Source organism: Mesorhizobium sp. NPDC059054, from assembly GCF_042739215.1.
Classification (GTDB): Bacteria; Pseudomonadota; Alphaproteobacteria; order Rhizobiales; family Rhizobiaceae; genus Mesorhizobium.
The window spans coordinates 277,724-333,189 of the sequence record NZ_JBHYHV010000004.1 but is presented as its reverse complement, the minus strand read 5'-3'; the positions used below and the strand labels follow the sequence as shown (position 1 = coordinate 333,189).

The window sequence follows — 55,466 nt, the reverse complement described above, 5'->3', positions numbered from 1 at the left end:
CGACCAGAACGATCCCGCTCCAGCCGATGGCCAGATAGAAAACGATGGCAAGGCGGTCGAATCGGCCCGGCAGGAAGACCTTGATGGCGATGCCGGTAACGGCAGCGGTCCAGATCAGGCCGAGCATCCAGCCGGCGAGCGTCGTGTCGCTGAGCTGAGCCAGGAAGGGCGTATAGGTAGCGGCGATCAACAGATAGATTGCGGCATGGTCGAACCGGCGTAGCAGCCACTTCACACGTGACGTCACTGGCCAGAGATTGTAGGCCATCGACACCGAAAGAACGGTGAGCAGCGCCACCACGTAGAACACCGCGGCAACATATTCGCCCGGCCCGGCGTGGAAAGCGGCCAATGTCAGCATGGCTGCGCCCGCGGCAATCGCCAGTACGATGCCGACAGCATGAACGACGCCGTCGGCGATCATCTCGGCGCGCGAGTAGTGCCACCGCCCGACAAAGGGGATGTCGATAGCCACCTCGGACCGGCCTTCGCTCATGGTTTCACCTGCATCCGCCATATCTGGGGAGTTGCTGGCGAGTATTTCAAGCTTATGTAACGGTTTCGTGGCTGCGGCGTACTTCACATATCGGCTCAGAATCGTAACCGATTTTGAGCCGTGCGACGCATAGATTCAAAGTGCCAGGGCATCCTTTTGCGCGCCCGGACGGACGCGCGGCGCGTCAGCGCGGAGCGATCGGCTTCTTCAGCGTCGCAAGCAGCGCGCGGTGGATCGCCTCGTTGCCGGCAACGAGGCTGCCGCTTTCAAGCATGCCCTGGCCGCCGTCCGGATCGGATACATAGCCGCCGGCTTCGCGTACCAACAGGATGCCGGCAGCGATGTCCCAGGGCGACAGCTTGTCTTCCCAGTAACCGTCCATGCGGCCCGCGGCGACATAGGCGAGGTCAAGTGCGGCGGAGCCGAGGCGGCGGATGCCGGAGACCTCGGCCATGACATTGCGCAGTTCGATCAGGAAATTGCCATGATGCCCGCGGCCGAGATGCGGCACGCCGCAGCCGATCACCGTATCGGACAGCTTGTTGCGGGCCGCAACGCGCAGCCGGCGGTCGTTCATGAAGGCTCCGCCGCCGCGCTCTGCCGTATAGAGCTCGTCCATCGCCGGGTTGTAGATGACGCCGGCGACGATCTGCCCCTGGCGTTCGAGCGCGATCGAGACCGAGAAGATCGGAATGCCGTGCAGGAAGTTGGTGGTTCCGTCCAGCGGGTCCACAATCCAGCGATGCTGATCGTCATCGCCGCTGACCGTACCACGCTCCTCCATCAGGAAGGCGTAGCCTGGTCGTGCCTTGGAGAGTTCGGAAAAGATGATGTCCTCGGCCTTGCGGTCGGCCTGGCTGACATAGTCACCCGGCCCCTTCATCGAGACCTGCAGGTTCTGCACCTCGCCGAAATCGCGCGACAGCGAGCGGCCCGCCTTCATCGCGGCCTGGACCATGACATTGAGAAGGGCGGAACGCGCCATGCTGGACAGTCCTTAAATGCAGGGAAGCCGGACAGGACGCCGGCCCCGGATATCAGTCCGCGCGGCGAACGTAGGTGATCTCGTTGGTGTCGACGATGATGCGCTCGCCTGACGAGATGAATGGCGGCACGAGCACGCGGACACCGTTTTCCAGAACCGCCGGCTTGTACGACGAGGCCGCCGTCTGACCCTTCACGACCGGGTCCGCCTCGGTGATGGTGAGCGTCACCTGGTCAGGCAGCGCGATGCCGATCGGCTTTTCTTCGTAGAGTTCCACGGTAACGGTCATGCCGTCCTGCAGGAAGGCGGCACGGTCGCCGACGAAATCCTTCTGCAGTTCGAGCTGCTCGTAGCTCTCGGCGTCCATGAACACCAGCATCTCGCCCTGTTCGTAAAGGAAGGAGAAATCCTTCTGTTCCAGGCGTACTTTTTCAACCGTCTCGGCGGCACGGAAACGCTCGTTGAGCTTGGTGCCGTTGATGAGGTTCTTGAGTTCGACCTGGTTGTAGGCGCCGCCCTTGCCGGGTTTCACCGCGTTGGTCTTCACTGCTACCCAGAGGCCGCCATCGTGCTCGATGACGTTGCCGGGACGGATTTCGTTGCCATTGATCTTGGCCATGGTTGATTGGTCCGGAAAAAAGAGGTGCGCCGAGAGGGCGATTTCGGCGCCTCCAAGACCATAATTTGCTGAAAGAGGCAAGAGAGGCGGCAAAATGCCAGCCCGAATGCCCACCCAGCCCGTATGCAAAGTCACTAGGGCAACCGGTTGGCTTTTTGCAGCGCCTTCTTGGTCTGTTCTTCGTCCAGGCCCTGCATGAAGTCGTCCATCTGTGGATCGGCAAGGCCGGCGCGGCGTGCGACGATGAACCATGCTGCGGCGCTGACCAGATCTCCGTCGACCCCGATGCCGCCCACATAGAGTTTTGCCAGTCTGTTCTGGGCAGCCACGTTGCCGCCCTCGGCGGCACGCTTCGTCCAGTTGAAGCCGGATTTCAGGTCGCGCTTGCCGCCCCGCCCGTCGATCAGCCACTGGCCGAGGTCAAGCTGGGCCGTGTCATAGTTCTGCCGCGCGGCCAAAACCAGAAGTCTTCGCGCTTCGTTGTCATCCTTGGTCCTGCCGCCGGCGCCATTGGCATAGATCTGCGCCATGGCGTATTGGGCGTCGGCCAGGCCGCTCTCGGCCGCTTTCTGGTAGTAAATTGCGGCTCTCGCCAGACCCGCTTCGCCCGGATCCTTCTGGATCAGCAACTGCGCGAGGTTGAACTGCGCCAGCGGATTGCCGGCTTCGGCCGCCGCCTGCAGCAGGACTTGGGCTTTCTTTTCGTCTTTCTTGACCTGGCGTCCGTCGATCAGGATCAGCGCGTACTGAAACTGTGCCTCCGGCACGCCCTGCTCTGCCGCGCGCTGGTACCATTTGGCGGCCTCGGCCGCATTGGCTGGCATGCCCAGTCCGCGGGCCAGGATTTCCGCCACCAGGGTCTGGGCGGGTGCGTCGCCCTTGTTGGCACGCTCGAGCGCAAGATTGTAGGCCGTTTTGTAGAGGCCGCGCTGATAAGCGCCATAGGCAGCATCCGGCGGCCGGCCACCGAAGCGGGCGGGGTCGACATTCGCCGCCGGTTCGGTTGTCGTCGCCGGTTGCGGCAATGGATTGGCGATCGGGCGGTCGCCCTTCGCCGCCGCTGACGAACCGGGTAATGGTATCGGCTGTGGCAGTTGCGGCGCTGCGGCGGGCGTTGACCCGGCGGGCGTTGCTGCCTCGGGGGCTTTGGGTGCTTGTGCCGCCGGCTGACCTGGTGTGCTTGCCGGTGCCTGTGGCGATACCGGTTGTGGCGTGTTGGTCGCCGGGGTTGCAGGTGCCGGGTTTTCCGGCGCCGCAGACGATGGTGCAGTCACCGGCGGGGTGGGAACCGGCGCTGCAGCGTTTGGAGGTGTCGAGCCGCCGGAGGCCGGAGGGGTCTGTGCCTCCGGCTTGGGCGCACCGCCCCCCGGGTTCTCGGACTTTGTCGTTTCCTGCGCGGGCGGCTGGGCCTGTTTCGGCGGTTCAGCGGTCTCGGCTTCTGCCTGGGAGATGGCAAAACCGAGAGCGAGCACGCCGGCAAGGGTAAAGCGCAGGCGCATTCTCAGTCCCCGAGGTGTGGCGCTGTTTCATCGAGCAGGGCGTTAGCCTTGGCGATCACGGCGGCGGGTTCCACGTCGTCGGCGAAAACGGCGGCGGACAAGGCCACGAATTCCGCTCCGGTTGCGGCCACGGCTCCTACCGAGGTGACATCGGAGCCCGCCATGACGATGCAGGGAATTTCGATCATCTCGGCCCACCATTGGCCGAGCGAAAGGTTGCGCGGATGTGGCTCCGGCTTGGAATCGTAGCCGAAGCGACCGAAGAAGATGTAGTCCGGACGTTCTTCTCCGAGTTCCAATGCATCGTCGCGCGTCTTGGCGCCACCGACCCCCACCATCATGCGGTCCTGCAGGCGCTCGACGGCCTCGGCGAGGTTCGCCTTGCCGGCTTCGACATGGAGGCCGTCGGCCTTGACGCGTCCGGCGATGCGGCTGTCGCCGGCAATCACAACGGCGATGCCTGCGGCTTGCGCCGCGGGCACGATCTTTTCCGCGTAAGCCTGGAAACTGGCCTCGTCGCGATCATCCTGGGGCAGGATCAGCGAAGCGATGTCACCACCGGCGAGCGCGGCGACAACGCGTTCGGCAGGTGTGCCGGCTGGCGGAATGAGCACGATGCGGCAGCGGTCAGGTGGTGTGGATTCGGTCATGGCGGTATCGGTTTCCGGTTTCGCCTATGCGAGGCGAAGATGGTTGGATTGCGGCATAGACGAATGCGGCGTCGTTGAACAGGCATGCATTCGGACCGCCTGCGCCATCGCCGGCCAACCTCTCCTGACGGGAATAGGCCGGTGCTTGTGGTAGGTTGATACCAGATCAGCGGCAGCGCAGGGGGAAGGCATGGACTTCTCAGTGAATGAAATCGCGGCGGATGTGTTTCGGATTTCCTATTACGCCCCGGAGCTTGATTTCACCTTCAATCAGTACCTGGTGCGTGACGAGGAGCCGCTGCTCTATCATACCGGGTTTCGCAAGATGTTCGGCGAAGCCAGTTCTGCCCTCCGACGGATCATTGATCCAGCGAAGATCCGCTGGCTGGGCTATTCGCATTTCGAACCGGACGAATGTGGTGCGCTGAACCAATGGCTGGATATGGCGCCGGCCGCAACAGTGGTTTGCGGCCCCGTTGGCGGCGGCGTGGTGCTGGACGACTATGCCGATCGCACAGCGCGAATTCTCCGAGACGATGAAGTTCTCACGACTGGCAGGAAACGCTTCCTGCTGTTGTCGACGCCACATCTCCCACATGGCTGGGATGCAACGCTTTTGTTCGAAGAGACCGAAGCGACACTGTTCTGCTCCGATCTTTTCCTGCATGCCGGCAATCCGCCCGCGCTCGTCGAGAACGACATTGTCGGCCCGGCGAGAGATCAGCTTCTTCGCTCCGCCGCGGGACCTTTCGCTCATGCCACGCCGTGGACGACAAGGACTGCCGACATGATGAAGGGGCTGACGCGGTTGAACCCCCGAACGCTCGCCTTGATGCACGGTTCCGCGTTCAGAGGCGATGGCGGCAAGATGCTCGGCGATCTGGCCAATGTGATGCAGGAATTGGCGGTGAAAGACGCGCTGTAACGCATGCTCCGCCCTCGGAGACCGCCGCGAGCGCTTCGGTCACAGATCGATCTTGTAGCCGAAATGGGTCTGCTTGAAGCCAAGGCGTTCGTAGAAACGATGGGCGTCGTGGCGGTTGCGGTCGGTGGTGAGCTGTACGATGGCGCAGCCACGCTCCCGGCATTGACCGACAGCCCAGTCGATCATCTTCTGGCCGAGACCCGCGCTCTGGCGGTCCCGGGCAACCCGTACTGCCTCGATCTGCCCTCTCAATGAACCCCTGCGGGAAAGCCCGGCGATGAAGGTGAGCTGCAAAGTGCCGACCACGCGTCCGGCTTCGGTCATGACCGCGAGCAGTTGGTTAGGGTCGGCGTCGATTGCCTCGAATGCTCTCAGATAACTGTCAGCCAGGGGCTCGCTGATGTCCTCGCGACTGCTGCCCAGCATGTCATCGGCGAGCATGGCGACGATCGCGGTGACGTCGGTGCGTTCGGCGCGGCGAAAGGCAATCTCGACCATGGGATTCTCCGTGCTTCGCTCCCGCAATAGGCGGCCGACTGCGTATCGGCAAGCCCATTCGGGCAGACCCGATCAATGCGTTGGCACGCTCATCCGACCGACGGACAGAGATCGCCGCCAGGTCGGAACTGGTGGAAGAACTGGAGCAGCCCGATGTTCCTCCTGGTGTCGGCGCGTCGCTGACGGGCGGTTTCTTGCGGCGAAGGCTGGATGCGGGTTGTAAGCCTTCCGAAATCGATTCCGATTTTCGGGCCGATGCGCTAGAGCAATTCCAGCAAAAGTGCGCAGCGGTTTTGCGTCCGGAATTGCGCAATACAAAAAGAGCTGGAGCATTTCCGTGAAAAACGGAAATGCTCTAGGTAGCAAGGACCATTTCCTCAGGCATCTCTCCCCGGCATGTCAGCTCTGCTTACCGACCCCTGGTTTTACGCTGTCGCCGTGCCTGCGGTCATCCTGGTGGGGCTCACCAAGGGCGGCGTCGGCGGCTTCGGCCTGATCGGCGTGCCATTGATGGCTTTGGCGATGTCGCCGGTGCAGGCGGCTGCGATCCTGCTGCCCATCCTGGTGGTGATGGATATCGTCTCGTTGTGGACCTGGCGGGGCCAGCACGACAGGAAAACGCTCGTCGACATGTTGCCGGGCGCACTCGTCGGCATCGGCATCGGCTGGGCGACGGCGGCATTTGTGACCGCGGACATGGTGCGCTTCATAGTAGGCGCCGTCACCATCGCCTTTGTCGGGCGCTGGCTCTATGTCACCTACAGGCATGGCAGCAGCCATATTTCAAAGCCGAACAAGCCGCTTGCGGCCTTCTGGGGCACGATCGCCGGCTTCACCAGTTTCGTCGCCCATGTCGGCGGGCCGCCGTTCCAGGTCTATACGATGCCGCTGCGGATGGATCCGAAGGTGCTGACGGCGACCGGCGTGGTGTTCTTCGCCATCGTCAACGCCATCAAGCTCATTCCCTATTTCGCGCTCGGCCAGTTCGACGCCGCCAATCTTGCCGCCTCGGCTGTCTTGATGCCGTTTGCGCCTTTGTCGACGCTGGCCGGTGCCTGGCTGGTGCGACGCATGCGGCCGGAAGTGTTCTATCCGTTCACCTACGCCACGATTGCCCTGGTGGCGGTCAAACTGTTGTGGGACGGCATCATCAGTCTTCCGTAGAGGGTGACGCCGCTTTCCGGCTATGCTCTTTGGTTGCCACATGATCCTTGTCCGAAAAGTCTGCAACTTTTCGGGATCATGTTCTAGAAGTGCTGGATATTGCTCGTTCGGAGGGCGGGATGACGAACCCCTATGCGCTGGATCTCGACAAGAATCCGGCCAATCACCAGCCGTTGACTCCGCTGTCGTTCTTGGAACGGGCGGCGAAGACCTATCCCGACCATGTCGCCATCATCCACGGCCGCCAGCGCATCACCTATCGGGATTTCTGGGGCCGCTCACTGAAGCTGGCTTCCGCCCTTGCCGCGCAGGGCATCGGCAAGGGCGATACGGTGACGGTGATGCTCTCCAACACGCCGCCAATGCTGGAAGCGCATTTCGGCGTGCCGATGGTGAAGGCCGTACTGCATTCGCTCAACACGCGCCTCGATGCCGCCGTCATCGCCTTTCAGCTCGATCACGCCGAGACCAAGGTGCTGATCGTCGACCGCGAGTTTTCCGGCGTGATGAAGGAGGCGCTGGCGCTGACCAGGGTGAAGCCGCTGGTCATCGACTATGACGATCCCGATTACGGGGCGGATGCGCCCTATCCGAAGGGTGAGCGCATCGGTTCGCACGACTACGACGCGTTCGTCGCGGGCGGTGAGGTGGATTTTGCATGGGCGATGCCCGACGACGAATGGGACGCGATTTCGCTGAACTACACGTCCGGCACCACCGGCAACCCCAAGGGTGTGGTCTATCATCATCGTGGCGCGGCGCTGATGGCCTATGCCAACACCATTCACGCCGGTATGGGAAAGCACGCCGTCTATCTCTGGACGTTGCCGATGTTCCACTGCAATGGCTGGTGCTTCCCCTGGACGCTGGCCGTGCAAGCGGGAACCCATGTCTGTCTGCGCTGGGTGCGGGCGAAGGCGATGTATGATGCGATCGCTGACCATGGCGTCACCCATCTTTGCGGTGCGCCCATCGTCATGGCAACGCTGATCAATGCCAGCGATGGGGACAAGCGCGAATTTCCGCAGACCGTCACCTTCAACACCGCGGCTGCCCCGCCGCCCGAGGCGGTTCTGTCCGGCATGGCCGACGCCGGCTTCGTCGTCACCCACCTGTATGGTCTGACCGAAACTTATGGCCCTGCCGTCGTCAATGAATGGCATGGCGAATGGGATGTGCTGGACAAGGGAACGCGCACAACCAGGAAAGCGCGTCAGGGTGTGCGGTATGCGGCGCTGGAAGACCTGACGGTGATGGACCCGGCCACGATGGAAAAGACGCCTGCCGATGGCGAGACCATCGGCGAGGTGATGTTTCGCGGCAACATCGTCATGAAGGGATATCTGAAGAACCGCAAGGCGACGGACGAGGCCTTTGCCGGCGGCTGGTTCCATTCCGGCGACCTCGGCGTCATGCATCCCGACGGTTACATCCAGCTCAAGGACCGTTCCAAGGACATCATCATTTCGGGTGGCGAGAACATCTCCTCGATCGAGGTGGAGGATGCTCTCTACAAGCACCCCGCCGTTGCATCCTGCGGCGTGGTGGCGCGTGCCGACGACAAATGGGGTGAAGTTCCTGTGGCCTATGTCGAGCTGAAGCCCGGCAAGGTCGCAACCGAGGCCGAGATCATCGAGCACTGCCGAGGGCTTCTCGCCCGCTTCAAGGTGCCGAAGGCCATCATCTTCCACGAGATCCCGAAGACCTCGACGGGCAAAATCCAGAAGTTTCGCCTGCGTGAGATGGCCAAAGCCGGCTAGCGCGATGCGGAGCTTCGGGCGTCCGAATGGACGCCCGGCGTTCCAATGCCAGCCTTAGCCAGTCTGTTCAGGCCTTGCGCAGGACAGGCAGAGCGATCACGGCGAACAGCAGCATCGCCGCGAAGAACAGGATCGAACAGATGCCGACCACCGGTTCGATCGCCGTGTTTCCCGCCAGCAGGAAATAGAGCGTCACCAGCAGACCGATACCGCTTAGCGCCGTCAGCCAGAAATGGATCGTTGCCAGCCTTGTTTCGCGAGCGGCCGGAAACAGATGGTAGAAGATGGCAAAGACCGCGGATGTCAGCCAGCCCGCCACCAGCGCGTGTGCATGGACGGGCATTTCGGTATGGTCCTGGCTGATCGCCATATGCAGGCCCAACGCCATGCCGCACAGTGCGTAGACGATGGCGAGCGCAAAGAAGTTCCGAGATACGCCTTGCATGATAGTTCCCCCGTTGTTTCGTCGCGTTCGTCCTTGCGATGCGACGCGTGAGCAAACGCATGGCCAAGCGGCGTTCGTCCCGTCTTTCCGCGGGGCTGCGCCGCTGCCGGTTTGCTTGGGCAGAATACTTCAGGAAGCGGTGGAATGAGAGTGGGGTTCTTCACATTGGCCCGCCCGGGGAGGATCTCCGATGTTGTGCTGATACGGCACAGCTTGCCCCGGCTTCTTAAAAAATCTTGGAGCTTGTTAAGGGTTCATTAAGCTTTACGAGCGTTTACTATGCGCATCCAGTGATCTGGATTCTTACCGAGTGGTTGGAGCCACTTTGTTTGACGCCTCCCTGTTAAACTCCTGAGAGCCGCCTTATCGCGGCTCTTTTTTTGTCCGGCGGTCAGGCCGGCGGCAGGCAGGAAACGACGGCGTTAACCGTTTGTTAAACATGTGCTTGCCTTGCGAGAAGTCCCGGCGCATTTTCTTAGCCACTGTCATATAGGCTTGGAAACCGGCGGCATGACGCCGATTCGGCCGGAAGAATGCGAATACGGAACACGAAATGAGCGAGCCTTCCAAGGAAAGCGCGAATACGATCAAGCTGGCCGAGCGGAGGGTCTTTTCGCAATCGTTCAAGCCGCTTTATGACGAAGGCATGGGCCTCGTCGAGCGTACGGCCGAGTATCTCGACGGCAAGGGCAGGCTGGAGGCCAAGAAGCTGTCGCGGCTGGGTGCGACGCTCTACGCCGCCGAATCGATGCGTCTCACCACACGACTGATGCAGATCGCATCTTGGCTGCTTCTGCAGCGCGCTGCGAATTCTGGCGAGATGACACGCGATCAGGTTGCGTCGGAGAAATCCAAGGTGCGGCTGGATACCGCTTCGGCGCACAGCGAGGCAGCCGGCTGGAGCGAATTGCCGGACGACTTCCTGGATCTCGTCAACCGATCGCTGCGCCTGCAGTCGCTGGTGCGGCGCATGGACGAGGAAATCTACGGCAGTGGCGGAACGGTTCATGCGCAGCCGGCCAATCGCCGCTCCAACCCGGTCTCGGACCAGATCACGCTGCTCAAGACGGCTTTCGCCGGCGGCTGAACCGAGGCTTCGTGCGAAGCCTTTGGCTTCTTGTTTCTGGTTTGTTCACATTTTGCTGGCATCGCTTTGCGCGAAAGGTAGACTCCGCGCATGGGGGAAGCGATTCGCATCATTGGTATCGATCCCGGGCTGAGACGCACCGGCTGGGGTGTCGTCGAAAGCCTCGGCAATTCGCTGCGCTTTGTCGCGGCGGGCACCGTGCGTTCCGACGACAAGGCCGCGCTGGCGACGCGGTTGTGCCAATTGCATGATGGGCTGGCCGATGTACTGCATCAGCTGATGCCGCAGGAAGCGGCCGTCGAGCAGACCTTCGTCAACAAGGATGCGTCCGCGACGCTGAAGCTCGGCCAGGCCCGTGGCATCGCCATGCTGGTACCGGCTCGCGCTGGCTTGCTGGTGGCGGAGTACGCGCCCAATGCCGTCAAGAAGGCGGTGATCGGCGTCGGCCATGGCGACAAGAAACAGATCCACATGATGGTGAAGGTATTGCTGCCCAAGGCCGCCTTCGACACCGACGATGCCGCCGACGCGCTGGCCATCGCCATCTGCCATGCCCATCATCGGCAGAGCATCGCCTATCGCATGGCCGTGGCGTGAAGGGGCAAGCAGGATGATCGGCAAGCTGAAGGGCACGGTGGACGAGATCGAGGAGGATCATTGCCTCGTCGATGTGCATGGCGTCGGCTATGTCGCTTATTGTTCCGCCCGCACGCTTTCGGCACTACCCGGGCCTGGCGAGGCGGTGGTGCTGCACATCGAAACCTATGTCCGCGAAGACATGATCCGCCTCTACGGCTTCAAGACCGCGCTGGAACGTGAGTGGTTCCGCCTGCTGATGAACAATGTTCAGGGCGTTGGCGCCAAGGTCGCACTGGCGATCCTGTCGACATTGTCGCCATCCGACCTCGCCAACGCGATCGCGCTGCGCGACATCGCCATGGTGTCGCGGGCGCCTGGCGTCGGCAAGAAGGTGGCCGAGCGCATCGTCACCGAGCTGAAGACCAAAGCGCCGGCCTTTGCAGGCGAGGCTTCCGGCACGATCGGGCTGAAGCAGGAACTGGGCGAGGGCGTCGCGGCCGCTCCTGTCGCCGATGCGGTTTCCGCACTCACCAATCTCGGCTATTCGCGCGATATCGCGGCCAATGCCGTGGCTGCCGCCTTGAAGAGTGCTGGCGAAGGAGCCGATTCCGCCAAGCTGATCAGGCTGGGGCTGAAGGAGCTGGCGCGGTGACGCGCTGCTTGTTCGGACCCTTCTGCCATGCGAGGAGAGGGGCATGAACACCGCCCCCCGTCTCATCTCCTCCGAAAAGCGCGGCGAAGATGCCGACCAGACACTGCGCCCGCAGACGCTGGACGATTTTGTCGGCCAGGCGGCGGCGCGTGCGAACCTGAAAGTTTTCATCGAAGCGGCCAAGGGCCGTGGCGATGCGCTCGACCATGTCCTGTTCGTCGGCCCGCCGGGACTGGGCAAGACCACGCTGGCGCAGATCATGGCGCGCGAGATGGGCGTCAATTTCCGCTCCACATCTGGGCCGGTGATCGCCAAGGCCGGCGATCTCGCGGCACTGCTGACCAATCTGGAAGACCGCGACGTTCTGTTCATCGACGAGATCCATCGGCTCAGCCCGGCAGTGGAGGAAATCCTCTACCCGGCAATGGAGGATTTCCAGCTCGACCTGATCATCGGCGAAGGGCCGGCGGCGCGCTCGGTCAAGATCGATCTTGCCCGCTTCACGCTGGTGGCTGCCACGACGCGGCTTGGGCTCATCACCAATCCTCTGCGCGACCGTTTCGGCATCCCGGTGCGGTTGAATTTCTACACGGTCGAGGAACTGGAGCTGATCGTGCGGCGCGGGGCGCGCATCCTCAGCATGCCGATCGCCGATGATGGCGCCGTTGAGATCGCGCGTCGTGCCCGTGGTACGCCGCGTATCGCCGGGCGGCTGCTGCGCCGCGTCCGTGATTTCGCGTCGGTCGCTGGGGCAGAAATCGTGTCGCGCAAGGTCGCCGACGAAGCATTGTCCCGGCTTGAAGTGGACGCGCTCGGCCTCGATCAGCTCGACCGGCGTTACCTGTCCATGATTGCCATGAATTTCGGCGGCGGGCCGGTCGGCATCGAAACGATCGCGGCTGGTCTTTCGGAACCGCGGGATGCGATCGAAGATATCATCGAGCCCTATCTGATCCAGCAGGGCTTCATCCAGCGTACCCCACGCGGGCGCGTGCTGACGGCGAACGCCTGGAGGCATCTCGGCCTGGAAGTGCCGCGCGATCTCGCCCAGCAGCAGATCAATCTCTTCCAGGAAGGAGATTGACCGATGTCTGGCGCAGACGATCTGCTCGGCGGCATTTCCGGCGCGCTGACCGAATTCGGCCATCGGCTGATGGCAAGGGTGTATTATGCCGACACCGATTTCTCCGGCGTCGTCTATCATGCCCGCTATCTGGAATTCCTGGAGCGTGGCCGCTCGGATTTCCTGCGGCTGGCCGGCGTGCACCACACCGAACTTGCCGAAGGCAAGCACGGCGAGAAGATCGTCTGGGTCGTCCGCCGCATGGAGATCGACTTCCGTTCACCAGCCCGCATAGACGACATTCTGACGGTGGACACGCGTACCGACGCCATTTCCGGCGCGCGCATCTTCATGGCCCAGCAACTCAAGCGCGATGCGGACGTGCTGGTCGATGCCAGGGTGGAGGCCGCCATCATTGGCGAGAATGGCCGTCCGCGCCGTTTTCCCAAGGAATGGGTTGCCGCCTTCATGCCAAAGCGCGGCTGAGCGCGCCTTCACTCCATTGTGACCTGGCATTGGCGCATCATGCATGCTGCGCCGCACAACAGTTGCGATTCCTAACCTCTCCTTAACCATAACAGTTCATGAAGACATAGGTGAAGATTGGAGGCGTTCATGCCTTCGTTTCACCAATATTTGCCGTGAAAAGGCCGCGAAAGGCGCCTTTTGGGGCATTTCCGGAAGCTTCGCGCGAACGGACCACAAGGGGTAGAGCGCCAGGGGCTAGCGGCGAGCCGGGGCCCGGATTCTTAAGGAACGAACCATGGAAAACATCGCACTCGCCGATCCGGGCGCGCAACTGTCGATTTGGGGCCTGTTCATGCAGGCCGGCTGGGTGGTCAAGCTGGTCATGCTGGGCCTCATCGGCGCCTCGGTCTGGACCTGGGCCATCGTCGTCGACAAGCTGGTTTCCTTTGCGCGGCTGCGCGTCGCGCTCAACCGCTTCGAACAGGTGTTCTGGTCGGGTCAGTCGCTGGAAGAGCTTTACCGTAACCTTGCCGAGCGCAAGACCGTGGGCATGGGCGCCATCTTCGTGGCCGCCATGCGTGAATGGAAGAAGAGCTTCGAGAAAGGCGCCAAATCGCCGCTCGCGCTGCAGACCCGCATCGACAAGGCGATGGATCTGGCGCTGACGCGTGAAATGGAACGCCTGGAGGGTCGCCTCGGCTTCCTCGCCACCATCGGTTCCGCCGCGCCCTTCATTGGCCTCTTCGGCACGGTCGTCGGTATCATGACCTCGTTCCAGGCCATCGCCGGCTCGAAGTCGACCAACCTCGCCGTGGTCGCGCCCGGTATCGCGGAAGCGCTGCTGGCCACCGCCATCGGCCTGCTTGCCGCCATCCCCGCTGTCATCGCCTACAACAAGCTGTCGTCCGACGCCGGCAAGATCGCGGTGCGCATGGAGGGCTTCGCCGACGAGTTCTCCGCCATACTGTCGCGCCAAATCGATGAGAAAGTGGCCCAGAAGGCCGCCTGAGGAAATAAGCCGATGGGAATGTCAGTCAGCTCAGGTGGTTCGGGACGTGGCGGACGCGGCCACAGGCGTCGCGGCCGCCATCACGGCCTGATGTCGGAAATCAACGTCACGCCATTCGTCGACGTCATGCTGGTGCTGCTCATCATCTTCATGGTGGCGGCGCCGCTGCTCACGGTCGGCGTGCCGATCGACCTGCCGGAAACGCAGGCCAAGCCGATGAATGCGGAAACCCAGCCGATCACCGTTTCGGTGAACCAGGCTGGCGAAATCCATCTGCAGGAGACGGTGATCCCGCTCGAGGAAGTCGTGCCGAAGCTCGAGGCGATCGCCAAGACCGGTTATGAGGAGCGCATCTTCATCCGTGGCGACAAGGCTGCGGACTACGGCACCGTCATGAAGGTCATGGCCCGCATCTCGGCCGCCGGCTACAAGAACCTCGGCCTGGTCACCTTGCAGGAACAGGACAAATAACCTTGAAGGCCGGTCTCACCACATCGGTGATCCTGCATGCTGCCGTGATCGGCTTTGGCCTGTTCACGCTCAGGGCTCCGCCTGCGTTCCAGCCCATGAACGTCGAGTCGTTTCCCGTGGACATCGTCCCGGTGGAAGATGTTGCGCAGTCACTGCAAGGCGACAAGAAGTCGACTATGCGTGACAAACCGGCACCAAAACCGACCGAGCGGCCCGACATCGTCGCCGATGCCCAGAAGACCGGCGAAAACAGTGTCGACACCGATCAGCCGGTGACACCGACTGCGAAGCCAAAGCCGGTCGAAAATACGGAATCGGCACCCAAGGCGCCGACGCCAACGGAAAAACCCAAGCCCGAGGATACGCCGAAGCCGAAGGAAGAGCCGAAGCCGACACCGGCGACGGAAGTCGCGCCGGCCGAGCAGCCGAAGCAGGACGTGAAGCCCGACCCCGTCAAGCAGCCGGAACCCAAGCCTCAACCGGTGAAGGAACCGGAACCCGCACCGAAGCCCGCCGAGCAGAAGCCAGCGGAGGCCAAGCCCGAGCCGGCAAAGCCCGATGCGGTGGCCGAGGCCATTGCCTCGGAACAGACGGAGTCTGTTGCCCTGCCCAATTCGGCACCGGCACCGGAGGCCAAGCCACGCCCCGAGCAGGCCCAGGCCGAGACCGCCAAGGCACCCGATCGCAAGAATTCGGAAAAGCCGGTCAAGGAAGCGTCTTCCAGGCAGAAGTCGGAGGATGATGCCTTCAACGACAAGGTATCCGCTCTTCTCAACAAGGACAAACCCTCGGGTGGTGGCGCAAAACGATCCAGCCAGCAGTCGTCGCTCGGCGGCGACAGGAACAATGGCCAGAAGCTGAGCAACAGCGAAATGGGTGCTCTTCGCGATCAGCTCAGCGGCTGCTGGACCATTCCGGCTGGTGCGCAGGACGCCGGAAACCTCGTCGCGGTCATCCGGTTCAATGTGGATCAGTCGGGCAAGCTGGATGGTCGTCCGACGGTTCAGACCTCCAGCGGCAATCGTTCCTACGATGAAAGCGCAGTGCGTGCGATCCAGAAATGCGATCAGGCGGGGTTGGTACTTCCAGCAGGCAAGCAGGACATCTGGTCCGAAATTCAAGTCACGTTCAACCCGAGCGACATGGGCATGTGATGTCTATCGCTCGGATATGAAACAGGAATTCGCGATGAAGCATCTTTTCAAGACACTCTTTCTGATCGGCGCCATGGCCACCGGCATGAGCGGCCTTGCACTGTTGCCGGCGCATGCGTTGGTGGAGATCGACGTCAACAAGGGCAATGTCGAGCCCTTGCCGATCGCCATCACCGACTTCCAGTCGTCCGGCGATCTCGGCACGGAAATATCCAACATCGTGGCGGCGGACCTGAAGCGCTCCGGCCTGTTCGCGCCGATCGACAAGGGTGCCTTCATCGAGAAGATATCGAACCCCGACCAGACCCCGCGTTTCGATGACTGGAAGGTCATCAACGCCCAGGCGCTGGTGACCGGCCGCGTCAACAAGGAAGCGGACGGCCGCATCCGTGCCGAATATCGTCTCTGGGATACGTTCGCCGGCCAGCAACTGGCAGGTGAGCAGTTCTTCGCGAACGCGGCCAACCAGCGCCGTGTCGCCCATATCATCGCCGATGCGATCTATGAGCGCCTGACGGGCGAAAAAGGGTACTTCGACACCCGGGTCGTCTACATCGACGAGACCGGCGCCAAGAACGCGCGCAAGAAACGGCTCGCCATCATGGACCAGGACGGCGCCAATGCGCGCTTCCTCTCCAACGGCGCCTCGATCGTGCTGACGCCGCGCTTCTCGCCGAACCGGCAGGAAATCACCTACATGTCCTATGAAAGCGGTGTGCCGAAAGTTTACCTGCTGCAGTTGGAGACCGGTCAGCGCGAACTCGTCGGCAATTTCCCGGGCATGACGTTTGCGCCGCGCTTCTCGCCGGATGGCCAGAAGGTGATCATGAGCCTGCTGCGCGATGACGGCAACTCCAACATCTATGCACTGGATCTGAGAAGCCGGTCGACGACACGTCTCACCGACTCGTCGGCAATCGACACCTCGCCGTCCTATTCGCCGGACGGTTCGCAGGTTGTCTTCACCTCCGACCGCGGCGGCGGCAGCGGCCGCTCCCAGATCTATGTCATGGGCGCCGACGGCTCCAACCCACACCGCATCTCCTTCGGCGATGGCGTCTATTCGACGCCGGTCTGGTCGCCGCGCGGCGATCTGATCGCATTCACCAAACAGGGTGGCGGTCAGTTCCAGATCGGCGTGATGAAGACGGACGGTTCGGGCGAACGCATCCTGTCGACCGGCTTCCAGCAGGAAGGGCCGACCTGGGCACCGAACGGCCGTGTGCTGATGTTCTTCCGCGACAGCGCCGGCGGTCCGAAGCTCTATTCGGTCGACTTGACCGGCCGCAACGAGCAACCGATCCCGACCTCGGGCTTCGGCTCCGACCCGGCATGGTCGCCGCTTCTGGAATGACGGGGCGACCCTGAAACGCATCAGAAAGGGGCCTGCGAGGCCCCTTTTTCGTGACTCGGTCGCGTTTTGGCCGCATTTCAGGCTAGAGCCTCGACCGAATGGTCCGAGGATCGGCGTAGGGGCGGCAAGCTGGCTACGCTTCCCGGGCAGTACAGTGCAGCGTCAAGCGTGCTGCGGCGTCGTGGTCTACGGGACCTGAAGCTGCGGCGACGGTCGCGGACGGCGACCGCAATAGAATTTTAACCGTGTTTCTTGAGCGCCGGTTAACCCAAACGTGGTTACTGGCATATCAACGAAATCACTCGAATGCGAAGGAGAGGCGGCATGCGCCGTATCGCAAAGCTTACCACGAACCCGGTCATGATCGCGCTGGTCGCCTCGCTGGCGATTGCAGGCTGCGCTTCGAAGAAGACCCCGAACAGCGCGGCCGATCTCGGCCTGGGCGGTGGCGCCGCCACTCCAGGTTCGGCACAGGACTTCACCGTCAATGTCGGCGATCGCATCTTCTTCGACACCGACTCCTCCTCGATCCGTGCCGACGCTCAGCAGACGCTGGGTCGCCAGGCCCAATGGCTGAACAAGTATGGCCAGTACGCCATCGTCGTCGAAGGTCATGCCGATGAGCGTGGCACTCGCGAATACAACCTGGCGCTCGGCGCCCGCCGCGCGGCTGCGACCCGCGACTTCCTGATCGGCAAGGGTGTGGCTTCCAACCGCTTGAAGACGATTTCCTACGGCAAGGAACGCCCGGTTGCCGTCTGCGACGACATCTCGTGCTGGTCGCAGAACCGTCGCGCTGTCACCACGCTGTCGGGCGCCGGCTCCTGATGTGTGGCCGGCCTCGGCCGGTATATCGAAGCCAATCGCAAAAAGGCGGCCCTTGTGGCCGCTTTTTTTCTTGGTCGATACGCAGTTCAAAGTCCTGGAGCGTCCTTCGCGTGTCTGAACGGACGCGCGACGCTCTAAATATCGGGTTGAAACAAAATTTGGCCGAAGTCTCGCGCCCTGCTAAAAGCGGATGCGTTCGGGTGGGCAAGCCGTTCCCAAGGCGGCTGCCGATTTCCGGGCAATGACCTGTTTTGACCCTGATGGCGAGAGACCAATGCATTTTAGAACAATCCTGAGCGGGACGCTTGCTGTCCTGCTCGCAGCGAGTGTGATCGCACCCGCCAATGCCGCCGGGCCGGTGCGAACCACCGAGGACGGCTTTTCCTTCAGTCTGCCGAGTTTCGGACTTCCGGGCCTGTTCGGTGGCAAGGAAAACAAGAATGAGACTGTGCAGCTTGCCCAGTCCGGCTCGGTTGGCCTGGAAGACCAGATCCGGCAGATGAACGGCAAGATCGAGGAGTTGAACTTCCAGATCCTGCAACTGCAGGAACAGTTGCGCAAGACGCAGGAAGACAACGAGTTCCGTTTTCAGCAGATCGAGCAGGGCGGTGGTGCTGCCCCCCAGAAGAAGTCTGACGCTGCCACTGGCGGCAACAGCGTGGCCCAGGCACCCGCCTCGGCCACGCCTTCGGCGCCGGCTACCTCCGGCGCCCAGCCTTCCGGGCAGTCCCAGTCGGCCAGCCAGGCGCTGCAGCCCGGTAGCCAGGGTGAAGGCGGCGACCAGGTCGGCGATCTCATCATCGATTCCGGTAACGGCGAGCCGGGCAAGACGGTCACCGGCAAGCCACCGACATCATTCGGAACCATCACGGTGGACAAGAACGGCAATGTCGTGAGTGCGGTGCCGCCGTCCGACGTGCCTTCAGCCGGCACGACACAGCAGGCACCGGCAACGGGTCAGGATGGTGGGGTCGTTGCCTCGCTGCCATCGACCAACAGTCCCGACGAACTCTACCGCAATTCCTACCAGTTCGTGCTTTCGGGGGACTATGGAACCGCGGAGCAGGGCTTCCGCCAGCATATCGAACGCTACCCGTCCGATCCCAAGGCAGCCGACGCCCACTATTGGCTGGGCGAGTCCCTGCTCGGGCAACAGAAATACCGCGACGCGGCCGAGATCTTCCTCGCTGCCAGCAAGAGCTATTCAAAGTCCAAGAAGGCGCCTGACATGCTTCTGAAGCTTGGTATCTCGCTGATGGGGCTGAAGCAGCGCGACGTCGCCTGCGCCACTTTCTCCGAGGTCGGCAAGCGTTACCCCGACGCCTCCAGCGCGCTCAAGGAGCGTGTCAAGCAGGAGCGGGCGCTCGCCTCGTGCTGATGCAACAAGCAGGCTCGCCGCCTGCAACTGGACTTTTTTCGCGGATCGATTTCGGCCACGGCGCCGTAGCCGCCATTTCAGGCGGCAGTGACTCGACTGCGCTGCTTATTCTCCTCAAGAACCATTTCGACCGTTTCCTGCCTTCTGCGCGGCTCATCGCTGTTACCGTGGATCACGCTCTGCGTCCTGCTTCAGCCGGAGAAGCCCAAGCCGTTGCCGGCCTTTGTGCCCGATTGGGTATCGCTCACCGCATCGTCGTCTGGGAGGGTACCAAACCCTCGACCGGCATTCCGGCAGCCGCACGCGCGGCACGCTACCGGCTTCTTGCCGATATCGCCCGGCGCGAAGGGCTCGATATCGTCGTGACTGGCCACACGGCCGATGATCAGGCCGAGACCGTCCTCATGCGGCAGGCGCGAGACGAAGGGCCCGGGCTTGCCGGTATGGCGCCCGCAACACTGTTGGAAGGCGATGTTTGGATCCTGCGTCCGCTGCTGACGGAACGGCGTTCGGCTCTGCGTGGACTGCTTACAGCGAGCGGTCTCGAATGGATCGACGACCCGACCAACCTGGACCATGCGTTCGAGCGGCCTCGTGCACGCGCCAAGCTCGCCGAGGATGAAAATCGGCTCGAGGGGCTTCTGGCCATTGCGTCCAGGGCGGCGCATCAGCGCGAAGAGCTTAGCCGCGGCGGCGCCGTTCTGATTGACCGCCACGCCAGCCGATTGGCCCCCGGCCTGATCCATCTTGCTCCAGCGTTCGTAACGGAGGCCGACCAGCCCGCCGCACTTCATGCCCTGCGTGTTCTGCTTGCCGTGGTGGGGGGAACGCCGTTCTTGCCGGACAACGATCGTGTCGTCGGCCTTTTTGCCTTGCTGTCGGCTGGTGTGGGTCGCGCTACATTGTCGCGGACGGTGATCGATGTGCGTCGCGCCGGCATCTTTCTCCACCGCGAAGCGCGCGGCCTGCCAGCTCCCTCGACGCCGTCGGATGGAACCCTCTGGGATGGGCGCTACCGCATCACTTTCGGCGACGATGCTGACGGTTGTGTGATCGCTCCGTTCGGTCGTGAGAGAGGGCGGGCAACCCTTGTTCCCGAGGGAGGAGAAGCGCCTGCGAGCCTGTTTCGCGCTGCCCATGCGGCCGCGCCGGCGGTTTGGCGAGACGGTATTTGCCTCGGTTCGCCGGGCGAATCCGGACAGTTGCCGGGAGCAGTGGCTGTTCCCGTCGCCGCGCCGTTCACACGCTTCCTGTCCGGCTTTGACCTGGAAGTCGCGCACGCTGTCTCCGTGCTTGTCGGGGCGGCCTCCATTCCCACATCACCGATGAGAACGCCCGCAGTTCCCAAAGCGAGCGCTAATGCTTAACCGAGCCATGTTCTTATGCTTGGCAATGGGGGGCGCTCTCCCTATGTTAATGCCAACTCTTCAAGTATCCGCGCCTGAAACTGGGCGCCAACGGGACAATCGATGAATCCGAACTATCGCAATCTCGCGCTCTGGGCGATCATAGCGGTCCTGCTGATCGCTCTCTTCAATCTGTTCCAGACGCCGCAGACGCGTGGCGCCTCCACCGACGTTCCTTATTCGCAGTTCCTGCAGGATGTCGCCTCGGGACGTGTGAAGGCGGTGACGATCGCAGGTGAGCGCATCTCCGGCACCTATGCCGACAGCGCCGCCGGCTTCCAGACCTACTCGCCAGGCGATCCTTCGCTGGTTTCGCGGCTCGAGGAAAAGAACGTCGTCATCAACGCCCGTCCGGAGACCGACGGCTCCAACACGTTGTTCGGCTACCTGATCTCATGGCTGCCAATGATCCTGATCCTCGGTGTGTGGATATTCTTCATGCGCCAGATGCAGTCCGGCTCCGGCCGGGCCATGGGCTTCGGCAAATCCAAGGCGAAGCTGCTCACCGAGGCGCATGGCCGCGTCACCTTCCAGGATGTCGCCGGCGTTGACGAGGCCAAGCAGGATCTGGAAGAAATCGTCGAATTCCTGCGCGATCCGCAGAAGTTCCAGCGGCTGGGCGGCAAGATCCCGCGCGGTGTGCTGCTTGTCGGCCCTCCCGGCACCGGCAAGACGCTGCTCGCCCGCTCGGTTGCCGGTGAGGCCAATGTGCCGTTCTTCACCATTTCCGGTTCGGACTTCGTCGAGATGTTCGTCGGCGTCGGCGCCAGCCGCGTCCGCGACATGTTCGAGCAGGCCAAGAAGAACGCACCCTGCATCATCTTCATCGACGAAATCGATGCGGTCGGCCGTCATCGCGGCGCCGGTCTCGGCGGCGGCAATGACGAGCGCGAGCAGACGCTGAACCAGTTGCTGGTCGAGATGGATGGCTTCGAGGCCAATGAGTCGATCATCCTGATCGCGGCCACCAACCGTCCGGACGTGCTGGACCCCGCGTTGCTGCGCCCGGGCCGCTTCGACCGCCAGGTCGTGGTGCCGAACCCCGATATCGTCGGCCGCGAGAAAATCCTGAAGGTGCATGTCCGCAACGTGCCGCTGGCTCCGAATGTCGACCTGAAGGTTGTCGCGCGCGGTACGCCCGGCTTCTCGGGTGCCGACCTGATGAACCTCGTCAACGAGGCGGCATTGATGGCGGCGCGACGCAACAAGCGTCTCGTCACCATGCAGGAGTTCGAGGACGCCAAGGACAAGATCATGATGGGCGCGGAACGCCGTTCCTCGGCCATGACGCAGGCCGAGAAGGAACTGACCGCCTATCACGAGTCCGGCCATGCCATTCTGGCGCTCAATGTGCCGGCGGCCGACCCGCTGCACAAGGCAACTATCATCCCGCGCGGCCGTGCGCTGGGCATGGTCATGCAGCTGCCCGAAGGCGACCGCTATTCGATGAGCTACAAATACATGATCTCGCGCCTTGCCATCATGATGGGCGGCCGCGTGGCGGAAGAGTTCAAGTTCGGCAAGGAGAACATCACCTCCGGCGCCTCTTCGGATATCGAGCAGGCGACGAAGCTGGCACGTGCGATGGTTACGCGCTGGGGCTTCTCCGACAAGCTCGGTCACGTCGCCTACGGCGAAAACCAGGAAGAGGTCTTCCTCGGCCATTCGGTGGCGCGTACACAGAATGTGTCGGAAGAGACCGCGCAGATCATCGACGCCGAAGTGCGTCGCCTGATCGACGAAGCCTACTCGACCGCCAAGACGATCTTGACCAAGAAGAAGAAGGACTGGATCGCATTGGCCGAGGGTCTGCTCGAATACGAGACGCTTTCCGGCGAAGAGATCAAGCAATTGATCGCCGGCCAGAAACCGTCGCGCGACCTTGGCGATGATACGCCGACCTCGCGCGGATCGGCCGTGCCGAAAGCCGGTACGGGTGGCCGCCGCAAGAAAGGCCCCGAGCCTGAAGGCGGCATGGAACCGCAGCCGTCGAACTAGTTCGAGCTGGATTGAGTAAAAAACGCCGCGATCTTGTCGCGGCGTTTCTTTTTGGACGCCGATCCTGGCATCTATCCGTTCGGCCAGGAGCAGACGAACTCCGCAATCGTCGCTATTGTCGTTGTAAACGCTTGTGTCGGTGGCTCGGCATACTTGCCGCGGCGAGCTGGGGACGAACCGCGCAGCCATGCAGACATTCGAATGGATCATCGCTCTCTTGCTCGGCGCTGCGCTGCTTTCGGCGCTGGCGAGGCGGCTTGGCGTGCCCTATCCGGCTTTTCTAGCCGTGGGCGGTGCGATGATCCCATTTCTGCCGAGCAGCCCGGAATGGACGCTTGATCCGCATCTGGCGCTTACCTTGTTCGTGGCGCCGGTACTGGTCGATTCCGCTTACGATACCTCGCTGCGCGATCTCCGGGACAACTGGATCCCGGTGGCCGGACTCGTGTTGATGGCCGTGGGCCTGACCACGCTCACCGTGACCTTGGTGGCGCGCTGGTTGCTGCCGGGCATGCCCTGGGCGGTCGCCATCGCACTTGGCGCCATTGTGGCGCCGCCGGATGCTGCCGCAGCCACAGCCGTCATGCGGCAGGTCAAACTCCCCCATCGGCTTCTGAAGATCCTCGAAGGCGAAAGCCTGCTCAACGACGCCAGCGCGCTGCTGCTCTACAAGCTGGCTGTCATGGCGGTGCTGGGAGGTGGGCTTTCGCTGTCGAGTGGCGTGCCGGTTTTCCTGCTGACGGTCTTTGGGAGTGTTGCGGCGGGATACCTCCTGGCGAGCGTGCTGGTGCCGGCAACACGCTTCGAGGACTTTCCGACCTCGATCATCGTCCAGTTCGCCATGACGTTCGGCATCTGGATCGCCGCCGAGGCGGTTGGCCTTTCGGGCATCCTCACCATTGTCGTCTATGCGATGACGATCGCCAACACACGCGGGCCCAATATGCCCGCCAGGCTGCGGGTACCGGTCTATGCAGTATGGGAGGCTGTCGTCTTCATCCTCAACGCGATGGCCTTCGTGCTGATCGGCATGCAGATCGGCCCGATCTGGGAGCGGCTGACACCTGATATGCGCGGCAACTATGCGCTGTTCGCTGCGGTCATCCTTACCGTCGTCATTCTGACCCGCTTCACCTGGGTCATGAGCTACAACTGGCTGATCCGTTGGCGCATCGAGCGATACGGCTTCAACCCACCGCGACCCATGGCGCGACCGACGCGCGAGGGCGGGATCGTGATTTCCTGGGCCGGCATGCGCGGTATCGTTACCCTTGCCGCCGCCTTCTCCATACCCGAGATGCTGCGCGACGGATCACCTTTCCCTTATCGCGACCTGATCCTGTTCACGGCCTTCGCCGTGGTCTTCGGCACACTGGTTTTGCAAGGTCTGACATTGAGGCCGTTGATCCTGTGGCTTGGCCTTTCCGACAATGACCCCGTCGGACAGGAGGTGCGATACGGACGTGTCGAAGCTTACAAGGCCGCTGTCGCTTCCATCGAGCAAGAAGACGGTCTTGCCGCGAAGCTGCTGCGCAAGGAATACGGCGCCGTCGTCGAGTTGTGCGAGGTCGGCGGTGAGCCGTATCAGGCGGCTGGTCTACCGGGAGGCGCCTTGCGACTTCAAGCGATCGCTGCCGCCCGCGCCCGCGCTATCGAACTCAGACGGACCTTCGTCATCGGCGACGACGCATACCATGTGCTGGAGGAAGAGTTCGACTGGGCCGAACTCAGCGCTGTTGGTCGAGGCGAGCCTGCCTGATCCCGTCGTCGTTCTCCCGGCCGGCCCGTTCCACCATCAGCACCACATGGGCTTCGATCTCCTCCCGCAGGCGGGCGCGATCTGAACCATCGCCGGTGACGAGGTAGAGATCGACCATTGTTCCGACGAGCACGCTCAAAAAGCGCAACTGCACAGGTTCCAAACTTCGTGCACCGGGTGCATAGCGGGCGAAGAATGGTACAAGCAGATCACCGGTTATGCCGGTCTGGTTGTTGCCCTGCTGGTCCGCTTCGATGGGGCGGATCGATCGCATGGCCGCCAGCAGGCCGGTGTGGGCGGGAATGGACTCCGCCGCTTCCAGGTAGTGGGAGAGCAGAATCTGCGCGGCGTCCGTTGCGACCAGATCCGCAGGCAGCGCCTCGAGTTTGCTCGCGCATTGCGTGACGATGCGCTTGACGGTTGCTTCATAGGCGGCAAGCAGCAAGGCTTCCCGGTCGACGAAGTAGCGATAGATCGTGCCCACTGCCGTGCCTGTTTCCATGGCGATGCGGGTGGTTGTCACGGCTTCATGCCCCTCGGCCGCGACCAGAGTCTCCACCGCTTCGAGCAAAGCGGCACGTGTCTTCAGCGCCCGGTTCTGGCGCGGTTCGACGGGTTTCGAGAGGGCAGTTCGATCCATAAGTGAAACATTTTCATCTTTGTTGACAGCTGTCCAGTGTGGGCGCATTGTTCCGAAAAATCGACGCTGCGCAGGGAGAGGGCGATGCGTTCCATCTTGATACGGGCCGCCGTTTTCGCGAGCGGAGTTTGTCTGGCCTGTCTTGCTTCAGCCGCTGAACTTACCGTGGACGCCGGCGATGGTGCGGCCGAAAAGCTTGTCGAGGCGCTGATTTCGGCGCAACCGGGCGATGCCGTCGTGATCGGCCCTGGCCGTATCGAACTCACCGAAGGCTTGTCGCTCGACGTTGACGACGTGACGGTGAAAGGCGCAGGGCCTGACAAGACGATCCTTTCGCTGAAGGGGCAGACCGGGTCGGGCGAGGGGTTGCTCGTCACCTCGAATCGCGTCGTCCTGGAGAATTTCGCCGTTGAGGACGCCAAGGGCGATGGCGTGAAGTCCAAAGGCTCGGACCAGATCACCTTCCGCAATCTGCGCGTCGAGTGGACAAACGGGCCGAACGAGAAAAACGGCTCCTATGGCGTCTATCCGGTTTCCTCCAAGCATGTGCTGATCGACAAGGTTACCGTGCGGGGTGCCTCCGACGCCGGCATCTATGTCGGCCAGAGCGAGAACGTCATCGTGCGTAATTCGAGGGCCGAGTACAATGTTGCCGGCATCGAGATCGAGAATTCGATGCGTGCTGACGTCTACAAGAATGTCGCGACCCACAATACCGGTGGCATCCTCGTGTTCGATCTCCCCAACCTGCCGGTGCAAGGCGGTCACGACATCCGCGTCTTCGACAACGATGTCGTGGACAACGAGACGGCGAATTTCGCGCCGAAGGGCAATACGGTCGCCATGGTGCCGAAAGGCACGGGCATCATGGTGATGGCGAACCGCAATGTGCATGTGTTCGGCAACCGCCTGTCCGGCAATGGCACCACGCACGTGCTGATCGGTGCCTATCCCAAGGACTACGACGACAAGAACTACATGTTCGTGCCGCGCGGTGTCTTTGTGCACGGCAACACCTATGGCGAAGGCGGCAACGCGCCCGATGGCGAAGTCGGCAAGATGATTGCGGATATCTCCGGTACGCCTGTGCCGGACGTCGTCTGGGACGGGGTGACGAGGATTCCCGAATATTTGAGCTGGGTGTCCACCGAAAACCAGGTCTATGTAGACGAGCCGGAAGGCACGAGCTTCATCAATCTGAAGATGCTTTCGCAGCTTCTGCTGCCATGGGGATGGTGGCCGGACACCGACATTTCGGGTTACAAAGGCAGCCTGCCCGAACCACAGCCCGTCAAACTGCCGCAGGACGGCGGAGCGTGAACAGCCTTGGATATGTCCGGTCGTTGATTGCCGCGATGGCGGCAGTTGTTTCGTTCGGCACTCCTGCTCAAGCGATCTCCGACACGGTCGTTCTCGCTGCCACGCCGCCGAAGCAATTGTCGGAATTCGGTTTCTTCGAAGATCTGCAAAAACAGATGCCAGCACCGGGTGTCGTGCCGTTTCGGCTGGCGACGCCGTTGTTTTCGGACGGAGCGGAGAAGTTCCGTTTCGTTTATCTGCCGAAGGGACAGGCAGCGAAATACGATCCTGTCGAAGCTTTCGACTTCCCCGTCGGTACAGCGTTGATCAAGACCTTCGCCTTTCCCGCGGATTACAGGAAGGCGGCTGAGAAACTGCGACTGATCGAAACCCGGGTTCTGTTGCATCATGCGGACGGCTGGCAGGCGTGGGCTTATCTCTGGAACGACCAGCAGACCGATGCGACACTGAAGATTGCCGGAGCCAAGGTTGCGATCTCGACGATCGGCCGCAACGGCATGCCGTTATCTTTCGAATATTCCGTGCCGAACAAGAACCAGTGCAAGGCGTGCCACGCCTTCAACGGCAAGATCACACCGCTCGGCCCGAAGGCTCGCAACCTCAACACCGATTATGCTTATGCGGGTGGATCTGAAAACCAGATTGCCCATTGGGCGGCTGCAAGCCTGCTCTCAGGAGCGCCTGACCTTGCTGAAATCCCGGCCGCCGCAGACTGGCGTGATGTCACGGCCCCTCTCGATAAACGTGCCCGCACCTGGCTCGACGTCAATTGCGCGCATTGCCATCGCGCCGAGGGGCCAGCCAGCAATACCGGGCTGTTTCTCACATATGGTGAGGATGTTCCCGTACGATACGGTGTTCTGAAACGGCCGGCAGCGGCAGGCCGGGGTTCGGGCGATCGCGAATTCGATATCGTGCCGGGCGAGCCGGATCGCTCGATCCTGACTTACCGCGTGGAAAGCACGGTGCCTGGCGTGATGATGCCTGAGCTCGGGCGTCATATCGCCGACGCGGAGGCGGTCAAACTGCTGGCCGAATGGATCGCTTCGTTGCGGTAGACGACGAAAGGGCCTCGAACCCTTAGGTTCGAGGCCCTTTCGTTCGGCAGATCAGGCTGCCTGATCACCTTTCAGCCGCTTGCTGCAAATGCTGTAGTAGCCGCCACCTTTCTGAATCCAGCGCAGCCCGTTCAGCGTGCCGGCTTCCTTGTTGGCGTGATACTGTTTGAGACAAGAGTGCATGCGCGCCTTCGATGGCGTTTCATCCTTGAAGTCGGCGGCGATTTCGGTTGGGAAGGTAACGCCGGCCGGCGCTTGTGCGGGATTGGAAGAGGCTTTCGCCTCCTTTTTGTCCAGCGAATGGCCGCATTCCGCGGTTCGGTATTCGTCCCATCCGCGCCCGTTCAACTCGTTGTTGCGCTTGGCTTCCTGATAGCGTGTGCCACACTCCTTGAAAGAGACGAAGGCCGTTTTCGCTTGGGTGGTTGCTGCGGCGTCGCCCGTGTTGACCACGCCGGCATTGACGTCTGTTGCCGCAGCGTCGGTGTCAGCGGCGGCACACTCTGCCTTGCGGAAAGCAGTCCAGTTCATTCCGTTCAGCGTATCGGCCTCTTTCGCGGCCTGATACTTGGTGCTGCATTCTTTCATCGTCAGTGCGCTGGCTGGTGCAGTGCCGAGTGAGAACATGATGGTCGCGGCAGTGGCCGCCAGATAGAGAACTCGCATAAACCCCTCCGGTGAGTGAAGTAAACCCGATATGTATACTATTTGTTCTACTTCTGTTCCAGAAGAATCTGGCCGTCGGGACAAAAAAGAATCGCGCGAGCAAAACCCGCGCGATTCCTTGGACTTAACGCTTTCTTGGCGCTAGGGAGCGCCGGTCAGCTCTTCAGGCGGGCGTTGCAGAGGCTGTAGTAGCCGCCGCCCTTCTGGATCCACTTCAGGCCGCCGAGGGCGTTGTTATCCTTGGCGGTATAATACTGGTCGAGGCAGGTGTGCATGCGGGCCTTGCCCGGAGACTCGGAAGAGTACTTCTTCGCAACTGCGCTTGGGAACCTGACGCCGCTTGGGGCCTTGGCGGTCGGAGTTTCCGGCTCGCTGGTGTAGGTGGCTTCATCGGCGGCAGGCACGGAGTCGTCGTCATTGGCGTCCGCGCTGCAATTGGCCTTGCGGAAGTCGTTCCATTTCAGACCACCCAGCGTACCGCCGCTCTTGGCGGCCTGGTACTTGGTCGAGCATTCAGCCATGGTCAGGCCCTTGCCGCCTGCGTCTGCCGCCTTGGTCGAAGTCTTGGCAGGCTTCGCCGGCGCGGTCGTATCGACTGCAGCGGTAGCGCCAGGGCCGCACTCGGCCTTGCGGAAATCGTTCCACTTCATGCCGTTCAACGTACCGGCAGCCTTGGCGGCCTGGTACTTGGCCGAGCATTCCTTGGCGGACAGGCCCTTGGCATCGTCATCGCTTGCCGCAGCCTTGGTTTTCTTTGCGCTCGTGTCGACGGCAGCGGTGGCGCCAGGGCCGCACTCGGCCTTGCGGAAATCGTTCCACTTCATGCCGTTCAGCGTATCGGCAGCCTTGGCGGCCTGGTATTTGGCCGAGCATTCCTTGGCGGACAAGCCCTTGGCGTCATCGTCGTTCGCAGCGGCTGCCTTGGTCTTCTTGGCAGGTTTGCTGTCGTCCGTGCTGGCCTTCGTCTTCTTGGCCGGCTTGGTTTCTTCCGTGGCGGTGCTGGCATCCGTACCGCACTGCGCCTTGCGGAACTGGTTCCAGGTCTGGCCGCCCAGCGTACCAGCGTCCTTGGCCGCATTATATTTGGTGCTGCACTCGGCCATCGTGAGCGCACTGGCCGGCTGGGCCAGAAACAGGGTGACGACGGCAAGGCCCGTCAATGTAGCAAGTCGATCGATGAGCATAGCGTTCTCTCCGTTGTGCCACTCACAATCAATCCCATGCGAGCAATAGCGCGCAAGCCGTGCCTACGCTAGTGCGGCAGCCGCATCTTCTCCCGCACGTATCAGCGAGCTTTGCGACCATTGCGTCGCATTTTTGGCAGGGGAAACACATTTCTAAGATTCATGACATAGAATAACACAAAGTGATGGCTTGGCACGGGGCAGTTGTGGCATTAGCAGCCTTCGGGCAAACAGCCAGGGACTCATAGTAGATGTCGGGACGTTATTTCGGAACGGATGGTATTCGCGGTCGCGCCAACAAGTTCCCGATGACGGCGGAAATCGCCATGAAAGTCGGCATGGCCGCCGGTCTTTCCTTCCAGCGTGGCAGCCACCGTCACCGTGCCGTGCTCGGCAAGGACACCCGGCTCTCCGGCTACATGATCGAGAACGCGCTGGTGGCCGGCCTATGCGCCGCCGGCATGGATGTGTTCCTGCTCGGCCCGATCCCGACGCCGGGCGTTGCCATGCTGGTGCGCTCGCTGCGCGCCGACATCGGCGTGATGATCTCCGCCTCGCACAATCCTTATTATGACAACGGCATCAAGCTGTTCGGTCCGGACGGCTATAAACTCTCCGACGAGATCGAGGAGCGGATCGAAAGCATGCTCGACGAAGACGTCGAGATGGCCCTGGCCGATTCCGACAGCCTCGGCCGCGCCAAGCGTGTCGATGGTGTCCATGACCGCTACATCGAGTTCGCCAAGCGTACCTTGCCGCGGGCCATGTCGCTGTCTGGCCTGCGCATCGTTGTCGATTGCGCCAACGGCGCGGGCTACAAGGTCGCGCCCGCCGCGCTCTGGGAACTGGGTGCCGACGTGGTTGCCATCAATGTCGAGCCGAACGGCTTCAACATCAACAAGGAATGCGGCTCCACCCACCCGGCCGAGCTGCAGAAGAAGGTACACGAGGTTCGCGCCGACATCGGCATCGCACTGGACGGCGATGCGGATCGTGTCGTCATCGTCGATGAGAACGGTGTTGTGGTCGACGGCGACCAGATCATGGCGCTGATCGCCGAATCCTGGCACCAGAACGGCCGTCTGGCCGGCGGCGGCGTGGTCTCCACCGTCATGTCCAATCTCGGCCTGGAACGTTTCCTGACCGGTATGAAGCTGCAGCTTCATCGCACCAAGGTCGGTGACCGCTACGTTGTCGAGCACATGCGTGCGCATGGCCTCAATGTCGGCGGCGAACAGTCCGGCCATATCGTGCTGTCCGATTTCTCGACAACGGGCGACGGTCTGGTCTCGGCACTTCAGGTGCTCGCCTGCGTCAAGCGGCAGAACCGCCCGGTCAGTGAATTGCTCAAGAAGTTCGAGCCGGTACCGCAATTGCTGAAGAACGTCCGCTTCTCGGGCGGCAAGCCGCTGGAAGAGGCTCCGGTCAAGGCTGCGATCGAAGACGCGCAGAATCGCCTCGGCAAGAAGGGCCGCCTGGTCATTCGTCCGTCGGGCACGGAACCGCTCATCCGCGTCATGGCGGAAGGCGACGACCCCAAGCTGGTCGAAGAGGTCGTCAACGACATTGTCGGCGTGATCTCCGAAGCGCGCAGCGCTGCCTGAGACGGGCAGGCTCCATTCATTGCCAGGCTGAATCGCAGGACCCGCTTTGGCGGGTCTTGTGCTGTTCGGCGAAGTCTTTCGAGTAGCGTTTCGAGAGAATTTTAGACGATTATAGTTAACTGATACGGTTAAACGCCTTTTAACCTTTGCAATTCATTATCCACACCCGAGGTCAATCATGTTCGGGCACGATCCGTGTTCCGACGTCTCAAGGGTGACAAGGATGTACAATTTCGGAAGGAAAGCAGCCGTCGCTGGCTTGCTGCTGTCCGGCCTCGCCGCGCCGGCACTGGCGGCGGATCTGGCCGAGCCGCAGGTGGTGGAAGCACCGCCTATCGCGGCGCCGGTCTATGAGGAAGCCGATTATGGCGGCTGGTACATTCGCGGCGATCTGGGGTATCGCAAGTCCAATATGGACAGCCCGGAATACGTCCTTCCGTTTGGCCAGGTCGGTCATTTCGATACCCACGAGCTGAAGGGCGGCTTCTCGGTGGGTGGCGGTGTCGGCTACCAGGTCACCAAATACTTCCGCACCGACCTTACGCTGGACTATTGGTCGAAGACCAAGTTCAACGGCAGCACGTCAGGCTTCTGCGGCACGGGCCTGCCCTGTACCTCGAGCGACACCAGTTCCTATTCGGCGCTGCTACTTCTGGCCAACGCCTATGTCGACATCGGTACCTGGCACGGCATCACGCCTTATGTCGGCGCCGGTATCGGTGGTGCGAACCTCAAGTGGAACACCCTGGTCAACAAGGATCCCGACGGCGAATTCGAGCATGAGGGGCACTCGAGCTGGCGCTTCGCCTATGCGCTCATGGCCGGTGCTTCCTACTGTCTGACCGATACCACCAAGCTCGATGTCGGTTATCGCTTCAGCCACATCAATGGCGGACGCATGTTCGGCTACAAGGTCGGCGGTGGTCCCGGCTTCGACGATGGCATCAACACGCATGAAGTACGCGCCGGTCTGCGCTACCAGTTTGGTGGCCGGTCGGATTGCGCGCCGCCTCCGCCGGTCTACGTGCCGGAGCCGGAACCGGTTTACACGAAGTAATTCCTGCCTTGAGCATTCGAAAAACCGCCCGGCATCGCCGGGCGGTTTTTCGTTGGAGCGAAGAAGCCGTCTGGCTGTGGCCCTCACCAGCCCAGCCACAGCGCGATCAGTGCCAGTGCGCTCGGGATGGCCTGGATGTATAGGATCTTGCGGCTTGCCGTCGCTGCGCCGTAGAGGCCGGCAACAATGACGCAGACGAGGAAGAAGGTCTTCACCTGGAAGCCTGCCTCACCGAGATAAAGTCCCCAGATCAGGCCGGCTGCCAGGAAGCCGTTGTAGAGACCCTGATTGGCCGCCAAAACCTTGGACGCCTTGGCGAAATCCGGCGTCAGCCCGAATGCCTTGTGGCCACGCGGCGTGTCCCAGGACACCATCTCCAGATAAACGATATAGATATGGATCAGTGCAACCAGGCCGATGAGCACGGTGGCAACCATTGTTCCCCTCCCTCATGAATGCCTCTTCATGTTCCCGCAGGCGGTAACGCCGCGCAAGAGGCGCGGATGGGCTTGCGATTGCGGCTGGCTTGATGTCTGTTCGCGCCGACCATTCATGATCTCCTGGTGAAGCAATGTCGTTCAAGAAACTGGATGAGCTCGGCCGCAAGCTTGAGGCGCTGGAACACGCGCAAGCCATTTTGGGTGCCGACGAGGCGACCCACATGGCCGTCGGCGGTGGTGAGAAACGAGCCGAGGCAATGGCGACTCTGGCCGGCATGTATCATCGCCAGGCCACCGCATCGGAAGTCGCAGACTGGATCGTTGCAGCCAAGGCCGAGCCGCTCGACGAAGATCAGCAGGCAGCGTTGCGGGAATTCGAACGCCAGTACATCAACCTGACCTGCCTGCCTGCGGAATTCGTCGAACGGCAAACGGCAGCGCGACTGCGTTCAGAGCAGTTGTGGCGGGATCTGCGTGCCAAGAACGATTGGGCAGGCTTTCGCCCAGCGCTCGAAAACATCGTCGCGCTGGTGCGTGAAGAGGCAGGCCTGCGAGCAGCCGTCCTCAAGCTGTCGCCCTATGACGCGCTGATGGAGCAGTACGATCCGGGCAACCGTGCTGCGGACATCGCCCCGGTTTTTGCCGAACTCAAGACCTTCCTGAAGGACTTCGTGCCGGAGGCTCTTGCTGTCCAGGACGAAAAACTGGCGAAGCGGCCACTGAAACCGCTGTCGGGGATCTATCCGATCGAAAAGCAGCGCGAACTGGGCCTGGCGATGATGGCTGCCGTCGGCTTCGACCTCAATCACGGTTCGCTTTCGGTATCGCACCATCCGTTCTGCGGCGGCGTGCCGACCGACGTGCGCATCACCACCCGCTACAAGACTTCGGATTTCCTGTCGTCGTTGATGGGAGTGCTGCACGAAACCGGCCATGCGCTCTACGAGCAGAACCTGCCCAAAGAGTGGTCGCATTGGCCACTCGGCAAGGCGCGTGGCATGGCCGTGCATGAAAGCCAGAGCCTGTTCGTGGAAAAACAGCTCGGCCGCAATCCGGCGTTCTGGCGCTGGGCGCTGCCGGTGGTCGAGAAAGATCTCGGCGAAGCCTGGACGCTGAAAGATATCCTGCCGCATGTGCATAGGGTCGAACGAGGGCTGATCCGCGTCGATGCCGACGAAGTCACCTATCCGCTGCATGTGATCCTGCGCTTCGAACTGGAGCAGGATCTGGTCTCGGGCCGGCTGGAGGTCGCGGACCTGCCGGAGGCATGGGATGCCAAGATGCGCGACTATCTTGGTCTTTCAACCATCGAGAACGCGGCCGACGGGCCGATGCAGGACGTGCATTGGCCTTCCGCTGCCTTCGGCTATTTCCCCTCCTACACGCTTGGGGCCATGATGGCTGCGCAGCAATGGGCAGCGCTGACCAGGGAACATCCGGCTGCGGATGACGAGATCGCCCGGGGTGATTTCAATGCGGTCAATGCCTGGCGGCGGGAGCGCATCTGGTCGCAGGGTTCGCGATACTCCACGCCGGAGCTGCTCGAACGCGCCACTGGCGAGAAGCTGAATGCGGCGCATTTCATCACGCATCTGAAGCGGCGCTACGGCAAGTCATGATAGATTTTCCGAGAACAATGGTGGGCCGGTTTTCGTGACCGAACGCGATACTCTTTCGACTGCGCAGCACGTTGCCTCGGCCATCGCACAGGCTGTGCGCGGCGGTCATCTGGTGCCCGGTCAGCGTCTCACCGAGACCGAACTCGCTTCCCGATACGGCGTATCGCGATCTTCTGTGCGCGAGGCTTTCCAGCGGCTGACAGTGGATGGATTGCTGGCCTTCGAGCCACACCGCGGCGTCACGGTGCGCAGGCTGTCGCGCAGAGAGGTGGACAACCTCTTCGCCGTGCGCGGCGCGCTGGAAGCGCTGGCTGTTGGCCTTGCCCTCCCGGGTCTGCATGCCGCGCCTGCGAGGTTGCTTGCCCTACAGGCGGAAATGGATGAGGCCGTAGAGGCCAATGACATGGCGAAATTCTCCGACGCCAACACCCGCTTCCATGAGTTGTTCCCGGAGATTGCCGACAACGCCGTGCTGACTGAGACGCTGACCAGGTTGTCCAATTCACTTTACTGGCTGCAGTTCCGTATGCTGGTCGACCGTCAGCATGTCTTTGCCAGCAATGTCGAGCATCGTCACATCGTCGAAGCCGTTCTGGCCGATGACAGGTCGACGGCGGAAGCTGCGATGCGGGAGCATGTCATCGCTTCGGGAGCACTCATCCAGAAACTGTCCGACGACCATTTCGCGCGAGCCTGAACGGCTCTAATCGACCCCGACTTGCGCATTTCAGGATTGTCGGACAATATTGTTCGACAATCTGAGGAGCGTCATCCGATGAAACCGACCACCAATTACCAGCCGATTCCGCTGCCGGACTTTCAGGAGCTTCCCCTGGAGACAATGCGCGCGAATGCCGAAGCCTTCTATGCGGAGATGCGCGCCCGTCACACGGTGCGCGAATTCTCGACCCGGCCGGTACCACGCGACATTATCGAAACCTGTATCCTGGCAGCCGGCACCGCCCCTAACGGCGCCAACCACCAGCCCTGGCATTTCGCGGTCATCGGCGATGCGGCGATCAAAAAGCGCATCCGGGAGGCGGCCGAGATCGAGGAACGCGCCTTTTATGAGGGCAGGGCCGGCGAGGAGTGGCTGGCGGCGCTGGCACCGCTCGGCACCGACGCCGACAAGCCCTTCCTGGAAGAGGCGCCCTGGCTGATCTGTATTTTCGGCGAACGCCGCAGCCGTTCCGCCGATGGCGTCATGCGCAAGAATTACTACGTGCCGGAATCGGTTTCGATCGCCACCGGCTTTCTGATCACCGCCATCCACCGCGCCGGCCTCGTCGCGCTGACACACACGCCGAACCCGATGAGTTTTCTGAACGAGATCTGCGGCCGTGACCCGCACGACAAGCCTTATATCCTGATGGTTGTCGGCTATCCAAAGGAAGGCGCCACCATCCCGCAACATGCGGTCGAGAAGAAGCCGTTGGCGGAAATCGCCACGTTCCTTTGATTAAGGTCGTCTGGAGGGCCCTTTTCCCGTAGCTGCCTCTTCCGATCCGGAGCGTCCGACGGCATCTTGTCCGGATGAAAGCCGGATGTGGAGGCCGCGTTGTCCCTGACCAACCAGGATCTGATCGAGCTCACAGCATGGCGCCGCCAGTTGCACCGGCATCCGGAAATTTCCAACGAAGAAGAGGCGACCGCCAAGGAGGTGGTTGCCTTTCTCGCCGATACCGGGCCGGATAAAGTCCTGACAGGGCTGGGCGGCCATGGCGTCGCCATGGTCTACGACAGCGGCAAGCCTGGCCCGACAGTTCTCTTCCGTTCCGAGCTCGACGCATTGCCGATCGAAGAGTTGTCCGGCGTGGAGCATTCGTCTCTGGTGCCCGGCAAGTCGCATATGTGCGGCCATGACGGACACACCGCGATATTGGCCGCACTCGGCCGCCAGTTTGGGCGGAGCCGCCCGCAGAAGGGACGCGTCGTTCTGATGTTCCAGCCGGCGGAGGAGACCGGTGATGGTGCTGTCGGTGTGGTGGCCGATCCGCGTTTCGGCGAGATCGCTCCGGATTTTTCTTTTTCGCTGCACAATCTGCCCGGCATTCCGTTCGGCGAGGTGCGGTTGAAACCCGGCGTCGTCAACTGCGCCTCGCGTGGGATGCGTATCGTGCTCGAAGGCAAGACGGCGCATTCCTCGATGCCTGAAACCGGTACCTCGCCGATGTTGGCCGTAAGCCAGTTGATGCTGGCACTGGCGAAGCTCGGCAGTGGCGCTTTCAGCGACGACGATTTCGGCATGGTGACCATCACCCATGCCACGATGGGTGAGGCGGTGTTCGGCGTGGCGCCCGGCCGAGCGGAGGTGTGGGCGACGCTGCGCACGCGGCTCGACGACCGGATGGCAGGATTATGCGCTACCGCCGAAGCGCTTGTGAACCAGGTCGCCCGCGAAGCCGGCCTGACCTTTGCAATCGGCTATCATGAGATCTTCGTCGCCAGCATGAACGCACCGGCGGCAGTCGGGCATCTGCACATAGCTCTCGAACAGGAAGGTGTCACGCACAGTGGAGACAGTCTGCCGATGCGGGCTTCAGAAGACTTCGGCATCTTCGGGCGCAGTGCGCCCTCGGCGATGTTCTTCCTGGGTGCCGGCGAACGGCATCCGGCGTTGCATAATCCCGACTATGATTTTCCGGACGATCTCATCCCGATCGGCGCCAGAATCTTCCTGCGGACGGCGCGCAATCTTTTGGGGTGACTATTCCGCCGCGCCCATGAAGGCGCTGGCGCCGGTTTCGAATTGCAGCTTGGCGAGCTTGGCATAAATGCCGCCCTTGGCGACGAGACTCTTGTGCGTGCCTTCCTCGACGATGCGTCCGCTGTCCATGACGAGAATGCGATCGGCTTTCAGCACGGTCGCCAGCCGGTGCGCGATGACCAGCGTGGTGCGGCCGCGCATCAGATGTTCGAGCGCTTCCTGCACGAGCGTCTCGCTTTCCGCGTCGAGCGCGGAGGTTGCTTCATCGAGCAGCAGGATCGGCGCGTCGCGCAGGATAGCGCGGGCGATGGCGATGCGTTGGCGCTGCCCTCCGGATAGAGTAACGCCACGCTCGCCGACTGGCGTGTCATAGCCGTTCTGCAGCTTGAGGATGAATTCCTCGGCAAGGGCTGCTCTGGCTGCTGCCTCGATCTCTGCGTGGGCAGCTCCGGGCCTGCCGAAGGCTATGTTGTCGCACACGCTGGCGGCAAAGATCGTGACGTCTTGCGGCACAATGGCGATGCGCTGGCGCAGCGCGAGCGGATCCGTCTCCGTCAGATCGATGCCGTCGAGTTTCACCGCGCCCGTTTCGGGGTCGTAGAAACGCAGGATCAGCGAAAACACGGTGCTCTTGCCGGCGCCCGATGGGCCGACGATGGCGACCGTTTCACCGGGTTTCACCGAGAAACTCAGGCCGTGCACTGCGGCGCGATCAGGTCTTGCCGGATAGGAGAAGGAGACATCGTCGAATTCGATGGCGCCCTTGGCCTTGGCAGGCAAGGCGCGCGGCTGGGCCGGCGCCTCGATGCCGGGCTTCTCGGCGAGGATTTCGGTGAGCCGTTCAGCGGCGCCTGCCGCTTGCGACAACTCGCCCCACACTTCCGAGAGTGCGCCGAGGGCACCGGCTGCAAAGACCGAATAGAGCAGGAATTGACCAAGCGTGCCGGGTGACAGCGTGCCGTCGAGCACATCGCGCGAACCGAACCACAGAACGGCGACCACTGAGGAAAACACCATGAAGATGGCGAAGAAGGTTAGCAGCGCGCGTGCAAGGACGGAGGCGCGGGCGGCGGCAAAGGCGGCCTCGACTGCTGCCGAGAAGCGGCCGGTGACCAGCCCTTCATTGGTGAAGGCCTGCAGCGTGCGTACGGCGCCGATCTGCTCGCTGGCATAGGCGGTGGCACTGGCCAGCGTGTCCTGCGCCTGCCTGGAACGGCGGCGTACCGAACGACCGAAGGCGACCAGCGGCAACACGATGACCGGGATGGCCGCAATGACGAGGCCGGAGAGTTTGGGGCTGGTCACCACCATCATCGCCAATGCGCCGAGGCCGAGGATGACATTGCGCAGTGCCACGGAAGCGGTCGCGCCCACTGCCGATTTCACCTGCGTGGTGTCGGCGGCGAGACGCGAGACGATCTCGCCCGACTGCGACGTGTCGAAAAAAGCCGGCGACAAAGTCGTCACATGCGAAAATACGTCGCGGCGAATGTCGGCGACAACGCGTTCGCCAAGAGTGATGACGAAATAGTAGCGGCCGGCGGATGCCAGCGCGAGCACGGCCGCCATGATCATCAGCATGCCGAAATAGCTGGCGATAAAGGCTGAGTCCGAGGTGGAGAAGCCGTTGTCGATCATGCGCCGCACGGCAAGCGGCAGCGCCAAAGTTGTGACAGCCGCAAGCACCAGCGAAATGCCGGCGCCAATCACCAGGCCGCGATAGCGGGTGATATAGGGAAACACGCGCCGGAGCGGCTTGAGCGAGCGTCTGCGCTCGTCGGCGCTGATAGGGTCCGCCATCGTCCCGGTTCCTGTCCGAATTGGCTCCGGCGCGGCCTTGTGATTCAATTTCGCCTGTTGTATAGGCACGCCGACCGTTTTTGAAGCCGTGGCTCCTCAATAGCTGCGGCTTCGAGTTTTAAAAAGGGGCGCATCGCCGCAGGGCCGCCGTCCCAGCTAGCCAGGACAAGAGCGATGAAGGCTGAAATCCATCCCGATTACCACACCATCAAGGTCGTCATGACCAATGGCACCGAGTACCAGACCCGTTCGACCTGGGGCAAGGAAGGCGACACGATGAACCTCGACATCGATCCCTCCACGCACCCTGCATGGACCGGCGGCCAGCAGACGCTGCTCGACCGCGGTGGTCGTCTGTCGAAGTTCAAGAACAAGTTCGCCAATCTCGGCATCTAAGCCGGAAACGCGATACCGATCCGAAAAACCCGCCTTCAAGGCGGGTTTTTTGTTGCGTGTATGCGCGGGTTGCATCGGGACGTGAACTGGCCGATCCTACCATCGGGGGCAGGGAGGTCATGTGTCCGATACCGCTCTCCATTTCGACGACGCTCGCCGCCGGATCAAAGCCATCTTCATCGGTTCGATCGGCAATCTGGTCGAATGGTATGATTTCTACGCCTATACGGCGTTTGCGCTCTATTTCGCGCCGGCCTTCTTTCCATCGCATGACCCAGTCGTTCAGCAGTTGAACGCTGCCACCCTGTTTGCTGCCGGCTTTATCGTGCGGCCGCTCGGTGGCTGGCTGTTCGGGCATATTGCCGACCGTTACGGTCGACGGCTTTCGCTCACCATTTCCGTGCTGATGATGTGTTTCGGGTCGTTGATCATCGCGTTTACCCCGACCTACGCAACGATCGGCTTCGCGGCGCCGGTGCTCCTGGCGCTGGCGCGCGTCATCGAAGGTCTCAGCCTCGGCGGTGAATACGGTGCCAGCGCTACCTATCTCAGCGAGGTCGCCGATCCCAACCATCGCGGTTTCTACTCCAGCTTCCAATATGTGACGCTGATCGGCGGCCAGTTGTGCGCCATCCTGGTCCTGCTGCTCCTGCAGAATGTGTTCCTGACGCATGAGCAACTGGTCGCCTGGGGCTGGCGCATTCCCTTTGTCATTGGTGCGCTGCTTGCGATCTTCTCGGCGGTGATGCGCCGGCAACTGCACGAGACAGACGCTTTCGTGGCGACGACGGCAACGCAGAAGCGCGAAGGTTCGCTGCGCGGGCTGAGGAAGTTCCCGCGCGAAGTGGCGATGGTCGTCGGGCTCACAGCCGGCGGTACTGCCGCCTTCTACACGTTCACGACCTACATGCAGACCTTCGTCAAGCAGACGGTCGGCCTGTCTGACCTCACCACGACCTATGTGATCGCCGGTTCGCTGATCTTCGCTGCGATCCTGCAGCCGATCTATGGGTTGATCTCGGACCGTATCGGCCGCAAGCCGCTGCTGATCTTCTTCGGCGTTGCCGGCACCATCCTGACGGTGCCGATCCTGACGATGCTGTCATCCACGACATCGCCCTTCGTCGCCTTCCTGCTGATCTGTGGCGCCTGGATCTTCACCGCCGGCTACACCTCGATCAATGCAGTGGTGAAAGCCGAGCTGTTTCCAACCGCGGTGCGCGCCACCGGCGTCGGCGTGCCTTACGCATTGACGGTATCGATTTTCGGCGGCACGGCGCCGGCGATCGCGCTGTGGTTCAAACAGCAGGGCCATGAACAATGGTTTTACTACTATCTGGCCGGCGTCATTTTCGTTTCGCTACTGGTCTATTCGACCATGCGCGACACCAAACACACGTCGGCAATGGACGAGCGTGCGGCTTCTGCCGCGCGCTAGTTCAGAATGACATTTCATTGAACCGTCATCCTGGCCTAGCTCTTTTTGGAGCGTGATCTTTCCGAAAACCGGTTCCTACTTTTCGGGATTACTCGCTAGTTCGCCCAGCGCCATCCGCTTGTAGGCGGCGACCAGTCGATCGCCTTCGGCGCGGTCGACCGAAACCGCGAGCCGCATCGTCGCTTCGCCGAGTTGCCAGATCAGGAAGGCGGAGGTTTCGAGCGCGGGCGGATCCTCGTCCGGGTGCAGACGCAGGAGGACTTCGAGCAGCATGCCGGCATTGGCGCGGCTGTGGGCGAGCTCCAGCTCGCGCAGCGCCTTGTCAGCCTGCGTGCCCGACCAGATGTCACGCATCACCGGCTCGCCCAGGAAAATCCCGTAATAGGTATCGACCAGTTCCGAGAAGGCTTTTTCCAGACCCCTCCGGTCCTTCACGCTCGCGAGAGCTTCCGCGATGCATGCCTCGCTCTCCTTCTGGTAGCGGTCGGCGAGGGCCCGGATGATGGCGCTCTTGTCGGGAAAGAACTGGTAGAGCGAACCGATCGAAACACCGGCTTTCTCGGCCACTTCGCCCATGCGCAGGGCGTCGCTGCCTTTTTCCGCGATCAGTGCCGAGGCGACGGCGAGCATCCGCTCCACCCGTTCGCGACTGCGTTTCTGCGTCGGCTCACGACGCGGACCGGGAGTGCCCTGAACGATGGCCGATGCGCTTTCCATGGTCGCTTCCTCGAATGCTTGCCGGGCGGCTGCTTGAAAATTCCTGCTTGACTCAAAGAATATGAGGATTTATCACATTTTGCAAACGCGAGGATTACTCACGTTTGTGACATGGAGAGAAACATGACCAACACGACATCAAAGCCGGTCCTCATCCTTGGTGGCACCGGCAAGACCGGCCGCAGGCTGGCCGAGCGGCTCGAGGCCAGGAACATCCCGGTCCGCATCGGCTCGCGCTCGGCGAACCCGGCCTTCGACTGGACCGACAAGGCAAGCTGGGCAGGCGCCCTCGAAGGCGTCGGCGCCGTCTACATCAGCTACTATCCCGATCTCACAGTGCCGGGCGCGGCTGAAGCCATCGAGGAATTCGCCAGGCTGGCGGTCAGCCGTGGCGTGCGCCGGCTGGTGCTTCTGTCCGGCCGCGGTGAGGCGGAAGCGCAGCGCGCGGAGGAAATGGTGAAGGCCACCGGCGCCGACTGGACGATCCTGCGCTGCTCCTGGTTCGCGCAGAACTTCTCCGAAAGCGCTTTCCTGGACGGCGTGCTGGCCGGGCAGATCTCCGTCCCTGCCGCCGACGTCGGCGAGCCCTTTGTCGACGCCGACGACATCGCCGATGTGGCGGCAGAAGTTCTGTCGAACGATGGCCATGTCGGCGAGTTATACGAACTGACCGGACCGCGGCTCCTGACCTTCCGCGAGGCTGTCGCGGAGATTGCCCGCGGTTCCGGTCGGGATATTGCCTACAGCCGCGTCTCGCCCGAAGAGTTCAAGGCCGAACTCGCGGCGTATGGAACGCCAGCCGATATCGTGTGGCTGCTCGACGAATTGTTCGTTCGGGTGCTCGACGGCCGCAACGAATATCTCACCGACGGGGTCCAGAGGGCTCTCGGCCGTGAGCCCAAAGACTTTTCAACCTATGTGCGCGAAACTGCCGCCACCGGCGTGTGGAACGCGGATCTCTGAGAGGGAGAGAAAGATGCTTGCTCAAATCGTGATTGCCATCACTTTCATTGCCGCGCTTGGCAGCGGCCTCATGGCGGGTCTTTTCTTCGCCTATTCCAACTCGGTGATGCCGTCGCTGTCACAGGTACCGGTGCCGCAAGGCGTGTTGGTTATGAACACCATCAATACCGTGATCCAGAACCCGTTGTTCCTGTCCATCTTCATGGGCACCGCGCTGCTGGCGCTGTTCCTCGTGCTGGCGGCCTTCCTGGGCTGGGGCGTCGCACGTCCCAGCTGGGTGCTGATCGGTGCAGCACTTTATGTGGTCGGCAATATCGTCGTCACCATGGTCATCAATGTGCCGATGAATGACGCGCTGGCGGCCACCGCACCCGACAGCCAGGCTGCAGCGCAGCAGTGGGCCATCCATCTCGATCGCTGGGTGTTCTGGAACCATGTGCGCGCCTTTGCATGCACCGGCGCGTTGGCCGCCTTCATCGCGGCGCTGATGTAAGCATATGGTGCTGGCTAGGGAATCCGCCGTCTCAGGTCGAGGCGGCGGATTTTTGTTGCGGTTACCCACGGCGACTTGCCAAGACCGCGCGGGCAAATCAGTCCGGGAATGCTGTAGATCACATCTTCTTGCGGTCTGAATGGCCGAGGTCGCGCTCGGGGTCGATCACGTCGCGCACGAGTTGCTTCAACCTGGCTGCGTCCGGGAAACCACCGTCGCGCTTGCGGTCCCAGATCAGCTCGTCGTTGCATGTGATGGTGAAGATGCCGCCAGTGCCCGGTACCAGAACCACTTCGCCGAGATCCGTGGCGAAAGTCGACAGCAGTTCCTGCGCCATCCAGCCCGCACGCAGCAGCCATTGGCACTGCGTGCAATAGGTGATGCGAAGGACTGGTTTTGTGCTCATGCGCGAACCACCGCTGTGCCGGAAAGCCGATCGTAGATCGGGTCCCTGTTGTTCACCAGCGAGACAGCGATCCAGGCAAGCCAGATCAGGGGCAGAAACTGCGCAATGAACTGCAAGGGGAAAAACCACCCGTCGGTAGACATCATGGACTCCAATTGCTCTGCATTGGTGACGTTGGCCATCAGGGTGCTGAAAACCATGGAGGTAACCAAACTGGGAAGGAACCCTGCGGCTTTAACAAACTCGCGCGGCAAGGCTTTGACAAACGGTGGCGGGCGATGATCAGGGGCAGAAAGGTCTATCGTTCTGATACCAGCGAGCATCTTTCCAACGGTCGCCCCCCGCCAGGTTTCCATCACCACGAGGTATGCGAAGAGCAACAGGATTTCGATCAGGAATATCCTCGTCATGGTGGTGAACATCTCGGCAGGAAAAACGCCCTGTTGTGGGGGGATACGGACATTTGAGGAGAATACGGAGCTCACAGTCCAGAACCATGTCACCCCGGACAGCACAAAGAATATCAGCCAGTCAACGAACAGCCCGACGAACCTGGGGCCGAGCCATACTTTTTCCAGCTGCTGTGTTTCTCCGGTCGTCATTTCTGTCGTCGACCTCAGAGAGCGGGCTATCGCAATCTCACCAAGCTGGTTCGAGCGATGCGATCGTAGATAGGATCGCTTTTCTTCGAAACCGAAACAACGATCCAGATCAGCCATGCCGCTTGGATCAGAAAAGCAACGGCAGCCGCAAGTAAAAATCCGCCGCTCGACATTGTTGCCAACGGATCCGCACTGAAGAAGATGAGCTTTATGAAAATAAGCAAAGCCGGAATCGCGCCGACCCACATAGCTAGATTCCGTTTGACCGCCTTGCTTAGCGGAATGCCGGCACCGGCGGTGTCGCCAGCATTGATAACCTTCATCTTCAGAAGACGTTTTCCGACCGTTGCACCGGAGCGCCATTCCATGGCGATCAGATAGAGCGTCAGCACCAGCAGAGCCACCCAGGTCATGTCGAGCGCGTTTGTTAGCTTGCCATCGGCATCCAGCGGATAGTTGATGGAACGAGAAGTTGTCACATTGCTCTTTTGGGTTGTTGTTCCCACGGACAGGATGTGTGCGGTCGGGAAGCCAAAAAATCTGCTGGTGCATAGATTGGCAAAGTTGGCGTCGGCTGATGGAGGAGGCTGCAGTCCCTCCGGCACGCTATTGACGGATCGGCATTCGGTGACGACGAAAAAACCACCCTGAACATTGCCGTTGGTCTGCGCAAAAAGGATTGCGACCAGGATTTGCAGCGGCAGGAATATAACAATCGAGTCGACAGCAAGCGCGGCGAGACGCCGCCAGAAACCCGCCCGCAACGGTGGGCTTTCAGTGTCCGTCATTTGGATGGTCCCCTCTCCGAAGGAGAAGTTGAACCATCCAGTACTGAAAAGCAATTATCCCAACGCTCGCCAATTCTTGTTGGCGGGCGTTGGAAATCTGTCTTCGAAGGCCTCAGGCCGCGCTGAGCTTGGCCAGCGTGGCGTCGTCGACCTCGAAATTGGCGTAGACGTTCTGGACGTCGTCGTCGTCCTCGAGGGTCGCCACCAGCTTCATCAGCGACTGGGCCCGTTCCTCGTCGACCGGAATGTTGTTCTGCGGCCGCCAGATGGCTTTCACCGATTCCGCTTCGCCGAGAGCGCCTTCGAGGGCCTTCGATACTTCGCCGAGATTTTCGAAGGCGCAGTAGATGGTGTGGCTTTCCTCGTCGGTCTCGACATCGTCGGCGCCGGCTTCGATCGCGGCTTCCATCACTTTGTCGTCGCTGCCGACTTTGGCCGGATAGACGATCTCGCCGATGCGATCCCACATGAAGGAGACGGAGCCAGTTTCACCCAGCGCACCGCCCGCCTTGGTAAAGGCGGCACGCACGTTGGAGGCGGAGCGATTGCGATTGTCGGTCAGTGCCTCGACGATGAGGGCGATGCCGCCGGGACCGTAGCCTTCGTAGCGCACTTCCTCATAGTTCTCGGCATCGCCGCCGGAAGCCTTGGAAATGGCGCGGGCGATGTTGTCCTTTGGCATCGACTCGGCCTTGGCGTTCTGAATCGCCAGGCGAAGGCGCGGGTTCATCGCCGGATCGGGGAGACCCTGCTTGGCAGCGACGGTGATTTCGCGCGCCAGCTTGGAAAAGATCTTCGAACGGACCGCATCCTGGCGGCCCTTGCGATGCATGATGTTCTTAAACTGTGAATGGCCTGCCATGGCACCCCTGCGGTCGTTTGCGGCTGTCAAACCGTCATGCACCGGAATGGCGCGCCAAAAACGATCTGACACATTTGATAGGGCAGCGGACGCCGCTTGCGATCCGATGCCGGGATGGCGGGCTTATAAATAAATCGGCTCAAAACGTCCAGATACGCCAAGGCCGAGCGAACAGTGCGGGATCAGTATCCCGCTTTGATCTTCTCGAATTCGGCGACCATGCGTTGTTTCAGGTCCGCCGACAGCGGCTGCTGGAACAGCGTCTTGTCCAGAAACGCATCGAGATTGTCGAATCCGCGCTCGGTCAGCACCTTCTTGTCGATCGCGGCCATGCCGGCGGCGTTGCCGTGGCCATAGCCGAAGGTTGTGACGAGGTGGTTGGACACGTTGGGCGCGTTGACGGCGTTGAAGAAATCGTAAGCCTCATCGACATGCGTCGCGTCCTTCAAGAGCGCATAACCGCATACCCAGGTGGACAGGCCCTCCTTGGTGTCGCGGTTCATTTCCAGTGGCACGCCCTGGCCCTTCAGGGTGACATAGGTCTCGGCCCAGCCCCAGGCGAGATCAATCTCACCGCCGGTAAATGCCTGATTGATCGAGGTGTCGTCGGTCCAATAGAAACGGACATTCTTGTGCACCTGGCGCAGGAAGTCTGAAGCCTCCCTGAACTGCGCATCCGTCATCTGCGTCCAGTCTTTCAGCCCGATCACGAGGGAGGCAAGCGCATAGGCGTCGTCGACGTTGTCGCCGATGGTGACACGCCCCTCGAACTTCGGATCGGCGAAGATGCGCAGCGATTTCGCGTCCTCGGGCGTGACCTTGTCGGTGCGGTAGATAAGCGAGGAGGTGCCCCAGTCGAACGGCATCAGCCAGGCCTTGCCGTCGGCCGTGGTGACAAGATCCTTCATCTTCATCAGGCCGGGATTGATATCGTTCCAGCCGGTGATCCTCGACGTATCCAGTGGCTGCAACAGACCGGCCTCGCGCCACTTCACCACGCTCTGCGCACAAGGATGGCCGACATCGGCCTTGAAGCCGGCGCGCATCTTCTCGAAGGCCTCGTCTTCGTCGCCAAAGAAGGAAAAACTCGGCTCGGCGCCCTGTTTGGCGGTGTAGTCGGCGTGCAGCAGCGGGTCTTCATAACCTGACCAGTCAAAGACGACGAGGTCACCGCCGGCGGCAAGCGCGGCGGTAGCGGCAACTGAGCCGACTAAGGCTGTGGCCAGGATGATGCGGTGAAAAGTGAAAGCCATGACGCGAGAGCTCCCCGATCGCAAAACGGCAGGTCCGTCGACGGTAGAGTAGTTTCTGCCGGCTGACGAGGGGTGTCGCGCGCCGGGTAGATGTCAACGCCTCGTCAGCTTGGCTTGTGATGCTGTCGCAGGGTTCTTGTCGCAAAACCGTGGGACGCTTTTGCGGAACCAGCTTAGCCCAACCGGTCGAGACCGACGGGCTGGTCGAACGTTTCCAGCACAGCTTCGCCGACGATGCGGCCGCTGATGATGGCGCCTTCGACATAGCCGGGGAATGAAGGCGAGAGTTCGGAACAGGCGAAATGAACGGGCGGCGCGCCAACACGAAGCAGGTTTTCGGCGTCGTGCGCAGAAAGATCGGCGACGATGTCGCTGTAGCCGCCGCCGCTCCACGGATCGTCAGTCCAGTCGCGCATGACCAAGTCGAGCGGTTCAAGTATCTGCGGTCCAAGTGCGGCGGCAAGCAGATCGAGCACTTCCGCACGCAAATCTGCATCCCCCATCGCGCGGAACCGTAAAGCCAACGGACCGCCGGCGAATACCACAAGCGTCGGGTGGGCGTCGTCCCTGCTGGTATCACAGACAAACAGACCATGGATGTCGCGCCACAACACCATGCCGTTGCGGCCCCGGTCGCGCCAGAAAGCATGGGCGTAGCGAATACGCATCTTGATGACCGTGCCGCTGCGCCAGGCGCCAAGCGCCTTGGCGAGCGTCTCAGGCAGCGGCGGTGAAAAGGCGATACGGTTCGCCACCACCGGTGGCGCTGCGATGATGAGATGCCTTGCCTGAAACGAACCTTCAGCCGTTGCCACGGTAACGCCATTCCCGCCGTGTCGGACTTGCCGCACAGCCATCGAAAGCCGGATGCGGTCGCCGAGGGCTGCTGCCAGATCTTCGGCCACCGCATGCATCGTCTCGCCGAGGAAATACTGCAGTTCCGAGACCTCATTGGTGATCCGGCGATCATTGTCGATGAGGTACCAGACCGGGATGGCATCGATCGGTTGGCACCACAGGCCTTCGACCGTTGAACGAAACGCCGATTTGGCGTGAACATCATCCGGTTGTCGCTGCAGCCAATCCCACACGCTGAGGTCACGAACAGCCGGGTCGGCCGGGTCGATTGCATTCAACCGATCGCGTATGGCGACATTGGCGTCCCAAAGCGCCTGGCCGTCTTCTTCCGACATTTCCGGCCGCAACGTGATGGTGCCGTCGACAGGTGTCTGCACCAGCGTCTTGGCATGGCGCTTCGCCAGCGCCATCACCTTCGGCATGTCTTCGCACAGGAACTGGCCACCGCTGTCGTAGCGTTCACCAAGGGCATTGGTCAGCGCCTCGACCCGCCCGCCGACGCGGTCGCGCGCTTCCAGCACCAGCACGTCCAGTCCGCCATCGCGCAGGACAAGCGCCGCCGAAAGGCCGGCAAAGCCGGCGCCGACAACGATGACGTCGTGAACCATCAATATCCTGCTTTGATCTTCTCGAACTCGGCGATCATCTTCTGCTTGAGTTCCGTCGGAATGGGCGACTGGAACAGCGTCTTGTCGACGAATTTGTCGACGTCGTCATAGCCCTTGTCCTTCAGCAATTTCGCATCCACAGCGGCCATCCCTTTGGTATTGGCCTGGCCGTAACCCCAGTCCTTCACCAGCACATTGGCAACGTCTGGCTCGTTGATGGCGTTGAGGTAGTCATAGGCCTGGTCAGCGTTACCCGGCGCGTCCTTCAGGCGGACATAGCCGCAGACCCAGGTCGATATGCCTTCCTGGGCGTCGGGCTTGGCTTTGATGGGCGCGCCAGCCAGCACCGATTGCGCGGTGGCATCGTTCCAGGCCCAGGCGAGATCGATCTCGCCGCCGGTCAGCGCCTGCACGATGTTGGTGGTGTCGGTCCAGTAGAGGCGGACATTCTTGTGCACCTGGCGCAGGAAATCCGATGCCTGTTTGAACTGCTCGTCGGTCATCTGGGTCCAGTCCTTGAGCCCGATGACCAGGGAGGCCAATGCATAGGCGTCGTCGACATTGTCGGGAATGGAGACACGGCCCTGGAATTTCGGATCGGCGAGGGATTTCAGCGACTGGATGTCCTTCTCGTCCACCTTTTCGGAATTGTAGGTGAGCTGTGAATTGCCCCAGTCCCACGGCATGAACCAGGCAGTGCCATCTTCGGAGGTGGCGAGGTTCTTCATCTTCATGATGCCGGGATTGAGGTCCTTCCAGGCCGCGATCTTCGATGTGTCAAGCGGCTGCAGCAGGCCGGCGTCGCGCCATTTCACAACGCTTTGCGAACAGGGATGCGCAAGATCCGCCTTGAAGCCGGAGCGCATCTTCTCGAAGGCCTCGTCTTCGTCGCCGAAGAAAGAGAAGGTCGGAGCATCGCCATACTTCTCCGTGTATTTCGGATGGAATTCCGGCAACTCGTAGCCGGCCCAGTCGAAGATGATGAGATCGCTGCCGGCAGCGTGCGCGGCTGCCGGTGTCATCAATGTGCTCGCCAGGGCCAGTGCAGTCATCCAATGGCGGATCTTGGTCTTCATTTCAGTTCCCCTTGGTTGCGCGGGCTGGTGCCCGTCTGTTGTGTCCTTCGCTTCGTTCCTCGAGAAAGCGCTCCTCTGCTCTCAAAGTCTCCGAATGCCGTTCGCCTCTCTCGTGTAGTGCTTGGGGAAAGTCGTCAGCAGGAATTCGTTGGCTGCCTGCAATGCGGTTTCGCGGGTGACGTCTTCCAACCCCATCATCAAACGCAGCCACAGTCCTTCCAACAGCGCGCTGAGCGCCAGCGCCAGATGGTGAGGTTCGAATCCGTAGCCGGCCTCTGCCTTCAAACGGCTGCACAGGTCGAACAGGATGTTCTGATAATCGGTGTCGCGTGCGCCAGAGAGCGCCTGGTAGGTGGGGCGCGATTTCGCCTCGCCCCAGAAGGCGCACCACGCCGCCAGCTTGCGCTTGTTGCAGACGGCGCGGTCGAAATCCGCGGTAACCAGCGCCTTCAACTGGTCGCCCGCGTTGACGCCCGCTTTGTCGTAGGCATTGCGCCAATGTGCCGAATACTCGTCGTACATATATTGCAACGTGGCGACGAGCAGCTTTTCCTTGCTCTCGAAATGAAAGTTGACGATGCCGCGCGACAATTTCGCGCCATCCGCCACATCCGCCATCGTCGTTTCGGAATAGCCGCGCTTCGCAAGTGAATCGATCGTTGCCTCGATCAGCTGCTGGCGGCGCACCTCCTTGGAAGCTTTGCGGCCGCGCTTTTCCGGGCTGCTTTGCCGCTCAGCCTCAATGGGCTCGTCTTCGAGATCGATTGTCTTCATCGGCGAAACATCTCCGGCACGCTATCTCATCGTTTTATCGCATAGTCTTTGCCCGAAAAGTCTGATGCATCAAAGCCTAGCGGGTCAGTGTGAAAACGCAATATAATTTGCTGAACATTCATTCAATATGGACAAGACGGGAACGACCGTGCCAAGATCCACGACGGGCCATGGCCTGCTCTGACAGGTCATTAACTTGGGCTGCCGACGATGACCGAACAGGACGAGACGGAAGCGGCGGAACAGTGGGCGCTGATCAACATGCCGCTCGGCCAGCTTTGGTCGGGCCGCGCGCGTTATGCGGCCGCCATGTATTTCTACAAGCGTGGCGAGATGAACGCCGAGACCCTGGAGGTCTACCGCATCTGCTCCAGGCTGGACGCGGAAGATCCCTTGCCGATCATCCGCGATCGCGGTGTCGGCAAGGCGTGGCTGAAACGGATTGGCGGCGAGTAGACAGGACCGATTATCCGATCGACTTTCCCAGAACGCGCAGCCAGTTGCGATAGGCGATCTTTTCGATCAGGGCGCGGCCATAGCCATGTTTGGCCAATGCTTCGAGAAGCTTCGGCAGGCCGGCGGCGTCGCCGATCGCGGCCGGGATCATGGCGCCGTCAAAGTCGGAACCCAGGCCGACGCGATCTTCGCCGAGCGCCTTCACCAGATAGTCGACGTGGCGCACCATGACTTCCAGTGGCGTGTCGGAATTCATGCGGCCGTCCTCACGCAGGAAACCGGTGGCATAGTTCAGGCCGACCATACCGTCGGTGTCACGGATGGCGCCGAGCTGCCAGTCGGTGAGGTTGCGTGAATGCGGGCAAAGCGCATGCACGTTGGAGTGAGTGGCGACCAGCGGCGCATCGGAAAGCTTGGCGACGTCGCGGAAACCCTTCTCATTGAGATGGGAGAGATCGATCATGATCCTGAGTTTGTTGCAGGCCTTGACCAGCGCCTTGCCGGCATCGGTGAGGCCGTCGCCCGTGTCCGGCGAGGACGGGAAGCGGAAGGGCACGCCGTGGCCGAATGCGTTCGGGCGACTCCAGACGATGCCGAGCGAACGCAGGCCCGCGGCATGAAGCACGTCGAGCATGGCAAGGTCGGTGTCGATCGCCTCGGCGCCTTCGATGTGAAAGACCGCCGCGATCGACTTCTTTTCCATGGCGCCGCGAATGTCGGCGGCGCTGCGGCAAACGGTGAGCGCGCCGGCTCGCTCCAGTCTCAGCAGGACCGATGCCATGCCAAGCGTGGTTTCCCGGGCGAACTCGCGCGACAGTTCCGGCGGCAGTGGTTCGTTGTCAGACGGCATGGCCGGCACGCCATCATCCTTGGCCCTGCGCTCTTCCCTCGGGGGCGGGAAGATGGCGAACATGCCGCCGGCAAGCCCGCCCTTCCTGGCGCGCGGCAGGTCGATATGCCAGTTGGCCGGCGACCCTTCGATGAACAGTTTTTCGACGTCGGCTTCGCTGGACTGATAAAGCTTGAGCAGCGTGTCGTTGTGGCCGTCGAAGACGGGGATCAGGTCGGTCTCGGTCATTTGGGGACTTTCGGCTGTCGACATGGAAGACGAGGCACCCTGTTTACGGCGCGTCGCCCATGCACGCAAATGCCAGCAAGCCGCTTGTGCTTGTCACTGCATTCCAGCCATGCTGGAAGAGGGCATACGTTTCGAACCGCCGGAGCCACCCTTGACGAATATGCTTTACGACGCCCTCTTTCGGCCACACGAAGCCAATGAAGGCACTTTTCTTGCGCTGAAAGATGGCTCCGAGGTTTCCTATGCCGCCTTCCTGAGACTGTCCGCGCGCATTGCGCATGCGATGGCCGGCGCCGGTGTACAACCCGGCGACCGGGTGGCGCTGCAGGCAAAGAAATCACTGGAGGCGCTGGCCGTCTATGCTGCCGCCATGCGCATGGGGGCGGTGTTCCTGCCGCTGAACAGCGCCTATACGGCTGCCGAGGTCGATTATTTCGTCAGCGATGCCAGCGCGAAACTTCTGATCTGCGACAGCGCCGGTGCCTCGGCGCTGCGGCCGGTGACAGACAAGGCCGGGGCGGTGCTGCTTACCCTCAACGGCGACGGCTCGGGCACGCTGACCGAGCGCGCCGCCGGCCAGCCTGAGATTTATGCGCCGGCCCAACGCGGGCCGGACGATCTTGCAGCTTTTCTCTACACCTCCGGCACGACCGGGCGTTCGAAGGGCGCGATGCTGACACATGACAACCTGCTGTCGAATGCGGAGGCGCTCGTCGAGGCCTGGCATTTCAGCAAGGAAGACGTGCTCCTGCATGCATTGCCGATCTTCCATACGCACGGTCTGTTCGTGGCTACCAATGTCGTCCTGCTCACCGGCGGATCGATGATCTTCCTGCCCGGTCTCGACATCGACGAGCTGGTTGCGAACATGCCGCGCGCGACCACGATGATGGGCGTGCCGACCTTCTACACGCGGTTGCTCGCCGACCCTCGGCTGACGCGGGACCTGGTTCGGCATATGCGCCTGTTCGTTTCCGGCAGTGCGCCGCTGCTGGCCGAAACGCACCGGGATTTCGAGGCGCGCACAGGCATGCGCATCCTCGAGCGCTACGGCATGACCGAGACCAACATGAACACGTCGAACCCTTATGACGGCGAGCGCCGCGCCGGCACGGTCGGCCAGCCGCTGCCCGGTGTTTCGGTGCGGATAGCGGAACCCGATACAGGCAAGCCTGTTGCTACAGGCGAAATCGGCGTGATCGAGGTGAAGGGCCGCAATGTCTTCAAGGGCTACTGGAACATGCCGGAAAAGACCGCGCAGGAATTCCGTGCGGACGGCTATTTCATCACCGGCGATCTCGCCACGCAGGATGCCGCCGGCTACGTCACCATCGTTGGTCGCGCCAAGGACCTGATCATCGCCGGCGGCTACAACATCTATCCGAAGGAAATAGAGCTGCTGCTCGACGAGGTTCCAGGCGTCGAGGAATCGGCGGTGATCGGCGTGCCCCATCCGGATCTCGGCGAAGGCGTGGTCGGTGTCGTCACCGCGCGCAAGGGAGCGATACTGGATGAGACCCACCTGCTTGATGGACTGGCGTCGAATCTCGCTCGCTTCAAGCAGCCACGCCGCATCTTCGTGATCGACGAACTGCCGCGCAACACCATGGGCAAGGTGCAGAAGAACCTCTTGCGGCAGCGCTTTGCCGAGACCTTCACGGCGAAAGGATAGGGGTCTTCCCTGCCGGGAGAGAAGGCGCCGCTTACGACAACTTGTCCAGCTTGCGCTGCATGGCGGCGATCTGTTCCTTCAGTTCCTGCAGATCGTCCCCTTTTTCGGAAGGTTCGGGCTTCGCCGGCTCGGGGGCACTGTTCGGCGCGGCCGATCCTGCGCCTGGAAAAGGCGTGAACATGCGCATGGCGTTCTGGAACATTTCCATGTTGCGCCGCGTCTGTTCTTCCAACGCCTTCATCGGCGTCGGCATTTTCATCATGTCCATCGGCGTCTTGCCGAGCGCCGACTTCATCTGGTCACGAAAGCGCTCCTGCTCCTTGGAGAAGGCGATCATCGACTGTTCGAGGAAGGATGGCACGATCATCTGCATCTGATCGCCGTAGAAGGCGATGAGCTGACGCAGAAAAGGAATCGGCAGCATGTTCTGCCCGTCCTTGTTCTCCAGCTCGAAGATGATCTGGGTGAGCACGGGGTGCGTGATGTCGTCACCGGTCTTGGCATCCTGAACGGTGAACTCCTCGCCCTTCTTCACCATTTCGGCGAGGTCCTCGAGGGTCACATAGGTGCTGGTACCTGTGTTGTAGAGCCGGCGGTTGGCGTATTTCTTGATGACCACCGGTTCGTCTTTCGCCGCCATTCAGCATCCTCCCGCGGATACCGGCATGCTGGTAAGCAGCCGGTAACGATTACTCCCTTGTCGAGGATATGCGCAAAACCGGCACAATTCCAAGCGGTTTGTGCAGTGCGGAAGTTCTAACCGTCTCTTCGGCGCTGCAATATGCTGCGCAGCATGCCGCAATATGCTGCGCGGCATGACTTGCGCGGTGGCAAGGACGACGCAAAAGGGACCGATTTCCAGTTTGACTCGAAGCCTGGAACCGGCAAGAAAAGTCAAACCAACGGTTGCAAACCGCTCAATTCGAGGTCTGGAGAAGAACATGTCCGCATCCAACGCCATCGTCGTCGCAAGTGCCGCGCGCACTGCCGTCGGGTCCTTCAACGGAGCCTTCGCGGCAACCCCCGCGCACGAGCTCGGCGCCGTGGTGATCCGCGAGTTGCTGTCGCGTGCGGGTGTCGAAGCTGCGGAAGTCGACGAGGTGATCCTCGGTCAGGTGCTGACGGCGGCCCAGGGCCAGAACCCGGCGCGACAGGCATCGATCAACGCCGGTCTGCCGATCGAGACGACGGCCTGGGGTCTCAATCAGGTTTGCGGCTCCGGCTTGCGTGCGATCGCCATCGGCATGCAGCAGATCTCCAGCGGTGACGCCAAAGTGATCGTGGCTGGCGGCCAGGAATCGATGTCGCTGTCGACGCATGCGCAGCATCTGCGCGCCGGCGTGAAGATGGGCGACTACAAGATGATCGACACCATGATCAAGGATGGCCTGTGGGATGCCTTCAACGGCTATCACATGGGCATCACAGCCGAGAATGTCGCCAAGCAGTTCCAGATCACCCGCGACGACCAGGATGCTTTCGCCCTCGCCTCGCAGAACAAGGCCGAGGCCGCGCAGAAGGCAGGCAGGTTCAAGGACGAGATCGTGGCTTTCACCATCAAGGGCAGGAAGGGCGACACGGTCGTCGACCAGGACGAATACATCCGCCACGGCGCCACGCTGGACGCCATGACCAAGCTCAAACCCGCCTTCGACAAGGACGGCACGGTGACCGCCGCCAACGCTTCCGGCATCAATGACGGGGCCGCCGGCGCCCTGCTGATGACGGAGGCCGAAGCCACACGCCGCGGCATCACTCCGCTTGTCCGTATCGCCTCCTGGGCGACCGCAGGCGTCGACCCGTCGGTGATGGGTACCGGCCCAATCCCGGCGTCCAAGCGTGCGCTGGAGAAGGCCGGCTGGAAGGTATCCGATCTCGATCTGGTCGAGGCCAACGAGGCCTTTGCCGCGCAGGCCTGCGCAGTCAACAAGGGGCTCGGCTGGAACCCGGACATCGTCAACGTCAACGGCGGCGCCATCGCAATCGGCCATCCGATCGGCGCCTCTGGCGCGCGCATCTTCAATACGCTTGTCTATGAAATGAAGCGCCGTGGCGCCAAGAAGGGGCTGGCCACCCTGTGCATCGGCGGCGGCATGGGCGTCGCGATGTGTGTCGAGACACTCTGATTGAAAACAGGAACGGGCGGCCAAAGTGCCGCCCGTTCCGTCTCTGGAGCGTTTCCGTTTTCACGGAACGCGGAAACGCTCTAACTCTTTGTTTTTACGCAATTCCGGACAGAAAACCGCTACACACTTTTCCTGGAATTGCTTCTGAAGCCATGTCACATGGTTTGGTTCAAGGCTCATTCATAAGAGTCGGATTCAAAAGATCCGCCATTACGGATCGCTCAACGAAGATGCAGCAAAGGGGAAACGCATGAGTAAAGTCGCACTCGTCACAGGTGGGTCACGCGGTATCGGTGCCGCAATCTCGATCGGTTTGAAGAATGCCGGCTACAGCGTTGCCGCGAACTATGCCGGCAATGACGAGGCAGCAGCGAAGTTCACGGCGGAAACGGGGATCAAGACCTACAAATGGTCGGTTGCCGACTACGAGGCCTGCGCGGCCGGCGTCGGCAAGGTGGAAGCCGATCTCGGCCCGGTTTCAGTGCTGGTCAACAACGCCGGCATCACCCGCGATGCAATGTTCCACAAGATGACGCCGCAGCAATGGAAAGAGGTGAT

56 protein-coding genes (2 of these 56 running past the window's edge) are annotated in these 55,466 nt (G+C 61.7%); 33 read left to right on the top strand and 23 right to left on the bottom strand.

Going from position 1 to position 55,466, the window contains the following annotated elements; genetic code table 11:
* The 5 genes from ACFWXH_RS18855 to ACFWXH_RS18835 all read right to left on the bottom strand — a co-directional run.
* On the bottom strand, positions 1–496 hold the 5' portion of the coding sequence (locus tag ACFWXH_RS18855) for a hemolysin III family protein (protein ID WP_379122741.1). It extends 197 nt beyond the left edge of the window; only the first 496 of its 693 coding nucleotides appear in the window; its start codon is at positions 494–496; its stop codon lies beyond the left edge, outside the window.
* Between the two features lie 184 nt (positions 497–680).
* Entirely contained in the window at positions 681–1,481 is an 801-nt protein-coding gene (locus ACFWXH_RS18850) for an inositol monophosphatase family protein (RefSeq protein ID WP_379122739.1), read from the bottom strand.
* 52 nt (positions 1,482–1,533) lie between these two features.
* Positions 1,534–2,100, bottom strand: a complete 567-nt coding sequence (gene efp, locus ACFWXH_RS18845; RefSeq protein ID WP_054313873.1) for an elongation factor P — start codon at positions 2,098–2,100, stop codon at positions 1,534–1,536.
* 134 nt (positions 2,101–2,234) lie between these two features.
* Positions 2,235–3,374: a sel1 repeat family protein gene (locus tag ACFWXH_RS18840; RefSeq protein ID WP_379123297.1), complete on the bottom strand. Its 1,140-nt coding sequence runs from the start codon at positions 3,372–3,374 to the stop codon at positions 2,235–2,237.
* 227 nt (positions 3,375–3,601) lie between these two features.
* Complete coding sequence (locus ACFWXH_RS18835) at positions 3,602–4,249, bottom strand: thiamine phosphate synthase (RefSeq protein WP_379122737.1); 648 nt, start codon at positions 4,247–4,249, stop codon at positions 3,602–3,604.
* 190 nt (positions 4,250–4,439) lie between these two features.
* Between ACFWXH_RS18835 and ACFWXH_RS18830 the strand changes: the two genes are divergently transcribed.
* Entirely contained in the window at positions 4,440–5,174 is a 735-nt protein-coding gene (locus tag ACFWXH_RS18830) for an MBL fold metallo-hydrolase (RefSeq protein WP_379122735.1), read from the top strand.
* 39 nt (positions 5,175–5,213) lie between these two features.
* Here the strand turns inward: ACFWXH_RS18830 and ACFWXH_RS18825 are convergent, their stop codons facing one another.
* A complete protein-coding gene (locus ACFWXH_RS18825; protein ID WP_379122733.1) occupies positions 5,214–5,672 on the bottom strand; it encodes a GNAT family N-acetyltransferase in 459 nt (152 codons plus the stop codon).
* 396 nt (positions 5,673–6,068) lie between these two features.
* Here ACFWXH_RS18825 and ACFWXH_RS18820 point away from each other — a divergent pair, with 396 nt between their 5' ends.
* Both ACFWXH_RS18820 and ACFWXH_RS18815 read left to right on the top strand, forming a co-directional pair.
* Positions 6,069–6,836: a sulfite exporter TauE/SafE family protein gene (locus tag ACFWXH_RS18820; RefSeq protein WP_379122731.1), complete on the top strand. Its 768-nt coding sequence runs from the start codon at positions 6,069–6,071 to the stop codon at positions 6,834–6,836.
* Between the two features lie 119 nt (positions 6,837–6,955).
* Positions 6,956–8,596 (top strand): acyl-CoA synthetase, encoded by a 1,641-nt coding sequence (locus ACFWXH_RS18815; protein WP_379122729.1) that lies wholly within the window; start codon positions 6,956–6,958, stop codon positions 8,594–8,596.
* 67 nt (positions 8,597–8,663) lie between these two features.
* On the opposite strand, the gene ACFWXH_RS18810 is transcribed toward ACFWXH_RS18815, so the two are convergent.
* Positions 8,664–9,041 carry a hypothetical protein gene (locus ACFWXH_RS18810; RefSeq protein WP_379122727.1) on the bottom strand — a complete coding sequence of 126 codons (378 nt, stop codon included), beginning with the start codon at positions 9,039–9,041 and terminating at the stop codon, positions 8,664–8,666.
* A 553-nt stretch (positions 9,042–9,594) separates the two neighbouring features.
* Between ACFWXH_RS18810 and ACFWXH_RS18805 the strand changes: the two genes are divergently transcribed.
* The 14 genes from ACFWXH_RS18805 (at position 9,595) to ACFWXH_RS18740 (ending at position 24,247) form a co-directional block, all read left to right on the top strand.
* On the top strand, positions 9,595–10,128 hold the full coding sequence (locus ACFWXH_RS18805; RefSeq protein WP_054313866.1) for a DUF1465 family protein: 534 nt from the start codon (positions 9,595–9,597) through the stop codon (positions 10,126–10,128).
* Positions 10,129–10,218: 90 nt separating this feature from the next.
* Positions 10,219–10,725: a crossover junction endodeoxyribonuclease RuvC gene (gene ruvC / locus ACFWXH_RS18800; RefSeq protein WP_379122724.1), complete on the top strand. Its 507-nt coding sequence runs from the start codon at positions 10,219–10,221 to the stop codon at positions 10,723–10,725.
* Positions 10,726–10,738: 13 nt separating this feature from the next.
* Positions 10,739–11,359 carry a Holliday junction branch migration protein RuvA gene (gene ruvA / locus ACFWXH_RS18795; protein WP_054313864.1) on the top strand — a complete coding sequence of 207 codons (621 nt, stop codon included), beginning with the start codon at positions 10,739–10,741 and terminating at the stop codon, positions 11,357–11,359.
* Between the two features lie 43 nt (positions 11,360–11,402).
* Positions 11,403–12,443 (top strand): Holliday junction branch migration DNA helicase RuvB, encoded by a 1,041-nt coding sequence (gene ruvB, locus ACFWXH_RS18790; protein ID WP_379122722.1) that lies wholly within the window; start codon positions 11,403–11,405, stop codon positions 12,441–12,443.
* A gap of 3 nt (positions 12,444–12,446) precedes the next feature.
* Positions 12,447–12,908, top strand: coding sequence for a tol-pal system-associated acyl-CoA thioesterase (ybgC, locus tag ACFWXH_RS18785; RefSeq protein ID WP_379122720.1), 462 nt, complete (start codon positions 12,447–12,449; stop codon positions 12,906–12,908).
* A gap of 277 nt (positions 12,909–13,185) precedes the next feature.
* Positions 13,186–13,899, top strand: a complete 714-nt coding sequence (gene tolQ, locus ACFWXH_RS18780) for a protein TolQ (protein ID WP_054313861.1) — start codon at positions 13,186–13,188, stop codon at positions 13,897–13,899.
* A gap of 12 nt (positions 13,900–13,911) precedes the next feature.
* On the top strand, positions 13,912–14,370 hold the full coding sequence (tolR, locus tag ACFWXH_RS18775; protein WP_054313860.1) for a protein TolR: 459 nt from the start codon (positions 13,912–13,914) through the stop codon (positions 14,368–14,370).
* A 2-nt stretch (positions 14,371–14,372) separates the two neighbouring features.
* Positions 14,373–15,524 (top strand): TonB family protein, encoded by a 1,152-nt coding sequence (locus tag ACFWXH_RS18770; RefSeq protein ID WP_379122718.1) that lies wholly within the window; start codon positions 14,373–14,375, stop codon positions 15,522–15,524.
* A gap of 34 nt (positions 15,525–15,558) precedes the next feature.
* On the top strand, positions 15,559–16,878 hold the full coding sequence (gene tolB / locus ACFWXH_RS18765; RefSeq protein WP_054313972.1) for a Tol-Pal system beta propeller repeat protein TolB: 1,320 nt from the start codon (positions 15,559–15,561) through the stop codon (positions 16,876–16,878).
* Between the two features lie 324 nt (positions 16,879–17,202).
* Positions 17,203–17,706 carry a peptidoglycan-associated lipoprotein Pal gene (pal, locus tag ACFWXH_RS18760; protein WP_054313858.1) on the top strand — a complete coding sequence of 168 codons (504 nt, stop codon included), beginning with the start codon at positions 17,203–17,205 and terminating at the stop codon, positions 17,704–17,706.
* Between the two features lie 274 nt (positions 17,707–17,980).
* A complete protein-coding gene (ybgF, locus tag ACFWXH_RS18755) occupies positions 17,981–19,084 on the top strand; it encodes a tol-pal system protein YbgF (RefSeq protein WP_379122715.1) in 1,104 nt (367 codons plus the stop codon).
* Entirely contained in the window at positions 19,084–20,451 is a 1,368-nt protein-coding gene (gene tilS, locus ACFWXH_RS18750) for a tRNA lysidine(34) synthetase TilS (RefSeq protein ID WP_379123296.1), read from the top strand. Before ybgF ends, tilS begins: the two co-directional genes overlap by 1 nt.
* A 102-nt stretch (positions 20,452–20,553) precedes the next feature.
* Entirely contained in the window at positions 20,554–22,488 is a 1,935-nt protein-coding gene (ftsH, locus tag ACFWXH_RS18745) for an ATP-dependent zinc metalloprotease FtsH (RefSeq protein WP_379122713.1), read from the top strand.
* A gap of 187 nt (positions 22,489–22,675) precedes the next feature.
* A complete protein-coding gene (locus tag ACFWXH_RS18740; RefSeq protein ID WP_379122711.1) occupies positions 22,676–24,247 on the top strand; it encodes a cation:proton antiporter in 1,572 nt (523 codons plus the stop codon).
* On the opposite strand, the gene ACFWXH_RS18735 is transcribed toward ACFWXH_RS18740, so the two are convergent.
* A complete protein-coding gene (locus tag ACFWXH_RS18735) occupies positions 24,216–24,935 on the bottom strand; it encodes a TetR/AcrR family transcriptional regulator (protein ID WP_379122709.1) in 720 nt (239 codons plus the stop codon). The two genes, ACFWXH_RS18740 and ACFWXH_RS18735, sit on opposite strands and share 32 nt — an antisense overlap.
* Positions 24,936–24,971: 36 nt before the next feature.
* Here ACFWXH_RS18735 and ACFWXH_RS18730 point away from each other — a divergent pair, with 36 nt between their 5' ends.
* Complete coding sequence (locus tag ACFWXH_RS18730) at positions 24,972–26,207, top strand: parallel beta-helix domain-containing protein (protein WP_379122707.1); 1,236 nt, start codon at positions 24,972–24,974, stop codon at positions 26,205–26,207.
* A complete protein-coding gene (locus ACFWXH_RS18725; protein ID WP_379122705.1) occupies positions 26,204–27,265 on the top strand; it encodes an SO2930 family diheme c-type cytochrome in 1,062 nt (353 codons plus the stop codon). Before ACFWXH_RS18730 ends, ACFWXH_RS18725 begins: the two co-directional genes overlap by 4 nt.
* Before the next feature lie 51 nt (positions 27,266–27,316).
* Here ACFWXH_RS18725 and ACFWXH_RS18720 read toward each other — a convergent pair whose 3' ends face one another.
* Both ACFWXH_RS18720 and ACFWXH_RS18715 read right to left on the bottom strand, forming a co-directional pair.
* Positions 27,317–27,931 carry an antifreeze protein gene (locus ACFWXH_RS18720; RefSeq protein ID WP_379122703.1) on the bottom strand — a complete coding sequence of 205 codons (615 nt, stop codon included), beginning with the start codon at positions 27,929–27,931 and terminating at the stop codon, positions 27,317–27,319.
* A gap of 155 nt (positions 27,932–28,086) precedes the next feature.
* Positions 28,087–29,115 (bottom strand): hypothetical protein, encoded by a 1,029-nt coding sequence (locus ACFWXH_RS18715; RefSeq protein WP_379122701.1) that lies wholly within the window; start codon positions 29,113–29,115, stop codon positions 28,087–28,089.
* A 251-nt stretch (positions 29,116–29,366) separates the two neighbouring features.
* Here ACFWXH_RS18715 and glmM point away from each other — a divergent pair, with 251 nt between their 5' ends.
* Both glmM and ACFWXH_RS18705 read left to right on the top strand, forming a co-directional pair.
* Complete coding sequence (gene glmM / locus ACFWXH_RS18710) at positions 29,367–30,719, top strand: phosphoglucosamine mutase (protein WP_379122699.1); 1,353 nt, start codon at positions 29,367–29,369, stop codon at positions 30,717–30,719.
* A 223-nt stretch (positions 30,720–30,942) separates the two neighbouring features.
* On the top strand, positions 30,943–31,776 hold the full coding sequence (locus ACFWXH_RS18705; RefSeq protein WP_379122697.1) for an outer membrane protein: 834 nt from the start codon (positions 30,943–30,945) through the stop codon (positions 31,774–31,776).
* A gap of 83 nt (positions 31,777–31,859) precedes the next feature.
* Here the strand turns inward: ACFWXH_RS18705 and ACFWXH_RS18700 are convergent, their stop codons facing one another.
* Positions 31,860–32,213 carry a DUF1304 domain-containing protein gene (locus tag ACFWXH_RS18700; protein WP_379122695.1) on the bottom strand — a complete coding sequence of 118 codons (354 nt, stop codon included), beginning with the start codon at positions 32,211–32,213 and terminating at the stop codon, positions 31,860–31,862.
* A gap of 134 nt (positions 32,214–32,347) precedes the next feature.
* Between ACFWXH_RS18700 and ACFWXH_RS18695 the strand changes: the two genes are divergently transcribed.
* The 4 genes from ACFWXH_RS18695 to ACFWXH_RS18680 all read left to right on the top strand — a co-directional run bounded on the left by ACFWXH_RS18695 (position 32,348) and on the right by ACFWXH_RS18680 (position 36,542).
* The gene (locus tag ACFWXH_RS18695) at positions 32,348–33,835 is read left to right on the top strand and encodes a carboxypeptidase M32 (protein ID WP_379122693.1); all 1,488 of its coding nucleotides are present in this window, start codon (positions 32,348–32,350) and stop codon (positions 33,833–33,835) included.
* Between the two features lie 34 nt (positions 33,836–33,869).
* A complete protein-coding gene (locus ACFWXH_RS18690; RefSeq protein WP_379122691.1) occupies positions 33,870–34,532 on the top strand; it encodes a GntR family transcriptional regulator in 663 nt (220 codons plus the stop codon).
* A 78-nt stretch (positions 34,533–34,610) separates the two neighbouring features.
* Positions 34,611–35,294 (top strand): nitroreductase family protein, encoded by a 684-nt coding sequence (locus tag ACFWXH_RS18685; protein WP_379122689.1) that lies wholly within the window; start codon positions 34,611–34,613, stop codon positions 35,292–35,294.
* A gap of 99 nt (positions 35,295–35,393) precedes the next feature.
* Positions 35,394–36,542, top strand: a complete 1,149-nt coding sequence (locus ACFWXH_RS18680) for an amidohydrolase (protein WP_379122687.1) — start codon at positions 35,394–35,396, stop codon at positions 36,540–36,542.
* Here the strand turns inward: ACFWXH_RS18680 and ACFWXH_RS18675 are convergent, their stop codons facing one another.
* Entirely contained in the window at positions 36,543–38,342 is a 1,800-nt protein-coding gene (locus tag ACFWXH_RS18675) for an ABC transporter transmembrane domain-containing protein (protein ID WP_379122685.1), read from the bottom strand.
* Positions 38,343–38,516: 174 nt separating this feature from the next.
* On the opposite strand from ACFWXH_RS18675, the gene rpmE reads away from it, so the two are divergent.
* Both rpmE and ACFWXH_RS18665 read left to right on the top strand, forming a co-directional pair.
* Positions 38,517–38,738 carry a 50S ribosomal protein L31 gene (gene rpmE, locus ACFWXH_RS18670; RefSeq protein ID WP_054313841.1) on the top strand — a complete coding sequence of 74 codons (222 nt, stop codon included), beginning with the start codon at positions 38,517–38,519 and terminating at the stop codon, positions 38,736–38,738.
* A 121-nt stretch (positions 38,739–38,859) separates the two neighbouring features.
* Complete coding sequence (locus ACFWXH_RS18665; RefSeq protein ID WP_379122683.1) at positions 38,860–40,176, top strand: MFS transporter; 1,317 nt, start codon at positions 38,860–38,862, stop codon at positions 40,174–40,176.
* Positions 40,177–40,251: 75 nt separating this feature from the next.
* Here the strand turns inward: ACFWXH_RS18665 and ACFWXH_RS18660 are convergent, their stop codons facing one another.
* Positions 40,252–40,893: a TetR family transcriptional regulator gene (locus tag ACFWXH_RS18660; RefSeq protein ID WP_379122681.1), complete on the bottom strand. Its 642-nt coding sequence runs from the start codon at positions 40,891–40,893 to the stop codon at positions 40,252–40,254.
* A 123-nt stretch (positions 40,894–41,016) separates the two neighbouring features.
* Here ACFWXH_RS18660 and ACFWXH_RS18655 point away from each other — a divergent pair, with 123 nt between their 5' ends.
* Both ACFWXH_RS18655 and ACFWXH_RS18650 read left to right on the top strand, forming a co-directional pair.
* Positions 41,017–41,856, top strand: a complete 840-nt coding sequence (locus ACFWXH_RS18655) for an NAD(P)H-binding protein (RefSeq protein WP_379122679.1) — start codon at positions 41,017–41,019, stop codon at positions 41,854–41,856.
* Between the two features lie 13 nt (positions 41,857–41,869).
* Complete coding sequence (locus tag ACFWXH_RS18650) at positions 41,870–42,349, top strand: DUF1772 domain-containing protein (RefSeq protein ID WP_379122677.1); 480 nt, start codon at positions 41,870–41,872, stop codon at positions 42,347–42,349.
* A 118-nt stretch (positions 42,350–42,467) separates the two neighbouring features.
* On the opposite strand, the gene ACFWXH_RS18645 is transcribed toward ACFWXH_RS18650, so the two are convergent.
* The 8 genes from ACFWXH_RS18645 to betI all read right to left on the bottom strand — a co-directional run bounded on the left by ACFWXH_RS18645 (position 42,468) and on the right by betI (position 49,576).
* A complete protein-coding gene (locus tag ACFWXH_RS18645) occupies positions 42,468–42,755 on the bottom strand; it encodes a SelT/SelW/SelH family protein (protein ID WP_379122675.1) in 288 nt (95 codons plus the stop codon).
* Positions 42,752–43,357: an RDD family protein gene (locus ACFWXH_RS18640; RefSeq protein WP_379122673.1), complete on the bottom strand. Its 606-nt coding sequence runs from the start codon at positions 43,355–43,357 to the stop codon at positions 42,752–42,754. The genes ACFWXH_RS18645 and ACFWXH_RS18640 overlap by 4 nt, the downstream gene beginning before the upstream one ends.
* Positions 43,358–43,383: 26 nt before the next feature.
* Positions 43,384–44,145, bottom strand: a complete 762-nt coding sequence (locus tag ACFWXH_RS18635) for an RDD family protein (RefSeq protein WP_379122671.1) — start codon at positions 44,143–44,145, stop codon at positions 43,384–43,386.
* Positions 44,146–44,257: 112 nt separating this feature from the next.
* Positions 44,258–45,007 (bottom strand): YebC/PmpR family DNA-binding transcriptional regulator, encoded by a 750-nt coding sequence (locus tag ACFWXH_RS18630; protein ID WP_054313835.1) that lies wholly within the window; start codon positions 45,005–45,007, stop codon positions 44,258–44,260.
* A gap of 182 nt (positions 45,008–45,189) precedes the next feature.
* The gene (locus ACFWXH_RS18625) at positions 45,190–46,260 is read right to left on the bottom strand and encodes an extracellular solute-binding protein (RefSeq protein WP_379122669.1); all 1,071 of its coding nucleotides are present in this window, start codon (positions 46,258–46,260) and stop codon (positions 45,190–45,192) included.
* A 173-nt stretch (positions 46,261–46,433) separates the two neighbouring features.
* Positions 46,434–47,726 (bottom strand): flavin monoamine oxidase family protein, encoded by a 1,293-nt coding sequence (locus ACFWXH_RS18620; protein ID WP_379122667.1) that lies wholly within the window; start codon positions 47,724–47,726, stop codon positions 46,434–46,436.
* The gene (locus ACFWXH_RS18615; RefSeq protein ID WP_379122665.1) at positions 47,726–48,802 is read right to left on the bottom strand and encodes an ABC transporter substrate-binding protein; all 1,077 of its coding nucleotides are present in this window, start codon (positions 48,800–48,802) and stop codon (positions 47,726–47,728) included. Before ACFWXH_RS18615 ends, ACFWXH_RS18620 begins: the two co-directional genes overlap by 1 nt.
* A gap of 81 nt (positions 48,803–48,883) precedes the next feature.
* Positions 48,884–49,576, bottom strand: a complete 693-nt coding sequence (gene betI, locus ACFWXH_RS18610) for a transcriptional regulator BetI (protein WP_379122663.1) — start codon at positions 49,574–49,576, stop codon at positions 48,884–48,886.
* A gap of 210 nt (positions 49,577–49,786) precedes the next feature.
* On the opposite strand from betI, the gene ACFWXH_RS18605 reads away from it, so the two are divergent.
* On the top strand, positions 49,787–50,032 hold the full coding sequence (locus tag ACFWXH_RS18605) for a hypothetical protein (protein ID WP_379122661.1): 246 nt from the start codon (positions 49,787–49,789) through the stop codon (positions 50,030–50,032).
* 10 nt (positions 50,033–50,042) lie between these two features.
* Here the strand turns inward: ACFWXH_RS18605 and ACFWXH_RS18600 are convergent, their stop codons facing one another.
* Complete coding sequence (locus tag ACFWXH_RS18600; protein ID WP_379122659.1) at positions 50,043–51,110, bottom strand: dipeptidase; 1,068 nt, start codon at positions 51,108–51,110, stop codon at positions 50,043–50,045.
* A gap of 151 nt (positions 51,111–51,261) precedes the next feature.
* Between ACFWXH_RS18600 and ACFWXH_RS18595 the strand changes: the two genes are divergently transcribed.
* Complete coding sequence (locus ACFWXH_RS18595) at positions 51,262–52,782, top strand: malonyl-CoA synthase (protein WP_379122657.1); 1,521 nt, start codon at positions 51,262–51,264, stop codon at positions 52,780–52,782.
* 31 nt (positions 52,783–52,813) lie between these two features.
* Here the strand turns inward: ACFWXH_RS18595 and phaR are convergent, their stop codons facing one another.
* On the bottom strand, positions 52,814–53,422 hold the full coding sequence (gene phaR / locus ACFWXH_RS18590; RefSeq protein ID WP_379122655.1) for a polyhydroxyalkanoate synthesis repressor PhaR: 609 nt from the start codon (positions 53,420–53,422) through the stop codon (positions 52,814–52,816).
* 301 nt (positions 53,423–53,723) lie between these two features.
* Between phaR and ACFWXH_RS18585 the strand changes: the two genes are divergently transcribed.
* Both ACFWXH_RS18585 and phbB read left to right on the top strand, forming a co-directional pair.
* Positions 53,724–54,908, top strand: coding sequence for an acetyl-CoA C-acetyltransferase (locus ACFWXH_RS18585; RefSeq protein WP_379122653.1), 1,185 nt, complete (start codon positions 53,724–53,726; stop codon positions 54,906–54,908).
* Between the two features lie 250 nt (positions 54,909–55,158).
* Positions 55,159–55,466, top strand: the 5' end (the start) of a protein-coding gene (phbB, locus tag ACFWXH_RS18580) for an acetoacetyl-CoA reductase (protein WP_054313826.1). The gene runs 418 nt beyond the window's last position; the window shows 308 of its 726 coding nt (coding positions 1–308); its start codon is at positions 55,159–55,161; its stop codon lies beyond the right edge, outside the window.

What these genes read in the sequence shown, in the direction of transcription:
- tolB (WP_054313972.1), top strand. Translation starts at nt 15,559, where the DNA reads ATGAAGCATCTTTTCAAGACACTCTTTCTGATCGGCGCCATGGCCACC.
- ACFWXH_RS18675 (WP_379122685.1), bottom strand. Translation starts at nt 38,342, where the DNA reads ATGGCGGACCCTATCAGCGCCGACGAGCGCAGACGCTCGCTCAAGCCG.
- ACFWXH_RS18655 (WP_379122679.1), top strand. Translation starts at nt 41,017, where the DNA reads ATGACCAACACGACATCAAAGCCGGTCCTCATCCTTGGTGGCACCGGC.
- tolR (WP_054313860.1), top strand. Translation starts at nt 13,912, where the DNA reads ATGGGAATGTCAGTCAGCTCAGGTGGTTCGGGACGTGGCGGACGCGGC.
- tilS (WP_379123296.1), top strand. Translation starts at nt 19,084, where the DNA reads ATGCAACAAGCAGGCTCGCCGCCTGCAACTGGACTTTTTTCGCGGATC.
- rpmE (WP_054313841.1), top strand. Translation starts at nt 38,517, where the DNA reads ATGAAGGCTGAAATCCATCCCGATTACCACACCATCAAGGTCGTCATG.
- ACFWXH_RS18695 (WP_379122693.1), top strand. Translation starts at nt 32,348, where the DNA reads ATGTCGTTCAAGAAACTGGATGAGCTCGGCCGCAAGCTTGAGGCGCTG.
- ACFWXH_RS18650 (WP_379122677.1), top strand. Translation starts at nt 41,870, where the DNA reads ATGCTTGCTCAAATCGTGATTGCCATCACTTTCATTGCCGCGCTTGGC.
- ACFWXH_RS18630 (WP_054313835.1), bottom strand. Translation starts at nt 45,007, where the DNA reads ATGGCAGGCCATTCACAGTTTAAGAACATCATGCATCGCAAGGGCCGC.
- ACFWXH_RS18810 (WP_379122727.1), bottom strand. Translation starts at nt 9,041, where the DNA reads ATGCAAGGCGTATCTCGGAACTTCTTTGCGCTCGCCATCGTCTACGCA.
- ACFWXH_RS18700 (WP_379122695.1), bottom strand. Translation starts at nt 32,213, where the DNA reads ATGGTTGCCACCGTGCTCATCGGCCTGGTTGCACTGATCCATATCTAT.
- ACFWXH_RS18625 (WP_379122669.1), bottom strand. Translation starts at nt 46,260, where the DNA reads ATGGCTTTCACTTTTCACCGCATCATCCTGGCCACAGCCTTAGTCGGC.
- ftsH (WP_379122713.1), top strand. Translation starts at nt 20,554, where the DNA reads ATGAATCCGAACTATCGCAATCTCGCGCTCTGGGCGATCATAGCGGTC.
- betI (WP_379122663.1), bottom strand. Translation starts at nt 49,576, where the DNA reads ATGAAGACAATCGATCTCGAAGACGAGCCCATTGAGGCTGAGCGGCAA.
- ACFWXH_RS18805 (WP_054313866.1), top strand. Translation starts at nt 9,595, where the DNA reads ATGAGCGAGCCTTCCAAGGAAAGCGCGAATACGATCAAGCTGGCCGAG.
- ACFWXH_RS18640 (WP_379122673.1), bottom strand. Translation starts at nt 43,357, where the DNA reads ATGACGACCGGAGAAACACAGCAGCTGGAAAAAGTATGGCTCGGCCCC.
- ACFWXH_RS18735 (WP_379122709.1), bottom strand. Translation starts at nt 24,935, where the DNA reads ATGCGCCCACACTGGACAGCTGTCAACAAAGATGAAAATGTTTCACTT.
- ACFWXH_RS18825 (WP_379122733.1), bottom strand. Translation starts at nt 5,672, where the DNA reads ATGGTCGAGATTGCCTTTCGCCGCGCCGAACGCACCGACGTCACCGCG.
- phaR (WP_379122655.1), bottom strand. Translation starts at nt 53,422, where the DNA reads ATGGCGGCGAAAGACGAACCGGTGGTCATCAAGAAATACGCCAACCGC.
- ACFWXH_RS18835 (WP_379122737.1), bottom strand. Translation starts at nt 4,249, where the DNA reads ATGACCGAATCCACACCACCTGACCGCTGCCGCATCGTGCTCATTCCG.
- ruvB (WP_379122722.1), top strand. Translation starts at nt 11,403, where the DNA reads ATGAACACCGCCCCCCGTCTCATCTCCTCCGAAAAGCGCGGCGAAGAT.
- ACFWXH_RS18645 (WP_379122675.1), bottom strand. Translation starts at nt 42,755, where the DNA reads ATGAGCACAAAACCAGTCCTTCGCATCACCTATTGCACGCAGTGCCAA.
- glmM (WP_379122699.1), top strand. Translation starts at nt 29,367, where the DNA reads ATGTCGGGACGTTATTTCGGAACGGATGGTATTCGCGGTCGCGCCAAC.
- ACFWXH_RS18820 (WP_379122731.1), top strand. Translation starts at nt 6,069, where the DNA reads ATGTCAGCTCTGCTTACCGACCCCTGGTTTTACGCTGTCGCCGTGCCT.
- ruvC (WP_379122724.1), top strand. Translation starts at nt 10,219, where the DNA reads ATGGGGGAAGCGATTCGCATCATTGGTATCGATCCCGGGCTGAGACGC.
- pal (WP_054313858.1), top strand. Translation starts at nt 17,203, where the DNA reads ATGCGCCGTATCGCAAAGCTTACCACGAACCCGGTCATGATCGCGCTG.
- ACFWXH_RS18740 (WP_379122711.1), top strand. Translation starts at nt 22,676, where the DNA reads ATGCAGACATTCGAATGGATCATCGCTCTCTTGCTCGGCGCTGCGCTG.
- ACFWXH_RS18635 (WP_379122671.1), bottom strand. Translation starts at nt 44,145, where the DNA reads ATGACGGACACTGAAAGCCCACCGTTGCGGGCGGGTTTCTGGCGGCGT.
- ACFWXH_RS18600 (WP_379122659.1), bottom strand. Translation starts at nt 51,110, where the DNA reads ATGACCGAGACCGACCTGATCCCCGTCTTCGACGGCCACAACGACACG.
- ybgF (WP_379122715.1), top strand. Translation starts at nt 17,981, where the DNA reads ATGCATTTTAGAACAATCCTGAGCGGGACGCTTGCTGTCCTGCTCGCA.
- ACFWXH_RS18730 (WP_379122707.1), top strand. Translation starts at nt 24,972, where the DNA reads ATGCGTTCCATCTTGATACGGGCCGCCGTTTTCGCGAGCGGAGTTTGT.
- ACFWXH_RS18615 (WP_379122665.1), bottom strand. Translation starts at nt 48,802, where the DNA reads ATGAAGACCAAGATCCGCCATTGGATGACTGCACTGGCCCTGGCGAGC.
- ACFWXH_RS18720 (WP_379122703.1), bottom strand. Translation starts at nt 27,931, where the DNA reads ATGCGAGTTCTCTATCTGGCGGCCACTGCCGCGACCATCATGTTCTCA.
- efp (WP_054313873.1), bottom strand. Translation starts at nt 2,100, where the DNA reads ATGGCCAAGATCAATGGCAACGAAATCCGTCCCGGCAACGTCATCGAG.
- ACFWXH_RS18715 (WP_379122701.1), bottom strand. Translation starts at nt 29,115, where the DNA reads ATGCTCATCGATCGACTTGCTACATTGACGGGCCTTGCCGTCGTCACC.
- ACFWXH_RS18850 (WP_379122739.1), bottom strand. Translation starts at nt 1,481, where the DNA reads ATGGCGCGTTCCGCCCTTCTCAATGTCATGGTCCAGGCCGCGATGAAG.
- ACFWXH_RS18705 (WP_379122697.1), top strand. Translation starts at nt 30,943, where the DNA reads ATGTACAATTTCGGAAGGAAAGCAGCCGTCGCTGGCTTGCTGCTGTCC.
- ACFWXH_RS18830 (WP_379122735.1), top strand. Translation starts at nt 4,440, where the DNA reads ATGGACTTCTCAGTGAATGAAATCGCGGCGGATGTGTTTCGGATTTCC.
- ACFWXH_RS18585 (WP_379122653.1), top strand. Translation starts at nt 53,724, where the DNA reads ATGTCCGCATCCAACGCCATCGTCGTCGCAAGTGCCGCGCGCACTGCC.
- ACFWXH_RS18605 (WP_379122661.1), top strand. Translation starts at nt 49,787, where the DNA reads ATGACCGAACAGGACGAGACGGAAGCGGCGGAACAGTGGGCGCTGATC.
- ybgC (WP_379122720.1), top strand. Translation starts at nt 12,447, where the DNA reads ATGTCTGGCGCAGACGATCTGCTCGGCGGCATTTCCGGCGCGCTGACC.
- ruvA (WP_054313864.1), top strand. Translation starts at nt 10,739, where the DNA reads ATGATCGGCAAGCTGAAGGGCACGGTGGACGAGATCGAGGAGGATCAT.
- tolQ (WP_054313861.1), top strand. Translation starts at nt 13,186, where the DNA reads ATGGAAAACATCGCACTCGCCGATCCGGGCGCGCAACTGTCGATTTGG.
- ACFWXH_RS18815 (WP_379122729.1), top strand. Translation starts at nt 6,956, where the DNA reads ATGACGAACCCCTATGCGCTGGATCTCGACAAGAATCCGGCCAATCAC.
- ACFWXH_RS18685 (WP_379122689.1), top strand. Translation starts at nt 34,611, where the DNA reads ATGAAACCGACCACCAATTACCAGCCGATTCCGCTGCCGGACTTTCAG.
- ACFWXH_RS18660 (WP_379122681.1), bottom strand. Translation starts at nt 40,893, where the DNA reads ATGGAAAGCGCATCGGCCATCGTTCAGGGCACTCCCGGTCCGCGTCGT.
- ACFWXH_RS18620 (WP_379122667.1), bottom strand. Translation starts at nt 47,726, where the DNA reads ATGGTTCACGACGTCATCGTTGTCGGCGCCGGCTTTGCCGGCCTTTCG.